Here is a 49,191-nt window from a genome sequence, read left to right as displayed (position 1 = left end):
TAGATACGAACTTTACCGCCGAAATTTGCTAGCTCTACATATAGGGGGCACGGTCGACGCCACTTTACAGACGGCTATGGAAGTCATCCGGGGAAGAGTCACTTCGTCGTACCGATACGAGCCGCATGCCACGAACATGAGGCGCCGAGAGAACGTCGCCACCACCACCGTTTCCGTGCGGGGTGCCGGGTCCGCGTGCACTGTCCCCGCGTGGTTGTGCGGGTCGTCCCCGCGTGGTTGTCGCCGCGTGGTTGGTTGGTGGGTGGCGCGTGCACTGTCCCCGTGCGATTGTGGTGACTTCGTCGTACCGATACGAGCCGCATGCTACGAACATGAGGTGCCGAGAGAACGTCCGCCACCACCACAGTTTCCGTTCGGGGTGCCGGGTCCGCGTGCACTGTCCCCACGTGGTTGGTTGGTGGGTGGCGCGTGCACTGTCCCCGTGCGGTTGATTAATCGTGCACTGTCCCCGTGTGGTTGTCGTGCGGGGTGCAGGGTCCGCGTGCACTGTCCCCGCGTGGTTGGTTGGTGGCTGGCCCGTGCACTGTCCCCGCGTGGTTGTTTTGGTTGGGGTTTGTGCGGGGTTGCGCGTGCACTGTCCCCGCGTGGTTGTTGGTTGGTGGGTTGCGCGTGCACTGTCCCCGTGTGGTTGGTTGCTGTCCCCGTGCGGTTGGTGTCTGGGGTGGGGAGGAGGTTAGTGGGGTGCGGGGGTTGCTTGCAGCATGGGTTGGGGTTTGGCTGAGGGTTCTGGACCGGCGGCTTGCCCGTCTTGGCTCGGCGGCTGCGCCTCGGCAACCGGCTCCGGGGGCTCGCGGAGGACCCGTAACACCCAGCGAATCGATGTGGGAGCGACGAAGGATAAACAACCGGTGATCATGATCACGCCGAACCCGATCAACCCCATCAACGAAGCGATGCCCAGATGCAGCGCCACCGCCCCGACCAATAACAGAGGCCGCAATAAGCGATTCCAAATCAAGAATGCAAAGCCGATTTCAAAAACCAGCGTGGCGGCTACCGAAAGATTCGAAAACCATTCCAGCTGCACGTCGCTGAAGCCGCCCAACCACCGCAAATCCAATAGCGCTAACTCGTAACCCAACAAGGACCGTAGCACCGCCGTCCCGTCCCACCAGGTTTCACCTTGCAGCTTCGCTAGCCCCGAACACAAGTAGATCACACACATGTGCAGCTGGATCAGCCGCAGCGATACATTGGCCGTCCACGAAGGCGGCGAGTCGTCCGGTGCGGCCCGCGACTGGGCGGCGATTGCGGTCGTCGAAGTTGCCGCCAATGTCGCTCTCCGCTTACCACGCCGCGCGAACCATCGGTCCAGTGAATACGCGCTGCCGCTGGGCCCGATCAACATGTACAGCAGCAGCATCGAAAGGATGGAATCCATTCCAAACCAAGCGACGTAACTGCGATGGACAAAACTGAGATGCCCGATGAGCACCAACAGATTCGCCGTTCGCGAGAAACATCCCACCGTCAAGCAGACTCCGGCCAACAGCAGCCCGACGTACAGCAGCGACGCTGCGGTGTCGCTGGTCGTGTAGTACCAAACCGATTGCCCCCACCAACGTCCTTCGCCACCGGCCTCGTCCGCAGCCGCCTCCGCGCTGATCTGCTGCAGCTCGGCGATCGCCTGCGCATCGACCCACGCGTGAGGACCAACCAAGTCACTGCGTTCGAGGAACGTGCTGCCATAGATGTACAGGACGACCAGCCCTACGCAGATTCGCATCAGGCCCAGCGTTGCAGGATCCACCGCGGTGAACCAAAAATCGCTCCAACCACTGACCAGGGTTCGCAACAGCTTCACAACGTAGTCCCACACCGGACGTGCCAGAATCTTCAAACGTCGCATCGACTCACCTCAGCTTTCCTCATGGACCAGTTCGAGCAAGTGCAACAGCGTCTCGGAGACTTCAGCCGAAGCGGTCGAGATCAGTTGTGGGTTCTGCTGAACCAGCCGCCGCACCGGTTCGGGAATCCCCAGTCGCTCCAGCTCCGCAGCCAACCGCTGCGGCGTCTGCTCTGCCGGCGGAACCTTCATCAACTCCGGTGCAATGTCATGACAAATCATGTCGCAAACCATGATCGGCGTTTCACAGTAGCGAGTTGCATCCGGGTCGATTGGTGAACCATCCGCGGAAAACGCTCCCAAATACATCGGCTGATACAGTCGCAAGTCCGTGTAGTCCCAGCCCTCGCGAATTTGATCCGGCATGATGTAAAGGTGTGCCACTCGATAGGCTTCGACACTCACTACCCTTCCGCCGCCGTCGCTCGTCTTCACCTCGCCGCCGGTATCCCGCTCGCCTCCTTTGGCGTCCCTCACCTCCCACGCGTCCGCGTTCTTTCCGGCGTCTCGAGCGATGCGCCGCGCGAACGATTGCAGACAGATCTGTGTGGCCGGGCGAATCGAGCCTTTGTCCGGGTCCTGGGGGTGAGGATAGGTATACGCGCCCATGTTGGCGACTGACAACATACGGGTATAAGCCAAAGGCGTGGCGAAGTCCTGGCGACGCGGAAACTCGACCCAGCGAACGCGACCGTCATCGTACGTAACACGGAACCACGCCACGAAGTTCGGCCCCGGGTTCGGGGCGAAGAACCGGTATCCGTTACGCAGAAAGAGCACCTCCAGATAAGGCCGGAAGGGTTCGTTCAGTTTGACCGCGGTATAGGGAGAGGTGTATTTACCGCTGCCCGAGGAAGTCACCGCGGTCAGCAGAGCGAACAGATGCAGAGCCACCACCAGACTGACGATCGCCTGCACTCGGCGTCCCGGTTTGCGCACCGAAGAAGCACTTTCGTCGTCCCGCCTGACCGGATCCTCAGCGGTCTCCGCCACGCGTGACGGAGTCGTTTTTGCCGAGGCGTCTGCTGTCGTTGTCATCGGTCGATGCTCCGAAAGGATCACAGTCGAGTAACCGCGGGGTCGATCGTCGTGCGAGCAAGGATTGAACTCGCCGGCGCCGCCCGCAGCACCGCTCGACACCCCGGGCCTCTCAGCCGCGAGACCGCCGAGCCGTTCCAGCCAGGAGTCACCCCTGGCGGCAAACAACCGGCCGCGCCCCACCGGGGCGCGGCCGTGGCCTCTAATGGTGGCCGTGGTGATGGCCGCCCCAGTGGCCGTGATGTCCACCGTGATGACCACCCCAGTGACCGCCCCAGTGACCGTGATGGCCATGGTGACCGTGATGGCCGTGATGGCCGTGATGGCCGTGATGGCCGTGATGGCCCCAGTGCCCACCCCAATGTCCGCCGCCATGGCCAAAGTGACCGTGATGACCGCCGTGGTGGCCACCGAAATGTCCATGGAACGAGCCGTGCCCGAAGTGCCCGATGAACGCACGAGTGGCGCCGCGGATTTTTTCCATGGTGTCGACCGTGGGATCCACCTTGCCGGCATGCTTGACCATCGCCAAGCTTTCATCGATCGTCTTCTTCAGCGATTCGCGTTGGTCGTCGTTCAGTCCCTCGAGCTTGTCGACCTCGCCAGCCAAATCCTCCAAGACGTCGCTTTCCCCGGCCAGCCGAGCGGCACGCACGGCCATCATAAAGCCCTGCACGTCTTGGTACTTGTCTTCGCCGACCTTCTCGGGATCGACGTCCAAGTCCGGCGTCATATCGCGGGCGGCACCGCCTAGTTTGGCAGCCATCGCGACCTTGCTGGCCAGCTCTTTATCGCCACCCGCATCGGCCGCCGCCTTGATTCGCTCCAGCGTCGCCTCGTCCTTGGTCTCGCCCGCAACCTTGGCGGCGGCCTGCAGCAGAGCGGACGAATCGATCGCGTAATGCGATCGATGCAGCACGCGTTCGCCCTCCTGCAACTGCAGGGCAACATCGGTCATCAGCGCCGCATTCAGATCCCGCCAAGCGACGGCCAACAGCGAGATATCGACATACTTGCGGAAAGCCGGGTCCTGCATCTCCGGCGGCAAAGCGTCCTCCGGTTCGGCCATGACCATCAATAGATCGGCCAACGTCATCTCGCTGACCTTGATCTCCTCGGCGGGTTTGCCCGGATCCGCTTCGGCCGCGTCCTCGGTCTGCGTCGCTCCTTTCTGTGACTGCGGTGAATCGTCCTGAGCCCGCAACAACGGCATGGCGGCCAGAGCTGCGACCAGCAGAAGCGGCACGCTGTAATGGTAGAATCGTTTCATATTCTCGGATCCTGTCAAAGGGTTTCGGTAAAGTCTCAACGAACGGGCCAACACGAGCGGCCTTGTAAGGGCGGGCCTTGAAAAGGCGAGCAGACCGGCGGTGTGCCAATGGGCTGCCGCCTTCCAACGTGGCGAGGCGCTTGCAGCGTCGAGAGATGCCGGAGGAGGACGAGCCGTCGAGGGCCAGAATCGAGAGTAGAGCCGCATGGTCGCAGGCTTTCGTAACGAGCGTCAGCGCCGCGAGTTCCTTCTCACTTCCCGAACCAGATCGCTGCGACGTTCCCTGCAGCGATATGCATGTCAAGCGAAAACGGCCGATGAACTGCAAGCGAAGTGTCGCACTTCGAGGCCCAGCCGCCGAAAACCGACCGCCCCGCTTTCACCGCGTCTTGCCTACCCCCGTTCAACATAGCGGGTCCCTCGCCCCCCGCCCAGCCTTGTGAGCCAAGATCGTCAAAAGAGACCGCGTGTGGCGAGCACCGGGCGACCACCACACCTGGTTCAACGCAGCGGCTCCGCCCAGCGGACGCAAAAAAGAAAAGAATTCGTGGCGGTCGCTCGGCGACCAATCCCGCTCCGCCGCGATCAGCGTGCTTCGGCCGTGGCGGCGGGCCGAGTGGCGATGCTGCCGAAGGCGGGTTGCTCGTAACTGCTGAACTCGGCCCACACCGGCTGATGGTCGCTGACCAATTTGGCCTGTTCGGGTGTCAGCTTCAGGTGCCGCACGAATTCCAACACGCCGGCCTCTCCGGTGAACTCACTGGTCGTCGCTCGGTCGACCAAAATGTGGTCGTAGACCTTGGTCCCGGCTGTATTGGTCGGCTGGTCGCCGGCAACCGATTCGATGCCATGGATCTGTCCGAGTTCGTACAGGTGGTCGCGGTCGACATTCAGGTCGCCCAGCAGAATAAAATCTTCCTCGCGGTGCCGGCTGTATTCGTACTGACGAACCGAACGATAAACATCATCCAGCACATTCAGTTCGTTCTCCGGGCCGTCGAAAGTCACTTCGTCGGGGTCGGTGTGGACGTTGATCAGCGTGAACCGGAAACCCTCGCGACCGCTGATCGGCGAGACGATGGTTTGAAACGTGGCCACCATCGGTTCGCGGTGCATGCGATCCTCGGGATCACTGACCAGATAAGCCGACTCGGGGACCAGCCGGATGCGCGTGGTATCCCAGACAAAGGCATACTGTTCGACATAGCTGGTGCGGCCAATCGGCCTGCTGGCAGTCCAGGCGTAGCGTCCGCCTTGGGCGTTGATCCGGTCGACCAGTTTCTGAACCGGTTTGGAGTCGGCCGACAGCACTTCCTGAATGGCGACCACATCGAACTGAGCCATCACGGTGGCCAACACCCCCATCACATTGACGTCGCTGGATTTGCTTTTGCCGAACTTTTGAATGTTGAAGCTGGCGATGCGAATCCGGTCGTTTAGTTTGCTGGTCCCGACCAACGACGGCTGGTCGCTGGGATAATCCTCGCCGGTGGCTGGAGGGGGAACGTCATCCAGGCGTGAGAAGTCGACGCCTTTGCCGACGCCGAATCCCAGCAGGGAGAGCAACCCGAGGATGGTCGCCCCGGGGCCGATAAAGCGAGTCCAGGGCAGCCGGGTTCGCGAACGTCTGCGTTTGCGTTTCCAGAACATCAAGCGGCCATTCCTCGGATCGCATCCAACGCCGAGAGGGCCAGTCGTGCCAGGCGGGGCACGCCCTCGCCAGCGGCTCGCCGCAGGGCTGCGGTCGCGTCGGCGGCGGCCGGACCGATCCGTCCCAGGGCTGCGGCCGCTTGTTCGCGGACGGCCAGAAACGGCGATTCGTCCAGCACTCGGGTGAGGGCTGCGGTGGCCGAAGCGGCCTCGGGCCCCAATCGCCGCAGCAGTTTGGCAGCCCAGTACGCGGATTCACCGTCGACGGCTTCGCCGGATCGCAGCGAATCGAGCAGGAGTTGGCTGAAACGCTCCGCGTCGGCCGCCGCGGGTGGGCCAGCCGTTTCCAGAGCTTCCGCGGCCCAGTTACGCACTTCGTCGTCGCGATCACCGGCGGCCAGCGTCAGGGCGAGCATCGCCGGGCGCAAATCCTGCCCGCCGATGGCCAGGGCGCGCGCGGCGGTCCGCCGCTGGGTTTCGTCGCTGCCGCCCAGGGCCTCGGCCCAGCGGCTGACTGATCGATCCATGATCCGCTCTCCCCATCCTTAGACACATTGCGAGGGGCACCGTAGAATCCATGCACCCGCTATCCTTGCTGTCCTTACAAAAAACGGTGCCTGAGATGCAACAGCAAACCGATTTCGCGATCATTCCCGACCGCGACGAGATTGAAAAACTGGATCGCGACATCCGCTTTTTCCCCTCGGCAACCACGGCTCCCCAGCGGCTTTCCCCGGCCGACATCACCGATTGGAACGAGACCGGTTACCTGGCACCGCTGGAGGCCTACGATGCGGCGACGGCCGACGAGGTCCGCGCGTACTTCGATGGGCTGTTGCAACAGACGCTCGGCGCGGGACGCGACAGTTATTCGATCAGCAGTGCGCATCTGAAACACCGCCGCGTCTGGGATCTGATGCAGCACCCGGCGATCGTGACCCCGGTCGCGGACCTGCTGGGCCCGAACGTGGTGGGCTGGGGGGCCCATTTCTTTTGCAAGCTGCCCGGCGATGGCAAACGCGTCGACTGGCACCAGGACTGCAGCTACTGGCCGCTGACGCCCACGAAAACCGTGACCGTCTGGCTGGCCATCGACGATGCCGATTCGGAGAACGGCTGTATGGAAGTGGTAACCGGTTCCCACACGAGTGGCTTGATCGAATTCGCCGAAAGTGATAAGCAATCAGACAACGTGCTGAACCAGAGCGTCGCGGACCCGGAGAAATACGGCCGGATTCAGGCCACGCCGCTGAAAGCCGGACAGTTTTCTATCCACAGCGATCTGTTGCTACACGGCTCGGCGGCCAACCGGTCGCAGCGGCGACGCTGCGGCCTGACGTTGCGCTACTGTCCTGCCGACGTCACCGCTCACCTGGGCTGGAACCAGAAAGGCGTGGTGGTTGCTGGTCAGGCCGATCCCGAGCGTTGGCCGGGAGCCAAACCGCCGCAAACCGACTGACGCCCCGTTTCCCCCTTCACCACCCGACCTTCAACCACCCGACCTTGATGAAACTCAGCGACTACTACCGGGATGGACGGCGCGGCTTGTCCTTCGAGTTGTTTCCGCCCAAAACGGCCGCCGGCCTGGAGTCCTTGTACGAACACGTCGATCGCTTGATGGCTTTCAAGCCCGACTACTTCACGTGCACCTACGGCGCCGGCGGGTCCACCCAGGGGCTGACCCTGGACGTGCTGAGCGAAGTCCGCCGCCGAACGCAATTGCCCGTCGCCTCGCACCTGACCTGCGTCGGCGCGACGACCGAACAGATCCGCCAGTTCCTGCAGGAAGCGGCCGACCGCGGCACCGATTTCATCGTGGCCCTGCGCGGCGACCCGCCCAAGGGCGAAACCAGCTTTCGGGCCGTCGAAGGGGGACTGCGGTACGCCAACGAACTGGTCGAACTGATCCGCTCGCTGCCCCACCCCTTCGGCATCGCCGTGGCCGGATACCCGGAAGTCCACCAGGAAGCCGTCGACGCGGCAACGGACCTGGACAACCTGAAACGCAAGGTGGATGCCGGGGCCGACATCATCATCACCCAGCTGTTCTACGACAACGACGACTTCTATCGCTTCCGCGACCAATGCCAACAGGCCGGCATCGAGGTGCCACTCATCCCGGGCTTGCTGCCGATCACCAACTTGGCGCAGGCCCAGCGGATCACCGCGATGTGCAAAGCCAAGCTGCCGCCGAAGCTGGTCCAGCGCTTAAGTGAACGCGACGACGCCACGTGGCAGTTCGACATCGGCGTCCAGCACGCGCGTCAACAGATGCTGGACCTGCTGGAAAACGGCGCCGCCGGCCTGCACCTGTACGTGCTGAATAAAAGTCAAGCCGCCGAGCGGATGCTGCAGGACTGCGAACTGGGCTCGGCGGTCTAGTCCGACTTCGGATTTGCGGCCTGGCAACCGTAGCGAAGTCGCCAGACTTTGGGCAGCGCCGCCGCGGAGGGTTGTGCCGTCCAGACTCTGGCGAGTTCAGCTACGGGCGGCGAGTTCAGCTACGGGGGCGTTCGGCTTACCGGCGGTAGGCGGCGCCGCGGGCTTCGAGCAATTCCACTTCGGCCACGGCCTGCTCCATCAGCCGGGTTTGCAAATCGCCCTGAACCTCCAGCGATTCCAGGGCCGCCAACAGATCCGCGCCGGCCGGACTCTGTTCCAGTTCCACGGCCTTGGCCTGTTCGCGAGCGGCTTGCCGAGCCAGTTCCAAGCGATCGCGGACCAACTGCGTCCGCTGGTAGCTCGCCTCCAGCTCCAGCATCGCCAGACGCACTTCGTCTTCGATCTGATCGCGTCGTGTCTGAGCCAGTTGGCGACATTGATTGCGGCGAGCACACACGTCCTGGCCTTCTTCGCCGCCGGCGGCGAACAGCGAACACTTGGTGGCCACCGCCGCCGCGATCCCCAAACCGGGCTGCAGGACGCCCATCAGCGAGCGCACCGCAGGCATCGTGTCGGCGCTGATCCGCGGGCACACCACCTCGATCGCTTGCAGGTCGTGACGATGGGCCCAGGCGTCCGAGAGGGCTTCGTCCAGCGGCAGCGGGTTGCCGGCTCCGGGCAGCGGATCGCTCAACCAGGCCTGCTCGGTCGCCGTCAGCGGTTGGCCGGTCAGCCGGGCCAGTCGCAGGCGCAGTTTGCGGATCGCCGTCGCCGCGTCCACGTGCCGCACCCCCAGTTCCAAACGCTGACGCCGCAGTTCGTTGGAGTTGCCATCGGGCAGCTCCAGTTCTTCGGCTTTCTCGGCCAAGCGAGTTAGCGTCTCGACGACTTCGATGGCGTCGGTCAACAGGTTGACCTGCTTCTCCAGGGCCACGATCCGGTAGTAGGCCGTCATCGCTTCGGCGGCGGCGCGGTTGCGATCGTGAGCGGCCAAGTGGGCCAGAACCATTTGCGTCAGACACGCCTGTTTCCGCTGGTCGTCTTTCTGGCGATCGTAGGCCGCCCCCACCGACCGGCTCTCCGCGGCCAAGGCGTTTGCGAGCGCCGCGTTCTGGGCGGCCCAGTGACGCACCGATTCCACGCTCCAGCCGGCGACCGACTCGGCCGGCGACGCGGCGTGCTGCTCACCGGGCTGGATCATCTCCACCGCCTCAAGCGACTCCGACTCGCCGGTTTCCGCCGAGTTGGTCGACTCGCCGGAAGCCCCCGACTGACTCGGCCGGTTCGGCTGACCCGGCTGACTCGACTGACCCGGCTGGTTCGCCGGCGCGACCGCGAGGAAGCGAGGTTGCTGGGCGGCAGCGTACGAAGCCCCTCCGATCCAAGCGAGCAGAACCATCCCGCAAACGACGTTGTTGGTTTTTCCGCGACTGAGCATCCGAATCCATCTTGCTCTAAAGCCTGGGGGGCGGCGTGCAGTGGAACGTCCCTGCATCCAGAAGCCGTTTCGCTGACCGTCCGGGTGAGCGGTCGATAAAGTTATCGAAGCATCTTCCGGTGGGCCTGCAGGATGCTTTCGCGTAGGGTAACAAAACGGTTTAGAGGGACTTTAACGCTGCCGCACCAGCACCTCGCTGGGAATCTGCAGCCGGGCGGCGGCGGGAGCGATGTTGTCGAGAAAACGCTGGGCATCGACCGGGTAGCCGGCCGTGGGCCGCAGATCCTCGCCGTGCTGGCGACGCCAGTAGGCATTGAAACATTCCATCAGCCGCTCGCGGGTGTACTTGGCGAACATCGAAGCCAGCGAGACGGGCGCAAACGCGTCACCTTTAACCGTGAACCGCCACTGCAGCGAGCGAGCGTCCTCGTCCAGTTGATAGTGACTTTCGCGAGCCGTTTCGGCCAGGATTTGCAGCTGGGCATCGGGCAGAAAATGCTGCAGCAGCCCTCCGTAATAGGCTCGTCCGCCGTGCCGGTCGGAATAGATATGGACCGCTTCGCCGGGGTAGGCTCGCAGGATCCTCACGACCAAGTCGGCCGTCGTTTCCGACAGCAGCTGGGCTTTATTGATGCCGCGTTGCAATTGACCATTGAAACACCGCGCCGCCAGGATCCGCTGGCGCACCTCCAACAGCTCCGCGCCCTCGCGTCGCCAAACCGGAAGCACCGCCGCGGCGATATCTTCGGCCGCTTTGCGGATCGGTTCGCCCCCTGGGAACGGACCATCGAGCGCCGCCCCGGCAAACCAGGGTTGATTGCGGAGCGCGGCGAGGTCGCCGGAACTGGTTCGCGCCAGCAGCTCCGCCAACGTGGCGGGCCGCCCGTGCGGATCGATCCACCGCGTGGCCGCCCACACGATTGTTTCCAGGGCGTTGAGTCCGCCGGAGCTGCCGGGCCGGTACACCTGTTTGGAGTCGGCGACGCTGACCGCGGGCAAGCCGGCCGGACAAACCGTTTCGCTCAAACCCGCCAGGGCGGCGACCCCCGCGGGTTCGGGCAGGCGCCACACGGTCGCCGCGACCACAAACGGCCCCAGCTTGGGACCATAACCGGCTTCGTCGGTTGCAATTAGTATCATCTCAATCCCGGAGCAAATCCCTGCATGAAGAATCAATTAAACTAACGCTCGACAACTGTTGTTCCTACCACCACCTGTACTTCCCGCCTTTTGAACTGGAGTCTTTATGTTTCCCGCATTGCTGTCCCTTCCCGCCCGCTGCCGCGGCCGATTCCGCGGGCTGGCGATCGTCACGGCCGGCTTGCTGATCGCTGGCACCGCAGATATTGCAATCGTCGCGGCGGCCGATTCCCAGCCGGCCGGGGGCGAGTACACGGTCGAGCCGGTCGAGGGCGGTGTAGAAATTCGCTTGGACGACCAGCCGGTCGCTCGCTACTGGGCCAGCCACACCGCCAAGCCGATCCTTTGGCCGCTTGTCGGCGTCAACGGCAAAGAGTTGACTCGTGGCTACCCGATGCGTGACGCCGCCCCCAGCGAGCGAGACGATCACGTTCACCACCGTTCGTTCTGGATGACCCATGGCGAAGTCAACGGCATCGATTTCTGGGCCGAAGGCGAAGGCCGGGGCACGATCAAGCCGCTGGGCGAAGCCAAAGCCGAGGGCGGAAGCACCGCCACCCTGGACGCCCGGCACCAGTGGGTGGGTCCTGATGGCAAGCGGGTTCTGACCGACCGCTGGCAGCTGACCTTTGACGGCAACGGCCAACAGCGCTGGATCGATTGCGTGTTCTCGCTGACTGCCAGCGAAGGCGACGTCGTGTTTGGCGACACCAAAGAGGGCAGCTTCGGCATCCGCGTCGCGGGCACGATGAAGGTGGACGCTGGCAAGGGCGGACGCATCCTGAACGCCGAAGGCCTGAAGAACAAAGCCGCCTGGGGCAAGCCCTCGCCCTGGGTCGATTACAGCGGACCGGTCGATGGCCAGCCCGCGGGACTGACCATCATGAACCATCCGACCAGCTACGGATATCCGGTTCGCTGGCACGTCCGCACCTACGGCCTGTTCGCCGCCAATCCCTTCGGCGTTTACCATTTCACCGGTGGCGAACCGACCGAGGGCAAGAAACTGTCCGCGGGCGATACCTGGACGCTGCGGTTCCGCGTCCTGCTGCATGACGGGCAAGCCACCGCGGAGACGCTGGAGCAAGCGTGGTCGCAGTACAGCGGCAAGTAACCGCCGCGTGACCGTCGATCTTGCTATGGGGATTCGCCCACGCACTTGCTAGGATGCGTCGCCGAGGCACGATTGGGTTGCCGCCCGCGGGGGGGCGGCTCGATCGCCGCGGCCTCGCTCACAGGACTAGTGGTGTGGTTTGCGCAGGAGGCGACAAGCAGATGGCGACGGTGATCAGGGATTCGGGCGAAGTGCCCGTTGTGGTGCATTCTCGGTTGGCGACTCCAATCGCGGAATTAACGTTCCTGCAGCGAGCACTGCTGTTCGCCGAACTCGCCATGATCTCCTACAACGATCAGCGCGAAGCGGCTGAGGCCGCCGCCGCGATCGGTTTTGCCGATGCGACCTTGTTCGACAACGATGGTTCGCAGGCCTATCGCTTTCGCAACGCGCACGACTGTGTGATCGCTTGCCGCGGGACCGAACCGCACGAATGGAATGACATCCAAGCCGATGTCGATGCCGCGTCGGTCCTGGCCGAAACCGTGGGCAAGGTCCATCGCGGGTTCAAGAAAGAGGTCGATGACCTGTGGCCCGAGCTGGAAACCGCGCTGACCGACAACGACCTGCCACTGTGGTTCTGCGGCCATTCCCTGGGCGGTGCGATGGCGACGATCTGTGCCGGCCGCTGCTTTCTGTCCCACATCGCCAGCAACCCCGAGGCCCTGTTTACCTACGGCAGCCCCCGCGTCGGGGATAATGCCTACGTCAATTACGTCGACCTGCCGCATTACCGCTGGGTCCACAACAACGACATCGTGACCCGGGTGCCGCCGTCCTGGATGGGATACCGCCACGCTGGCCGCGAAGTCTACGCCGACAGCCGCGGCCGCGTTCGCCAGCTCGACGCGGTCGGCAAACGCATCGATCGGTGGCGTGGCTTTTGGCGCTCGCTGCGGCGATTCCGAATCGACCACTTCAGCGACCACAGCATCCATGGCTACATCGCGGTGATCCGCAATGCCGTCCGGGAGGACAAGGAAGATGTCCGCCGCGGCGAAGCGCCAGCAGCCGCCAACGAACTGGCCATGCCCGAGCGCAGCCGAACCGCCAAAGCCGCCTAGCATCAGCCGCCCCATCAGCCGCCCCACCGATCAGCCGTCGACGCGTTAGCGTACGGTTCCGTTCCTTGCCGATTCATCACGATGGGTTGCGCCCACGAACCGTGGGCTAGTGCGTCAGCGCCTACGAACCGTGGGCTAGTGCCCAATGCCATCTACTTTCACCATCGCTTGCGATTGAAGCGTTAGCGGCGCGGCGCAAGCCGCCCGGTGTGTGAAGGTTCGCACCGCAAAACCGGACGGCTCGCGCCGTTCCGCTACAAAGGAAGTGGCATTGGGCGAGCGCGTCAGCGGCTGATATAGCCGCCCACTCATCAGCCGTCGACGCGCTAGCGTACGGTTCCGTTCCTTGCCGATTCATCACGATGGGTTGCGCCTACGAACCGTGGGCTAGTGCGTCAGCGCCTACGAACCGTGGGCTAGCGCCCAATGCCATCTACTTTCACCATCGCTTGCGATTGAAGCGTTAGCGGAGCGGCGCAAGCCGCCCGGTGTGTGAAGGTTCGCACCGCAAAACCGGACGGCTCGCGCCGTTCCGCTACAAAGGAAGTGGCATTGGGCGAGCGCGTCAGCGGCTGATATAGCCGCCCACCCATCAGCCTTCGATGCGCCGGCGGCTGATGAAGAGACCGCTCAGGGGCGGATCAGACGGGTTTCGATCGTGGTGAAAATGGCCTTGGCAACCTCGGTCTTGGAACCGGCTAGGCGCTCGAGCACGGTGCCCTGGCGGTCGAGCACTTCCACCTGATTGGTGTCTGCGTCGATCGCTTCGGGGCCGTTGCTGATCATCAAATCGCAGTGCTTGCGTTCCAGTTTTACGATCGCGCGAAAGTGGCGGTCTTCGGTTTCCAGGGCAAACCCCACGACCCACTGATCGGCGCGTTTGCGCTGGCCCAGCGTGGCGATCACGTCGGGCGTTTCAATCAGTTCCAACAGATAGGGTTGGCCGCTCTTGGAGATCTTCTGTAGCGCGATCTGCCGTGGCTGGTAGTCACACGGAGCGGCGGCGCCGATCGCGCCGTCGCAGTCTTCAAAGTGTTCGCAGGCCGCCTCGAGCATCTGGTCGGTGGTCAACACCGAAACGACTTTGGCCTCCGGCGGATACACGGTCTGGACCGGCCCGCTGACGACGACCACCTCGTGGCCGGCCTCGACGGCCGCCGCCGCCAGAGCAGCTCCCATCCGGCCGCTGGAACCGTTGGTCAAGTAACGAACCGGATCCAAGTACTGACGGGTCGGCCCGGAGGTAATCAGGATTCTTGCCACGCTAGTACTCAGGAGGTTCCAGGCTTTTGTCGGCCAACCACGTCATCCAGCAACGCATTCAGACGCTCGTTGTCGAATTTCATCATCGCTGCGGCCAAGGCAAACAGACGCTTCTCACTTTCGGTCAGCACACCGTCGGCAGCCATCATACGAATTAAATCTCCGAGCAACGCTTCCTGCTGGGCTGGATCGGTCGGCAGTTCCAGCGTCGGGGACTCGCTGAGGGCATACGCGACGGCTTCCTGAAGTTCCGCCTCGCCCATCCCCAATTCCACACACCGGTCGGTTAATAGCGCCACTTCGTCTTCGCCCAGTGTGCCATCGGCGACTGCCATGACGAGAATGTTTTTCAGTTGGGCCAGTGCATCCATCAGAACGGTTTCCTAAGGCATGAAGAAGGCGAAGCTGCGCGTCTCGGAAGGTTTTCAGGTCCTCGCCGCGAGTGTCGCGATGGATTGTAGCCCAGAAGGGCGGGAAATCGGATGGGCCTCGGAGCGACGAATGAAGAAAACCAAACGTCAAAACAAGCAAAACCGGCAACCTGGGCAAATAATTCTTCGGTTTTCCCCGTCGCCCCCCCTCGGCCGCAAGGCGTCTGGGATCACCGCGCCCCAACCCTGTGCTAGCAAACGACTTCCGGATCTAGGAAACCCGCCGACAGGGGTAAAAAACGGCCAAATAATCCATACAATCCGCACAAAAAGCACAAAATACCCGTTCTCGCTAGTTGACGCACCTTTTTCAACTAATAAACTCCCCCCAAACTAGCAACTGTTACTTCCCTTCCCGATTCCTGTTGGAGACAAGCAATGCGTTCGATCATGATCCTTGGGGTTTTCGCCATCGCCGCGATGGTAACCGCTTCCACCGCCGAAGCTGGTTGCTTTGGCAAACACAAGAGCAACAACTGCTGCCCGCAACCGGTTTGCTGCGAAGCACCGCAACCGGTCTGCTGCGAAGCTCCTGCTCCGGCTCCGGTTTGCTGCGAAGCACCGGCTCCCGCTCCGGTTCACCACGTAGCTCCGGTTTGCTGCCCCGAGCCCGTCTGCTGCCCCGAGCCCGTTTGCTGCCCCCAGCCTCGTAAGCGTTGCGGCCTGTTCGGCGGCAAGCGTCGTGGCGGACACGGTCACCACAGCCGTCGTGGTGGCGGTTGCTGCGGCTACTAAGCGTCTCGGACGCCCATGCACGTATCGATTCCGATACGAGCCGAATGCAAAGAAGCGAACGTCCTGGACGTTCGCTTTTTTTGTGCCCCTACCGAGCCGGTTGAGCGTCTTCGGCGTGCAGTGCCCGACCTTATCGATTTGGAGGCCACGCGCTAGAATGCGCCGACCTTCCGAAAACTCCAAGCCGATGCTCGCATGATCAACACCCTCTTCCTGCCCGAACTGCGCGAGATGCTCGAGCTGCAGCAGTCCGACGAGCTGCAAGAGTTTTGCGTGGCTTTGAACCCTGGCCGCACGGCCGAGTACATGGAAGGGTTAACGCCCTCCGAAGCTTGGCAGGTGTTGCGGCACGCCTCACCGACTCTGCGGGCGGAGATTTTCCAGTTCTTCGATCTGGATCACAAACTGACCATTCTCCGCGAAGAGGACTCGCAGCAGATCGCGGAGCTGTTGATTGAGATGCCGGCCGACGACCGCGTCGACCTGGTCCAGGAACTGGACGAACCGCGTGTGGCCCAGCTGCTGGCTTTGCTGCCCGCCAAAGACCGCCGCGACATCCGCCGCCTGCAGTCCTTCGCCGAAGGCACCGCCGGGGCGTTGATGACGACGGAAGTGGCGAAGCTGGACGAACGGCTGACGGTGCGCGAGGCCCTGGACGAGCTGAGTAAACAGGCCGAGCATCTGGAGACGATCTATTACATCTACGTGGTCGACGAAGCCGAGCGATTGCGGGGCATCGTTTCGGGCCGCCAGCTGGTTTCGGCGTTGGGACGAACCGACACTCGTCTGCAGGACTTGATGGAAACGGACGTCGTGGTCGTGGAAACCAGTGACGACCAGGAATGGGTGGCCGAGCTGGTCGAACGCTACAACATGTTGGCGATCCCGGTCGTCGATGAAGGGCGGCGTCTGCTGGGCATCATCACGCACGACGACGTGATCGACGTGGTGCGTGAGGAATTGACCGAGGACGCCCATCGCATCGCGGCGGTCGCGCCGCTGGAAGACGAGTACCTGCGGATCAACCTGCTGCGGCTGGGTTGGAAACGCGGCATTTGGCTGACCATTCTGTTTTTCGCCGCCTTGCTGACCGCCATCGCGCTGCGTCAGTACGATCAGGAACTGGAACAGTACACGTGGTTGGTTCTGTTCATCCCCTTGATCATCAGTTCCGGCGGCAACTCCGGAACCCAGTCGGCGACGCTGGTGATTACGGCGATGACCAGCGAACAGGTGCGGCCGGGCGACTGGCAAACGATCATGTGGCGGGAAGTGATCGTCGGCTTGCTGCTGGGCGGTTTTCTGGCCGCGATGGGCTGGGCGGTTTCGCTGGTTGTCGCCCCCGACCCGACCAGCGCCTTGGTCCTGCCGATAACCATCCTGGCGGTCGTGATGTCGGGTTGTTTGTGCGGCGCCACCTTGCCGCTGATGTTCAAACGACTGGGGCTCGACCCGGCGTTGATGAGCAATCCGTTCGTCGCGGGAATCGTCGACATCCTGGGGATCGTGATCTACTTCAACGTCGCCCGCCTGGTGATGGGCTGACCGCGGTGCCGTCTTTCCCTCCGCGAAAGCAGCCAAAACATCCAACCTTCACGGAGTAAGAGGCGACAAAGCGCCGCGAAAACAGCCGAAGCGACGACGGTTCGTCGTGGGCGAATCGCAGCGGCAATCCGAATTTGTTAATTTGTCTAGCATCGAAGATGACGCTAGAAAACGAATGCTTGATTCTAAGGCGATCATGGCACGTTCGAAACAGCAGAGAAAAGCCGCCAAGCATAAGGCCAAAGCAAAAGCGAAGGCGAAGGCGAAAGCAAAAGCAAAAGCAAAAGCAAAAGCGACGAGCCCCCGGCAAGCCGCCGGGGAAGGACGCATCGTGCGCAGCCGCGTCTCGCGGGTACGGCCCCGCCCTGGCGACGGAGAACCGGCCGAGGACGTGGCCGTTTTCGATGCCGCGCGGCTCAAGAGTCTCTCGCCTGAAATCGCCCAACAAGTCACCGCGGTGCGCGATGCCCTGGAGGCGGTTGCCGCGGGACGCGACGAACGAGCTCGTCAATGTTTGCAGTCGATTCCGCGGCGAAGCCTGCTCAGCGACTGGCGGTTGTTCATCACAGGCCTGATCGATTGGTACCATGACGCCCCGGAAAAGGCCGAGCAGAGTTGGCGGCGGCTGGACGCCCAGCGACGTCCGGCCCGGATCGCTGCGAACCTGCGACAATCGCAGCAGCTGCACCGCTCGGGCGGCGACGCCAAAGCGGCCGCGCCGGACGTGCGGATGATCTGGCGTCTGCGGTTCGAGCGGCCCGCACTGGCCGAAGCCTATCGAGAAACCGCCGACGCCGGCCCCATTCCAGAAAGCATCTCCGAGGATGATTGGATCGGCCCTGCCCAAGTCGATTGGTTACGGGTCTTCGCCACCGAGCAACGACGTTTTGAGCCGCACCTGGTCCAATCGCTGTGCGAGAATGCGTTGATTCGCATTTATCACCTGCCGTTTTCCGACGGCTTTGAACACATTACCAAACGACTCCCCGGCCCGGTACACGACCCGCAAAACCTGTGGCTGAAGTTCCTGTTCTACGCGCCGACACCTGACCATGAGAACCAAGCGGAACCGGCGGCCCTTAAGTATCTGCAATCGCTGGACCAGAACGACCAACTGTCCGCGAATGTCCGCGACGCTGTGAAATGCCAGGTCTACCTCGCGCTTGCCAATCATCGACGCGCTTCCCTGAACCCCTTGGCCCGCATCCTGCACAACGAGGGCCCTGAAGATCGCAGCGAAGTGAACCGCTACTACCAAGCGGCCTGCAAAGCCTACCCGGCGTCGTCCGAACCGCACCGTGAGTACGTCGGTTGGTTGCAGGAGTACGCCGACCCCGAACGCTTTCGCAAAGCGGACCGGCAGTGGTATGAGTCCCGGCTCGCCACCGCGATGGAAGCGTGGAGCAAAGGCGTCCCCGAAGAGATCACGCCCCGTCTGTGGCTGGTCGATCATTACTTCGACAAGGAAATGAATGAACTGGCGGTGCCGCATGTGAAGTGGCTTGCTGCCTCGCGACATCCCAACCCCAAAGTCCGGGCGATCGAATGGAAATGGAACCTCCTGGAATCGATGCGGCTTGCCCGCCGCAAAACCCGAGTCGCTCAGGCGCAAGAACATTTCGACAACGCGAAAAGCCTCTGGCCCGAGTGGGTTTGTCAGGAATGGGTCCCTTACCTGCAGGCTGCGCTGTCCCGCCGCGCCGGCGATCTCCCGTCCTTTGAAGCGCAGCGCAAGGAGGCCCGCGAGCAGCTGGGCGGAACGTCCCGTGAAGACCTGGCCGACGCCGTGATGGCGCTCGGGGCGATGCAGATGATGCGTTTGCCGGCAGCGGAGCTCAAAGCTTTCCGCGGTCCCGTCGATCAAGCGGCGAAGTCGGTCTCAACGCTCCCTACCGAACAACTGCTCGCCTGTGGCCGGTTTTTTCGTGACCTGCATCGCACGAACTCGTTGTATCCGGCCTATCGAATGCACGGCGCGAAGTTTGCCAACGAGCTGAAGAAACGGATCACCAATACCAGGAACCTTTTCTCCCGTTATCGCAAGCAGGACTGTTGGGCGGCCGTGGAATGGCTGGTTCACAAAAAGACTTTCTATACAAATTACCAATTCCGCTTACCGCCGGTGATCATGAGCAAGGCATCGCAGGCGCAAGTGATCTTCTGGCATTTCCAGACCCTGCTCAACACCAGCACCAACCCACGGCTTGTCGACCTCGAGCAAAGAGTTCAAATTCTGAAGCAGGCTGCGAGCGAGGAGAGCGATCCCTACTTGCGGCACGCCTACGCGGAGACTGCCGAGCGAGCCCTGCACGAACTGCGGCCGGAACCGCTGTTTGGCGAGTTTGCCGAAATGTTCTTTAACGCTTTTGCCGACGACGATGACGATGACGACGACGACGTTTTCTAAGACGCCGCGTTCTCATGTGTCGCTGCCCGCCCCGCTTGCCTGTTTCGCGTTTTCGTTCCGCTGTCCTGCGACCTTTCCGCCGTCTCACCATGAACGCTGCTCCACCCCAGAAAGCGAGTTGCCATCGTGTCTGAATCGCACTCCTCTGCGTCCGACCCGTTTGCTGTCTTGGGCCTGCCTGCCAACGCTTCCCTAGCGGATGTTCGCTCGCGTTATCTGGAACTGGTCCGACGGCACTCACCGGAATCGGACCCCGAACGTTTCCAGCAGATCCAACAGGCCTACAATGCCGCGTCGGACCCGATGACGATCGCCCGGCGATTGACGCAGCCCCCCGGAGACCCGCTACCTTGGAAAACGCTGCTGGATCAGGAGAAACAGAACCCGCCGCGGGTCCCGACCGAGGTGCTGCTCAGTCTGGGTAATCAAACCACTGGATCGCGTAATGAATGAACCACAGCCGCCGTCGTTCGGCTTGGTCGACGTCATCGAAGCCTTTACGGCGATGCGTCACGAGTTTCGAACCCAGTCGTCGGAGGATCGCAAGCTGGCCGACAAGTTGGCCGCGGCGACCGCGCAGATCAGCGAACTGGAGCAGGGGCTGCATCGCAGCGCCGCCCAGCTCTCCGCCGACATGTCCTCGGGAATCAGCGCCGACCGTGAAGCCCAGCGGCTGCAGCAGCGCCGTTTGTGCGAAACGTTGGCGGAGATTGATTTTCATCTGTCGCGGACCGTTCAGACCGCGGTCGACTCGCTGCGTCCTTCGGCCGAAGCCGATTCATCGTGGCGAGATCATCTCCGCCAACAGGTGGACCAGGAACTGCAGCGGTGCGGTGCGGTGCGTCGCTGGTTGCTGGGCGGGTGGCTACGCCGTTTCGCGACCTCCTGTCCTCCGCCTCCCGCTGTCGCGGACGCGGCCGTAGAAACGTCGACCGCCGCGCTGGAGATGCTGCTCCAGCGGGTCCAGCGTCTGGTCCGCGAGGCGGACGTCGAAAGGATTGACGTCCAGGGGGCTCCCTTCGATGGCAATTTGATGTCGGCGGTCGAATCGGTGGTATCCGACCGGGTTCCCGCCGGACACGTCGTCACTCAGCTCTGCCCGGCCTACCGTTGGCAGGGCGACGTCATCCGCTATGCGGAAGTCCATGTCTCTCGAAACTGAACGTTACCGGCCCGCGCACCGATCAACCTCGCCACTCGTAAACGAACACCATTATGGCAACTGACCAACCCTCCTCTCCCATCGTCGGTATCGACCTGGGAACCACCAACAGTGTGGTGGCAGCCGTCGTCCAAGGAAAACCCCAAGTCCTGACCGAGCAGGGCGCAGCGATTCTGCCCTCGGTCGTGGGCTTGGATCCCAGTGGCAAAACCCTGGTCGGAACCACGGCCAGAAATCAATTGGTTGCGTTCCCCCAGGCGACCATCGCGTCGATCAAACGCAAAATGGGATCGATGGACCCGGTCAAGCTGGCGGAGCAAGAATTCACGCCGCCGGAAATCAGTGCGATCATCCTCCGGCGACTTCGCGATCGAGCGTCCGCGGTCCTGGGCACCGAGATCACCCGCGCCGTGATCACCGTGCCCGCCTTCTTTGACGAGTCGCAGCGTCAGGCCACCAAGCATGCCGGCGAACTGGCGGGTTTGACCGTCGAACGGATCATCAACGAACCCACCGCCGCGACCCTGGTCTACCATGTCAATGACCAGCAGTGTCAACACGTGGCGGTCTACGATTTCGGCGGCGGCACGTTCGATGTTTCCATCGTGCGCATCGAAGAAGGCGTCATCGAAGTGCTCAGCAGTCGTGGCGATACGCATCTAGGCGGGGACGACCTCGACTCCCTGTTGGTCCAGCATGTCGCCGAAGCGTTTTACGACCAACACGAAGTGGACCTGCGTGCCGATCCCAGCACTCGGTGGCGTCTGATCAATGCTTGTGAAGCCGCCAAGTGCCGGTTGAGCAGCGAGGAATCGGTGACCATTGCCGAAGAGTTCATCGCCGAGAAGAACGGAAAACCGCTGAACCTGAAGGTCACCATTGACCGCAACGAATACGAAACCTTGATTGCGGAGAAGATCCAACGCACCGTGCAATGCGTTCACGAGGCGATTCAGGAGGCGGGCTTGAATGCCCACAACCTCGACGACTTGATCCTGGTCGGAGGTTCGACGCGAACCCCGATGGTCGAGCGGCGTTTGCGCGAAGAGTTCCAACTGGAACCCAGCCGCGCTGTCGACCCGGACCTGGCGGTGGCTCTGGGGGCGGCGGTTCAAGGTGCCATGATCGCCGGCGAAGGCGTCGACCGGGTGCTGATCGATGTGGTCACCCACACCCTGGGCATCGAAGCGCTCGACGGCGAATTTCTGGAACGACCACGCTTAATCGCTTCGCCGATCATTCACCGCGGCACCGCCCTGCCAGCCCGTTTCGAAGAGTCCTACTATGCGGTCCACGAAGATCAAGAGATCGTCAAGATCCACGTCTTGCAGGGCGAACACAAGGAGGTGGAACGCAACACCTCGCTGGGACACTTTACATTGCCACTGAAAAGCCCCAGCGGACACCGGGCCAAAATCCTGGTCCGCTTTGAACTGTCCCTCAGCGGCACCCTGAAGGTTACCGCCCAACAATCCGGCAACGACGATGTCCAGGAACTGACGATCGACAACGCGCTCAGCCGGTTCGACAGCGACCGAGGCGAAGAGGCCGCCCACAGACTGGAAGACCTGTTCACCAATGTCGAAGTCCTCACTGTGGACGACGAAGACCGCTCCGCTTTCCAGCTACAGGGCGGCGGGACCGAACCGCTCGCGGACATCGACGATGACTCGCCGCTGGCTCCCGCCCACCGAATGTTGCAGCGCGCCCAGCAGGCTGCCACCAAAGCCGAAGGAGAGGACGCCGAAGACTTGGCGGATCTGTGCGAACAGTTGCAGCAAGCGATTCGCAGTGAGGACCGTGCCGCCGCCGAGAAGCTTTGCGAAGAACTCGACGATGTCCTGTTCTATATCAACCAGTAACGGGCTCGACGCTTGTCATGAATGCCGCACCGTCCGCACCGCGCGAGCTACGCTGTCCGGCCTGCCGTGCGCGGCAGTCATACCGGCAGACGTGCCGTCGGTGCCGTGCCGATCTCGGCCTGCTGGTCGCAGCCCTACAGCGAGTCGACGTGCTGCAAGCGGAGATCGAACAAGCGCGGGCCGCCGGCGACCATGTCCGCCTGGCCGCGCACCTCGCCGAACTGGAATGGCTCGCCCCCAAATCCCTCCCACGCTAACGAAGTGGCATCGGCTTCCAGTCTGTGAAAGTAATCGTCTCCCAAAAGTCCCCCACAGGCTGGAAGCCTATGCCACTGCTGGAAGCCTATACCACTGCTGGAAGCCTATGCCACTGCTGGAAGCCTATGCCACAGGCTGGAAGCCTATGCCACTGGCTGGAAGCCTATGCCACTGGCTGGAAGCCTGTGGCACTGGTTAGGGGCGGACGAATCGCTTGCGCCAGGCCGCCGGCGTCATCCCGGTCACTTCGCGAAACCGCCGCGTCAGGTGACTCTGATCGGTAAACCCGACCTCCACGGCGATCTCGGCCAGGCTGCGCGAGGTGCTGGCCAGCAAACGCTGGGCTGCCTGCACGCGGACCGAACGCAGGTAATCGCTGGGACGCATGCGCAGCAGTTGTTGGAAGCGGCGGTTAAAATGAGTCGTGGAAAGCCCGGCCAGCTGGGCCATCGCCTGCATGGAAATCGATTCGTGGTAGTGCAGCTCGATGTACCGAGCCACCGGTAGCAGTTCTTGCAGGTACCGCGTCAGCTCCTCCTGGTGCTCGATTCGGTACATCGCGCCGGCGATCCCGACCACTTCGCCGTCGACGTCTTTCAGCGGCGACTTGGTGGAGACGTACCAACGCGGCACCGTACGTCGATGCGGAACCAACCAAACCTGACCGGGCAGAGGCTGGCCCGTCGCCATCACCCGGCGGTCTTCATCGATGTAGGCCTTGGCCAACAGAGGGGGATGGAAGTCGCGATCGGACTTGCCGATCGCTTCGGTTTCGTCGGTCAAACCATGGTTTTCCAGAAACTGCTGATTGACTTTGATAAACCGGCTGTCGCGATCCTTGGCGTAAAAATACGTCTGCGGCAGCCAATCAAACAGAGCAATGACCGATTCGGCCAGCACATGGCGAGCGAAGAAGGCGGCTTGAAACGCTCGTGGATCCGATTCGCTCATGGTCAAATCATACAAAAATGAGCCCCTGCCGTTCAAGATACACCGGACCGCCGGTGCTATGGTGAAGTTGTGACTATGAAACCAAATACAAAGGCTACAAAGCCCCTTGCTCCCACCCCGCCTCCTGCCTTGCTGACGTTGCGTTATCCATCAGGCCTACCTGGGGCGCTGTTGCTGCTGGGAACCTTGGCAAGCGTTGCTATGCTCGCCCGCCCGGCGACCGCGGCGGAACCGGCCGTGCAGGCTGGGGCTGACCTTCCCGGCCAAATTCGTTTCAACGAACACATCCGGCCGATCTTTACCGCGCACTGCACGGCATGCCATGGCGGAGTGAAACAGGCCGGCGATCTGTCGTTTGTGTATCGCGACAAGGTGTTGCCGCCCGACGGCTGGGTGGTCGAACCGGGAGCGCCCGACGAATCGGTACTGATCGAACGCATCACCTCCGACGATCCCGACACGATCATGCCGCCGCCGGACCATGGGGCTCCGCTGTCCGATCACGATATCGCCCTGATGACCAAATGGATCGAGCAGGGGGCCCGGTGGGTCGAGCACTGGGCGTACGAAGCACCGGTCGCGCCGCAGGTTCCCGACGTGGGCGCGACACAGTGGCCGCGCCAGCCGCTGGACCGTTTTGTTCTCAAACGTCTTCAGGAAGAAGGCATTCGGCCCGCCCCGGATGCTCCGCCCCAGCGGTGGCTGCGCCGGGTGCACCTGGACCTGGTCGGATTGCCTCCGGCGCCTGCCCAGGTCGAAGCCTTCCTGGCGGACGTTCAGCAGCGTGGCGAAGCGGCCTACGTCGCGGCGGTCGAAGACCTGCTGGATTCGCCGCATTTTGGCGAACGCTGGGCCAGCCCCTGGTTGGATCAGATCCGCTATGCCGACAGCAAGGGTCTGGGAGCGGACGGACGCCGCAACATCTGGAAGTATCGCGACTGGGTGATTTCGGCCCTGAACCGCGACATGCCCTACGACCAGTTCACCATCAAACAGATTGCCGGCGATCTGCTGCCGAACGCTTCGATCGAAGACCACGTGGCCACGGCCGTTCATCGGTTGAGTCAATCCAACGAAGAGGGCGGCACCGACGACGAAGAATTCCGAGTGGCCGCGGTGCTGGACCGGGTGAGCACCACGTGGCAGGCCTGGCAGGGCGTGACCTTTGGTTGCGTGCAGTGTCACAGCCATCCCTACGGCCCGTTTGAACACGACGAGTTCTACCGCTTCGCCGCGTTCTTCAACAACACGGCCGACAGCGATCTGAACGAAGAGTACCCGGTGGTGCAGGTGCCGCTCGACCGGAAAGACGACGAACAGGCCAGTCAGCTGGACCGGGAAATCGGCGAGCTGAAACACGGTATCTGGCAACAGGAGTACGCACTGCTGAGCGATGCTCAGGCCTGGACGCCGCTGACCGATCTGGAGGCGACCAGTTCCAACGCCACGCAGTTGCGCGTCGAGCGTGATGGAGCTCACGAGGAATTTTTCACCGAGGGCACGGTCAGCCGCAACACGGACATCACGTTGCGGGCTCCCCTGCCGGTTGCCGCGGCGACGGACTCAACGAGTGACGACCTCCAGCGTTTGACCGCCATTCGTGTGACAATTGAACCGCACGACGGCGAACAGGCGATGGCCGATTCGGAATGGGGGTTCTCGCTTTCGCACGTTACGGCGTCCCTGCTGGTGCCCGGCCAGGATGAACCCCAAGCCCTGGACATCGCGCGTCTGGTGATCGACGAACCGGAACCGTTCTTCGATCCTCAGGAGAGCTTGAATCCGAAGTCGAACCGCGGGTTTGCCGCCTACTCACGCATCCATTATCCACGCCAGGCGGCGTTGATTTTGAAGCAACCGGTCGAGGTGGCCGAAGGCACACGGCTGCGGGTCGTGCTGAAGCACCGCGTGTACCTGCTGGCCGCGTTCTCGTTGATCTCGCGGCGGGGACATCTGGCGGTCAGCGATGATCCGCGGTTTACCGAACTATTGAGCGACGAATCGCTGCGGCAACAGCGCGAGCGGTTGGCCCAGCGGCAAACCGAACGCTCGGCGATTCCCTCGACCGCGGTCCCCGTGCTGCGAGAACGCCCGGATCACCTGGCTCGGCCGATGCACGTCTTCGAACGCGGGTTGTTCTTGACCAAGGGGCCGGAAGTCACGCCCGGCGTGCCGGCTTCCCTGCCGCCCCTGCCGGACGACCTGCCCGCCAATCGGTTGGCGCTGGCCCACTGGATGGTCTCGCCGCAAAACCCGCTGACCGCTCGCGTGGCTGTGAACCGTTTCTGGGCGCAATTGTTCGGTATCGGCATCGTCGCGACCCAAGAGGACTTTGGTTCGTCGGGTGAACCGCCCTCGCACCCCGAACTGTTGGATTACTTGGCGCTGCGATTCCAGAACCACTTCGGCTGGAGCGTCAAGCGGCTGCTGCGGGAGCTGGTGCTGTCGAGCACCTACCGGCAGAGTTCGAAGGTTCGGCCCGAGCTGCAGGAGCGGGACGCCCAGAACCGAATGCTCGCCCGCGGACCGCGGCACCGTCTGCCTGCGGAAGTGATCCGCGATCAAGCGTTGGCCGTCGCGGGGCTGCTGAGCAGGAAGCCCTACGGACCGCCCGTTCATCCGCCGATTCCCTCGGGCGTGTGGCGTCCCTTCGTGGCCAGCGACAAATGGAATACGCCGGAGCGGGGCGAAGAAAACCGCTACCGACGTTCGATCTACACCTACACCAAACGCAGCATTCCCTATCCGATGTTCGCCGCCTTTGATGCGCCGTCGCGCGAATTCTTCGCGCCGCGGCGGCTGCGTTCCAATACGCCGCTGCAAGCCTTGATGACCCTGAACGATGCGACGTTCGTCGAGTGCGCGGTGAATCTGGCTCGGCGGATGCATCAGTCCGGCGACACCCTGGAAGCTCAGCTCACCTACGGATTCCAGCTGGTAACCTCTCGCTCGCCCCGCGACACAGAACTGGCCCTGTTGCTCGAGCTGTGTGCCGACACGGCCGCAGCCGCCGAACCCGACACTGCCGCCGAACCTGACACTGCCGCCGAACGCGACACTGCCGCCGAGCCCGACGCCGCGGCCGATGACGAGCCCCCGGCGATGACGGCCGAAGAACAAGGGCTGGTCCGCGCCGCCGGCGTGCTGCTGAACCTGGACGAATTCCTCACCAAATAAGCTGTCACTTCAATGAGCCATGTCATGAAACGCAGAACGCTTCTCGACGAAGCTCGCCGGATGCAGTTGCAGCGGACCACGCGGCGACACTTCCTGCAGGGCTGTACGACGGGGCTGGGCGCCCTGTGGATGGCCACCCACCAGGCCCAGGCTTCGCACTCGGTCACGCCACATCACGCGGCCGATAATCCGCTCAGCCCGCTCGCACCACCGCTGCCGGCCAAGGCCAAGCGGGTGATCTACCTGCACATGATCGGTGCGCCCAGCCAACTGGAGCTGTTCGATTACAAGCCCGACCTCCAGCGTCTGGACGGCAAGGATTGTCCGCAAGAATTCCTGGAAGGCAAACGTTTTGCCTTTATCCAAGGCGTCCCCAAAATGCTGGGGCCGCAGTATCCGTTTCAGCAGTACGGCGACAGCGGAGCGTGGGTCAGCGACCGGCTGCCGCACTTCTCGGAAGTCGTCGACGACGTTTGTTTTCTCAAAACCGTCCAGACCGATCAATTCAACCACGGGCCAGCCCAGTTGATGGTGCACACCGGTCAGGCGCGGATGGGATATCCCTCGATCGGATCCTGGGTGACCTGGGGCCTGGGCACGGAGAATTCCGACCTTCCCGGCTTTATGGTCTTGTTGTCCGGTGGCCGGCAACCGCGGGTCGGCAAGGCTCTGTGGAGCGCCGGGATGTTGCCGTCGGTGTACCAGGGCGTGCAGTGCCGTACGGCGGGCGATCCGATTCTAAACATCGGCAATCCCGAGGGCGTAACGCGTGGCCAGCGACGCTCGATGCTGGACGTGCTGAACCGCTTGAATCAACAGTCGCACGAGGACTTCGGCGACCCTGAAACCATGACGCGGATCGCGCAGTACGAAATGGCCTTCCGCATGCAGACCGCCGTTCCCGAAGCGATGGACATCAGCAAGGAACCGGCTCATATCCACGAGATGTACGGTGCCCAGCCGGGCAAGGAATCGTTCGCGAACAATTGTTTGCTGGCCCGCCGTCTGGCCCAGCAAGGCGTTCGCTACATCCAGTTGTTCGACTGGGGCTGGGATTCGCATGGTGCCGCCAAGAACGAAGCCCTCAACGAAGGTTTTAAAAGCAAGTGCGAGCAGATCGACAAACCCATGACCGCCCTGCTGAAGGACCTGAAACAGAACGGTTTACTGGACGACACGTTGGTGGTCTGGAGCGGCGAATTCGGCCGCACCCCCATGCGTGAAAATCGCGGCGGCACGGAGATGCGTTTCGTCGGTCGGGACCACAACCCCGGTGCGTTCACCCTGTGGATGGCCGGCGGGGGCGTGAAAGCCGGGACGTCGTTCGGCGAAACCGATCCGATCGGTTACGAAGCCGCCGAGAACCCCGTCCACCTCCGCGACTTCCACGCCACGGTGCTGCGGCTGCTGGGCTTTGACCACAACCGGTTGAGCGTCCCGTTCCAAGGACTGAATCAAAAACTGACCGGCGTGCTGCCCGCCAAAGTTATCGAGGAAGTGATCGCGTGAGTGGGTTACCTGAGCATGTTCTGCGAGGACGGGGCGCGACCGTAGCGTTTGCCACGCTGACCCTGACCCTGGTCCCTTTGGCCTACGGCGAGGAGGTGTCGTTTTCAGGCGACGTCCTGCCGGTGCTGTCCGATCGCTGCTTCCACTGCCACGGTCCCGACGAGAACAACCGCGAAGCCGGGCTGCGGCTGGATGTCGAACAGGCCGCCAAAGCGGACCTGGGCGGTTATGCGGCGATCACACCGGGTGACCTGGAAGACAGCGAGGTTTGGCGACGGATCACCGCCGAAGACGAGGGCGAGATCATGCCGCCGGCGGACTCGCACCGCAAACCCTTGTCCGCCGCTGAACGCGATGCGATCCGCCGCTGGATCCTGGCCGGGGCACCCTGGGGCAAGCACTGGTCCTTTGAAGCGATTCGGCGTCCCGACCTGCCCAGCGACGCGCCCCCCAGTGACGCGTCCTCCAGCGACGAAGCGAACCCGATCGACGCCTTCGTCCAAGCTCGATTGGCCGACCAAGGGTTGCAACTGAGTTCACCGGCTGAACCCCATACCCAGCTGCGGCGATTGTATTTCGACCTGACCGGCGTGGCGCCTACGCCCGCCCAGCTGGAGGCCTTCGGCGACGGTTCCGAAGCAGCCTGGCAGGCAGCGATCGATAACGTCTTCGCTTCGTCCCGCTACGCCGAGCGGATGGCCATGTGGTGGCTGGACGCGGCCCGCTACAGCGACTCCGACGGTTTTCAGATCGATGCCACCCGCCAGAACTGGCCCTGGCGAGACTGGGTCATCGGCCAGTTTCGGAACAATCAATCCTTCCGCCAGTTCACCATCGAACAGTTTGCCGGCGACCTGTTGCCCGACGCGACTCAGGACCAAATCCTGGCAACTTGTTTTCATCGCAACCACATGACCAACGGCGAGGGTGGGCGTGATCCGGAGGAGTCGCGAATCGATTATGTGATCGATCGCGTCAATACGACGGGCACGGTGTGGCTGGGCCTGACGCTGGGCTGCGTCCAGTGTCACTCGCACAAGTTCGACCCCATCTCCCAGCACGAGTACTACTCGCTGGCCGCCTTCTTCAACAGCATCGACGAGAACGGCCGAGCGGGCATGGCCGCCAAGCCCTACCTGGAGTACACGTCCCCGGCCGTCGAGGAACGCGTCGAGGAAATGAGCGAGTTCGTCGAGCGGTGCCGCGAGGAAGAAGTCCGCCAGCGGCAGCGCGCCGAAGCCCGCTTCGAAACCTGGCTGCAGCAAACCGTCTCGGCGGAGTCGGACGACTACCAAACGTGGCACACCCCGCGGCCGCAGGTCAGCTCCGTCGAGGGCACGCGGTTTCGCGTGGCAGACGCCCACGTCGTCCGGACGCAGGGCCCGTCGCCCCGTCACGACGACTATCGCATCGTGCTGGAAGTCCCTCCAGCGATGCAGCAGGTTTCGGGCGTCCGCTTGGAAGTCTTTCCCGACGCGTCGCACCAAGCCGGCCGCTTTACCCGCGACGGCAACGGCGAGTTCACGCTGACCAGCGTCCTGGTCGCCGGCCGGCGACAGTCCAGCCCTGCCGAGTTGCAACTGGAACTGGCTGCGGCGGTCGCCGACGTGGAAGCCGACAAGAAACGCAAGACGCAGTGGGACACCCGCTATGCCAACATCCGAGACACCCTGAACGACGACGCTCGCGATGGCTGGACGACCGAAGGCGTGCAGGCGATTACGCCTCATGTCGGCGTCTTCGAATTGGCCACGCCCTGGCAGGTCGAAGCCGGCGATCGCCTGGTTGTGATCCTCCGGCACCGCTCGACGCACGGCCACGCCAACATCGCTCGCTTTCGACTCTCGCTCACGTCCGAACTGGGCGAAACGGTGCGCCGCACCGACGGCGCCTCGCCGCTGGCCGATCTCTACCAACAACTCGCCAGCGAAGCGTCGATCGAACAGGATCTGCGGAACCGCTTGCGAGATCAATTCTTATTGGGCGACCGCCAATACCAACAGCACCTCCAGCGGCTGCGCGCCGCCGAGAAACAACTCGGCGTCCTGCGGCAACAGGCAAAACCGCGCAAGGTAATGGTCCTGGCCGAACGAAAAGACGCGCGTGCCACCCACGTGCTCGAACGAGGCGTGTGGGATGCCAAGGGCGATGTGGTCCAGCCCGGCGTCCTCGCCAGCGTGCTGGACGCCCCCGCCGAACAAACCCGTACTCGCTTGGATCTGGCGCGCTGGATTGTCGATCCCGACAACCCGCTGACCGCGCGGGTCGTTGTGAATCTCCTGTGGCAGATCATGTTTGGCCAAGGGCTGGTCCGCACGCCGGAAGACTTTGGGCTGCAGGGCGAAATGCCGACGCATCCCAAACTGCTGGACTACTTGGCGGCGGAGCTGATCCAACACGACTGGGATCTGCAGCACATCCTGCGGCTGATCGCCACCAGCAAGACTTACCGGCAAAGCAGCGTTGCCACGCCGGAGATGCTGCAGCAAGATCCGGAAAACCGTTTGCTGGCTCGAGCACCGCGTTTCCGCTTGCCGGCCTGGATGATCCGCGACAACGCCTTGCGCGTTTCCGGATTGCTGAACGACGCGGTCGGAGGCCCGCCGGTTTATCCTTACCAGCCCGAAGGTGTTTGGGCAGAGATCACGATGGGTCGTTTCGACTACCAACCCAGCCTCGGCCCCGACCAGTATCGGCGGACGCTGTATGCCTTCTGGCGACGCAGCAGCGCACCGACGTTCCTGTTCGACAGTGCACAGCGCCGCGTCTGCGAAGTAGGTGTCCGGCGAACCAATACCCCACTGCACGCCCTGACGCTGATGAACGATGTGACGTTCCTAGAAGCGTCACGCGTGCTGGCCGACCAGATGGTTGCCAAGGTCTCGACGTCCGAAGCGGCGTCCCAACCCGCCGAATCGCGTCAGGAGGGTTTCCAGCAGTTGGCTTTGAAAATCCTCTCACGGCGTCTGCACGACGACGAACGGGAACAACTGCAGTCCGTCTGGCAGGCCGCCCGTTCGCACTACCAACAGCACCCTCGGCAAGCGATCGACTTTGGCACCGTGGGGCAACAGCCGCCCCCGGCCCAGCCGGTTGCGGTCGACACCGCCGCCTGGATGACCGTTGCCAGTTTGCTACTCAATCTCGACGAGGCCATCACGCGTGAATAACGAGACGATGAACCTGGGCCGCCGAAGTTTCCTGGGGCAGATCGGACTGAACTTCGGAGCGTTGGCGGCCGGTGCGATGCTGGGCGATGAAGCGGCCGCGGCGAGGTTGAAACGGTCGCTGCCGCATTTTGCTCCGCGAGCCAAACGCGTGATCTTTCTGACCCAGTCGGGCGGTCCCTCCCAGATCGAACTGTTCGACTACAAACCCCAGCTGCAAGCGCTGGCCGGAACGGAATTGCCGGACAGTGTGCGGCAAGGCCAGCGTCTGACCGGTATGACCAAAGGCAAACCGCAACGGATCCTGCCGCCGATCACCAAGTTTCATCGGCATGGCCAGAGCGGGACCTTGGTCGGCGAGTGGTTGCCGCATATCGGGGCCATCGCCGACGAATTGTGCTTTGTCAAATCGATGGTGACCGACCAGATCAACCACGCCCCGGCGATGACCAAGTTCCTGACCGGCCATCAATTGCCCGGTCGGCCCAGCTTCGGATGCTGGGCCAGCTACGGCTTGGGCAGCGAGAACAAGAACCTGCCCGATTACGTCGTCCTGATCTCGCGGATGAAACGCGGCAGCGACCAACCGCTGTACGATCACTACTGGGGCAGCGGTTTCCTGCCCTCGAAGCATCAAGGCGTCAAACTGCGCAGCGCCAAAGATCCGGTCTTGTACTTGAACGATCCCGACGGGTTTCCCCGCGAGCTGCGTCGTGAGATGCTCGATGGGCTGGCCGGCATGAACCGCCAACACTACAAACGAACGCTTGACCCGGAGATCGAAACGCGGATCCAGCAGTACGAGATGGCGTTTCGGATGCAGGCCAGCATTCCGGAACTGACGGATCTGAGCGACGAACCCGAATCGACGTTCGCGCTGTACGGACCGGATGCCCGCCGCCCGGGCAGCTATGCGGCCAACTGCATCCTGGCCCGGCGATTGGCCGAGCGGGGCGTGCGGTTTATCCAGTTGTTCCACCCCGACTGGGACCACCACTCGCGGCTTCGCTCCTGGTGCGTTTCGCGCTGCGTCGATACCGATCAACCCAGTGCCGCGTTGATCCTGGACCTGAAGCGTCGCGGCTTGCTGGACGACACGCTGGTGATCTGGGGCGGCGAGTTCGGTCGCGGCGTCGCCGGTCAGGGAAAATGGGATTCGCCCGAAGCCGGCCGCGACCATCATCCACGGTGCTTTACGGTTTGGATGGCCGGGGCCGGAATCAAACGCGGATTCAGCTACGGCGCGACCGACGATTTCAGCTACAACGTCGTCGAAAATCCGGTCCATGTTCGCGACCTGCATGCCACGGCGCTGCACCTGTTGGGGATCGACCACGAGCGATTCACACACCGCTACCAAGGCCTGGACTTCAAACTAACCGGCGTCGAACAAGCCCGTGTGGTCACCGAGATTTTGTAGGGGGGTGATCATCTTCACCCTCCCCGCGGAGACTCTTGAAAAACTCTTTGCCGCAACGAAAGCCCGCCATCAATTGAAGCGGTTTGCTCCCCTCTCCCCCAAATCCTGGCGAGCCTAAGCGAGTCAGGATTTGGGGGAGAGGGGAGTAAACGTTCGTAGGAATCGTTCACGGCGTAGCCCAACCGGGCGACGCTACCTTTTTGCAAGAACCAGCAAGGCTGAACCGGCTGAGGATCGAGTTAGGGCCGCCCCGTTGGGGCTTGGCGTGGACCGGGCGGTGGACAACCCAGGGCGTTGCCCTGGGCTGACATAGGGTTGCCCCGTTGGGGCTTACTTCTTCCCATCGCGTCCCGCACCCGCTCCATCTGCTCTTCCACTGATCGCGTTGTGTCGACTTCGACGGTCTTCGCGTCTGCAGGCCACTGCTTGACCTGGTCGGTTTGGTTCTGCCGAACGGTGGCGTCGGCTTCCGAGGCGCTCTCGCCGTCGGCGTTGCGTTTCTCGATCCGGTCGATCGCCACCGGTTGCGGACACTGGCAGGTGACGATCAGGACTTCGGCACCATGCTCCCGCAGTCGCACCACCGCTTCGTCCAGCCAACGCTGCTTCAAGAACGTTCCGTCCAGGACCACGGCGCTGCCGCGATCAAGACACCGCGTCGCCCGCTCGACCAGCAGGCCATAGATGCGATCGCGAGCGGCATCGCTGTACCGGTTGTCGCTCTCAGGCGTTGTTTCGCGGCGACGCAGCTGGTCCGTGGCCAAGTGCTCCGCCGCCAAGGCTTCGCCCAGCGGCCCTGCCAGCGTCGTTTTTCCGCTGCCGCTCAGCCCACGCACGATCACCGCCGGCGGCGCTCCGAGCCGACGCGCGTATGCATCCGCGATCCGCAGATACCGCAGCGATTTCTCGCCCGCATCCGCTCGAACCTCGCCCTGCGTTTGGTCGCAGCGCAGCGCAGCCACTTTGGCTCGCACCGTGGCTCGGTAAGCTCGATAGAAATCCAGCAGCGAATCGGGCGGAGTGTCCCGACGCTGGGCACAGACGCCGGCCAGTATCCGCTGACCTACTTCCGCCGCCCCCTCGAACTCGCAGGTGACGCTCAGAAAGCAAAGTTCGTCGGCGATATCGACCAATCGCAACTGACGATCGAATTCGATCCCGTCGATGGCCACCGGCGGATCGGTCAGGTAGATATGGTCGGCTCGCAAGTCGCCGTGCCCTTCGACCACGTGCCCGGCGGCCACGCGAGCGGCCAGCAGATCGGCGGCGGCGAACAGAAAACAGCGCTGCAGTGTGGTGAGTCGCCGTATCATCGTCGCCACATCACCGTCGGGTGACTCGGCGAGGCGAGCCTCCAAAAGCGTGCTGGCGTTCGCGTCGATGTGTTCGCGAAAGTCTTCGGCGTAGGTCGAATGCGAGATTGCCGGCAGCGAATGATAGAAATCCGTCAAAGTTTGACAGATTTCGCGCACCTGGTGATCGGTTACTGGCACGCGGTGCAAGCGGTGCTTCAGGCATCGCTCTTCGGGCAGCCGTCGCATCTTGACCAGCCAATCTACGACGTGCCTTGGCGGATCGGCCTCGTCATCCACGGGGCCATGCAGCGACCACTGTTCTTCGTCGTCGCGAACCAGGGCGACGACACCATCGTACACGTCCGGTGCCAGTCGCCGGTTCACCGCCACCTCGGCCTGGCAAGCCTCTTTGCGGCGCCGGAGGCTCGAGAAATCGAGGAAGCCGAGGTCGACGGGTTTCTTCAGCTTGTACACTTCGCGGTCGGTCAGAAACACGACCGAGATGTGGGTCTGAATCACCTCGGGCGTGCCATCGAAGCTCGGGTAGATGCTCGCACAGCCAAGCGCCTCGATCTTCTCGCTCAGCGGAGTCGCCTGGCTCGATTTCATCATTCCGTGATTCTCCTGAGGGTTTGCCTAGTGCTGCGTCGATATTTAATCTTCGGGTCTGGCCGTAGCTGAAGTCGCCAGACTTTGGACCTTCTCGCCGCTTCCGTCCAATCTCTGGCGAGATCAGCTACCCTAAAATGAGGCCTATACGAACCACTAAGCACGTCGGCATGAATCTTTCGGTGAGACCCCGCGACAACACCCTCCCGCGCAGCGGGAGGGCCGGGCTCTTAGGCCCAGGGAGGGCCCTACGAAAACCCTCTCCGGGCCTAAGAGCCCGACTCTCCCAGAGGGAGAGTAAAGCCGAATTAAATGTTGCGACGTGCTTAGCGGGATTGGTAGGACGGATCGGTCCAGCATCTCGGCAGCGGTTCACCGGAAGGAAAAACCAGTTCGGATTTCGCAAAGCGTTCCTCGTCTTGCTCTTCCTCGCCGGCCTGGTGGCGTCCGACGATTTCGGACTGCAGCGGACTGAGCAACTGCTCGATTTCTTTGACGCGTAACAGGTCTCCCGACCGCCGTTCTTTGACGAACATAACATCGCTCCGTTAGGGGACTTCAACGTTTACCAAGGGTTGACCAGCCTCCTGCCAAGCCGCCGCTCCGCCTTCGAAATCGGCAACATTCACACCGGCTTCGTCCAGCCGTTTGGCGGCCTTTGTCGACGAATCGCACTGCCGGCTGGCGCAATAGACGATGATCAGCTTTTGCTTGGATCCGGCAGCTCGCACGACGTTGTCGACAAAGTCGTCCTGCGAGACGGGAATATTGATCGCCCCCTGGATCCGTGTCTTGGCGAAATCCTCGGGGTCCAATGTGTTGACGAGCAGGAAATCCTTGTTCTCTTCGATCAACGTCTGCAGTCGCTCGGTCGTCACGGTCTTCATGGCATCCTCCGTTTATTGTAAGGCAGTCAAGCTACGGCTTTCAAAAGCGATAAAAGGTGCAATCCACATTCCGAATCCGCACAAAACGTCCTTCTTCAGGCATCGTTCCCGGCGGCTGAAAGGCGCGAGATTTGCTCGTAAAAGCCAACCAGCCCGCGATCCTCAGCGACGGAGATGCCGATGACGAAGTACCTGCTCGTGAGCGACTTGGATGACACGTTCCTTGGCGACCGGAGAGCCCTCGAGCGATTCGCGGATTTCTACGAACCGATCCGCGAGCGTTTGGACATCGTCTACGCTTCCGGACGCTTCTACGAGTCGATTCGTCGAGACATCGACACCACGCCGCTGCCCGAACCGGTGGCGGTGATCGGCGGCGTGGGCAGCGAGATCCGGCAGTACCCCAGCGGCCGGCTCGACCAAGCCTGGATCGACCGCATCGCGACGAACTGGTCCGCGAAAAAAGTCCAAAGCGTGCTCGCCAATGAATCGCAGCTCGAGCTTCAACCGGCGGATTCCCAATCGGACTACAAGGTCAGCTACTTCTTTCGAGACGCAAAGCCGACGCAGCTGGATCGCTTGAAGGCCAAACTGTTCGACCACGGCCTCGACGTGAGCGTCGTCTATAGTTCCTCACGCGACTTGGATTTTTTGCCCGAAGGCGTCAACAAGGGAACCGCCGCGGCATTCCTCGCTCGACAGTTTGGCTTCGATGGCGACCACACCATGGTTGCCGGCAATTCGGGCAACGATTCGAAACTGTTCGACCACGATTTCCGAGGCGTCATCGTTGCCAATGCCCACGACGAACTGAAAGCCTACGCCGGCGATGCGCGAGTGTATCTATCGTCTCAGGAACGGGCCGATGGCGTGCGTGATGGGGTCGCGCACTGGATGAAGCTGGCCGACGTCGCAGGCCGTCGCTCCTAAGCTCACGTCCTCCAAAACCAATGAGCGAAATGAACAACTCGACGAACGGTTCCAACGCCGCCTCGCGCCCGCTTCGCCATGAAGGCTACCGCCGGGCCTTGCAGGTAATGCATGACTGCCTGCGGAAAGATGGTTTCTTGGCGACACCCACCGAGCAGGATAATTATCGCCGCATCTGGGGACGCGACAGCAGCATCATCGGCGTGGCCTCGCTGTTGACCGACGACCAGGAACTGATCGATGGCTGCCGCCGCAGCCTGGAAACGCTGGCCCGTTACCAAGGGCCGCACGGCGAAATCCCCAGCAACGTCGATCCGGTAACCGAACGGATCAGCTACGGCGGTACGGCCGGCCGGGTGGACGCGAACCTGTGGTTCATCATCGCTTGCGGATCCTACTGGCGCAAGACCGAAGACGATGCGTTCTTGGATCGCATCCTGCAGCCGCTGGAACGCACCCGGCATCTGCTGGGCGCCTGGGAGTTTAACACTCGCGGTTTGTTGTACGTCCCACCGACCGGCGACTGGGCCGACGAGTACCTGCAAAGCGGCTACGTGCTGTACGATCAACTGCTGTACCTGCAAGCCCAGCGGGAGTGCTGTCGTTTGCACCAGCACGTCCATGCTTCGGCCGATCATGACTTGTGCGACCGGGTGACCCGATTGATGCACCTGATCCGAGCCAATTACTGGTTCACCGACGAAGGCACTCCCGACGACGTCTATCACGAAGTGCTGTACACCAAGGGCCAGCAGGCCGCCCCCGAGCGCGGCGGCAAGTACTGGATGCCCTTCTTCTCGCCCTTTGGTTACGGCTTCCGCTTCGATGGTATGGCCAACGCACTGGTCTCGCTGCTCGACGTCGCCGACCAGGAGCAGGCCGACTGCGTCGACGAGTACATCGGCGACCGGATCGTGCAGGAAGACGTCATGTTGTTGCCGGCCTTCGATCCGGTGATCACGCCCAAGGACGAGAAGTGGGACGACCTGCAGATCACCTTCTCGCACACCTTCAAGAATTCGCCATACGAGTACCACAACGGGGGACTGTGGCCGTTGGTCACCGCGTTCTATGCCGCGTCCTTGGCCCAGCGAGGCAAGCCGCAGCTGGCTCGCCGCTACGCCGATGGGATCCACGCCGCGAATCGATCCGAAACCGATGGCGGCCATTGGAGTTTCCCGGAATTCCTGCATGGCAAGCAGCACGTCGCCGGCGGCACGCACCCGATGGGCTGGAGTGCGGCCGCCGCCGTGATTGCCGAAGCCGCGCTCGACGGCAAGAATGTTTTTGCAATCGACTGATCCGCGTTGCCGTCGTACGGAACCCAACCGAGGTTGGCCCCGCGCTGAAGGACTCGTTTTCCCGTCCTATTCTTGAACTTATCCGCTGCCACCAACACGCACGACCGTGACGCATCGGATGCGGACCAGGACGACGCGCTCGAGCTAATCTAAACATCCAAGTTCGCTGAGCCTCTATTGATGAACGTCCTGCAACCCTACGACGACCACAACCGCGCGCTCGAGCAGAACGTGCATCCGCCGTCCTACGTGAATCCGACGCCCACGGGACCGTACCACCTGGTGGTCATCGGAGCGGGCACGGCGGGGCTGGTCGCGGCCGCCGGCGCCGCCGGTCTGGGTGCTCGCGTCGCGTTGATCGAACGCGATTTGATGGGCGGCGATTGTTTAAACGTCGGCTGCGTTCCCAGCAAAGGCATCATCAGTTCCGCTCGTGTGGCCGCGACAGCGAAAGCCGCCGAAGCGTATTCGGTGAACGTCCCAGGGCCCATCGAGGTGGACTTTGCCGGCGTCATGCAGCGAATGCGCAAAGCCCGCGCCAAAATCAGCCGAGCCGACTCCGCCGAGCGGTATCGTAAACTGGGCGTCGATGTCTACTTTGGCGGGGCCCGCTTCACCGCGTCCGACACGGTGGATGTGGCCGGCACCACGCTGCGATTCAAGCGAGCGATCGTCGCTACGGGGTCTCGCCCGGCCGTCCCCTCGATCCCCGGCCTGGACGGTGCCGAATACCTGACCAACGAGTCGCTGTTCTCGTTGACGCAGTTGCCGCAGCGTTTGGGCGTTATCGGAGCCGGCCCGATCGGCACCGAGATGGCGCAGGCCTTTGCCGGGCTGGGTGCGAAGGTTTTGCTGGTCGAATCCGATCATGGCATCCTTTCCAAAGAAGACCGCGACGCGGCGGAGATCGTCCAAGCGGCAATCGAGAAGGACGGCGTCCGCGTGCTGTGCTGTGGCCGTGATCTACACATCGCGCAGGAGAAGGGGATCCATCTGCGGCTGGACTCCCACGGCACCCGCTACGACGAACCGGTCGATCAGTTGTTGATCGCCACCGGACGCGCACCCAATACCGAGAGCCTGGGACTGGAAACCGTCGGAGTCGACTATGACGATCGAGGCATTCAAGTCGACGATTATTTGCAGACCACCAACCCGCGCATCTATGCCGCCGGCGATGTTTGCGGGAAGTTCAAATTCACTCACGCCGCCGACTTTATGGCTCGCGCGGTCATCCAGAACGCGCTGTTCGCGGTCGGCCCGCTGGGCAAGAAACGGATGAGCGACCTGGTGATCCCCTGGGCCACGTACACGACTCCCGAAGTTGCTCACGTGGGCCTGTATCCGCACCAAGCCGACGAGCAGAACATCGCGATCGATACCTACGTCCAGTCGTTCGAAGAATTGGATCGAGCGATCTTGGAGGGTGAGCAAGAGGGTTTTGTCAAAATCCACACCAAGCGTGGTTCGGACAAGATCCTGGGCGCCACCATCGTGGCCCGCAGCGCCGGCGACTTGATCTCGCAGGTCACCATGGCGATGACGCAGGGCATCGGGCTGGGAAAGATCGCGGGCACGATTCATCCCTATCCCACGCAGGCCGAAGCGATCCGCAAACTGGGCGACCAGTACAATCGCACGCGGCTGACGCCGCTGAACAAGTCCGTGCTGGGCGTCCTCCGCCGCTGGAACGCGGGAACGTAGGCGATTTTACCTGCGTGTGGGGATGGTTATGCTGGAGTCCAACGATCCCCTCTTCTTTCCGACCTTCAATATGGCAACCGTATCCATGCGTTGGCTGACGCTGTTGTTGCTCGTCCTCGTCTCCGCCCCGGCCCTCGTTGCCGAAGAGTCCGAGCGGCCGAACTTCGTCGTGTTCCTGACCGATGACCAGGGCTGGGGCGACTTGGCCTGCTACGGTCATCCCGAGATCCAGTCGCCCAACCTGGACCGGTTCGCCTCCGAGGGCCTGCGGCTGACGCAGTGCTACGCCGCCTGCAGCGTCTGCTCGCCCTCGCGGTCGGCGATCCTGACTGGGCGGACGCCGTATCGCAACGGCGTTTGGCGTTGGATTCCCGGCGGGTCGCAGTACCACTTGCGGGAAAGCGAGATCACGATCGCGACGCTGCTGAAACAACGCGGCTACGACACCTGCCACGCGGGCAAGTGGCATCTGAATGGCAAGTTCAACTCGGACGCCCAGCCCCAGCCCGACGACCACGGCTACGACCACTGGTTGGCGACGCAGAACAACGCCTCTCCCAATCACATGAATCCGTCGAACTACGTCCGCAACGGCGAACCGGTCGGACGAATGGAAGGGGCCAGCGCCATCCTGGCCGCCGAAGAAGCCAGCCAGTGGCTGCAGGATCGGCCGGATCCCAAGACCCCGTTCTTCATCACGGTCTGGACGCACGAACCGCATCTGCCGATCGAGTCGGCGCCGCGGTTCATGGAGCCGTATGCCCACCTTGACGACGAAGGGCTGCGTCAGCATCACGGCAACATCACGCAATTGGATGCGGCGTTCGGCAACTTGATGAAGGCCTTGGATCAACAGGGTTATCGCGACAACACCGTGGTGTTCTTCACTTCGGACAACGGCCCCGAAGGCAACGGCACTTCCGGACGCACGCGGGGTTCGACCGGGGGCCTGCGCGGACGCAAGCGTCACACGCACGAAGGCGGGATCCGCGTGCCGGGCATCATCCGCTGGCCCGGCAAGATCAACGCCGGTACGGTCAGCGACACGCCGGTCATCGGTTCGGACATTTTCACCACCATCTGCGACATCGTCGACATTCCGCTGCCTGAAAATCGCACGATCGACGGAGCGTCGCTGCTGCCGTTGTTCGCCGGGGAACCGGTGCAGCGCGACCAGCCGCTGTACTGGCGCAATCACCTGGCCCGCGAGGAGTACCGGGTGGGCCTGCGCGTGGGCGACTGGAAAATTATCGGTTCGGACGACCTGTCGTCGTTCGAGTTGTACAACATCGCTCGCGACCCCGAAGAGACTACCGATCTATCGGCCGCCGAACCCGAGCGTTTTGCCCAGCTCAAGCAGCGATTGATCCAGCACGATGCGGCCGTGCTCGAAGAAGGACCGGATTGGTGGAAAGAGGACGTGCAGCGATCGAGCAAGCGCCGCGGCCGCACGGCCGAACCGCCGGCGGGCAAAGACGAAACCGGCGATTTCGACGTGGTCCTCGGTGCGACGCTCAAAAAGACCGACCCGGGCTATCTGCTCGAGCCCAGCGGCGAAGGCTTGGCCCTGCGGAAACTGGACCAACCGATCACCGAACGAGCCACGATTCGGCTGACCTATCGCACGGCCGCCGCCGGGCAGAGCACCAAGAACGGGATGCTGGTGATCAGCGACAAGCCGACCAACACCGACAGTTTTAAAATCGGCACGGCCATCGGCATGAACCAACACGTTGCCTTCCCAGGCGGCTGGAACAACGTCGGCGCCGCAGCGGCCAAGCGAGCGTCGTTCGGCGGCGAAGACCGCTTCACGGTGCAAGTCGACCTGGATCTGGAAAAGCAGTCCGCCACGGCCACGATCAACGGCGTCAAGCTATCGATCAAACTGCCGGCCGACCTGCAAACGGTCCGCTACATCGGCCTATACAGCAAAGCCACCGCCACCGAGTTCCAAGACCTGGCCATCGAAACGGAAAAGCCGTAAGCGTCCTACCGCTCACGAGTGCAGTGGCTTCACTCGCTGGACGCGTTTGTCAGCGTGTGAATGGTCAACCCCGACAGGTCCTTGGCGTCCGGTGGGCCGATCAGGCTGGCCAGGTATCCGACCACGACGCAGGTCGTGATTCCGCTGGCCGGATAGATGTATCCGTTGACGGGCGTGAAAGCCCACAGGGACAACATCGTGGCGGTTCCCACCAAGGCGCCGGTCATCGCGCCGCTGGCGGTGGCTCGTTTGGTCAGCGCGCCCAGGACGAACAGACCTCCCAGCACGCCCATGAACAGGCCAATCACTTTGATGAAGGCGTCGAACAGTGACTTGATTTCCGGATCAATGAACAACAATCCCAGCAACGTGCCCATCACGCCGACGGCCAGCGTCCACCAGCGAGCTGCGGCCAGATAGCCCGCTTCCGAGCGGCACCGCCGCAGCGGCCGCAGGAAGTCGGTGACGATCGCCGTGGCCGTGGAGTTCATGCTGGTCGAGACGGTCGACTGTGCGGCGGCGAACACGCCGGCCACGATCAATCCGGCGATCCCGACCGGCATCTCTCGCGCGATAAACATGGGAAAGATCTGATCGGTGGTGATCGTCGGGTCCAACTTCTCGGGGTGCGAATGGTAAAACGCATACAGGGCCGTGCCGATCCCGAAGAACAGCAGCGTCGCGGGGATCGTCAACACGGCGTTGGTCCAGATCGAACGGGCCGCCAACCGCTCGTCGGCTGTCGTCATGTATCGCTGGACCACCGCCTGGTCGGCCGTGTACGACGACAGGTTCTGACCGATCGCTCCGATCACGATCACCCACAACGCGATCTGGCTATCGGTAACGTCCCAGTGAAAGTTCGCCAACGACAGTTTATCCGCTTCGGTGGCCGCCTCCCAAAATCCGCTGACGCCCCCATCCACACCGGTCACCAACAGCACGATCGCCAGCACCCCGCCGCCAAACAGCACGAACGTTTGGATGGTGTCGGTCCAGATCACCGCTTCGATGCCCCCGAGCGTGCAGTACAGGATGCTCAACACGCCCATCAACAACACCGACTGTGCCGGCGTCAGGGGCGTGGCCACCGCCAGGGCCAGCCCCGTCAACGACATCACGACCGCCATTCGAAACACGTGAAACAGCGAGAAACTGGCACTGCCAAACCAGCGCACCCCGCGGCTGAAACGCCGCTCGAGATACTCATAAGCACTCGTTGCATCGATCCGCCGAAAGAACGGCAACGCCACATACACCGCCACGACGGCGACCACCGGGATCATCATATTGCCGATCGAATAAACCCAGTCCTGGGCATACGCCTTCGATGGGATCCCGGTGAAGGTCAACGAACTGAGCATCGTGGCAAAGATGCTGCAGCCCGCCGCCCACCAGACCACTTGCTGGCCGCCGCGAAAGTAGTCGTCGGTGTTCTTGTTCTTCATGGTGAAGTAAACGCCCACCCCGACCATCGCCAACAGATACCCAAACAACACCGTGTAGTTGACCAGCCCGAAGTTCTGCGGCGGCTCCGCCGGCGTGACGCGCCACACCTTGGGCGAGCGCACTCGGGGCCGCACTTCACCGCTGGGGATAACAATCCCGCCGTCCCAGGCGACGGCGGTCGTCGTCACGTGGTTGCGCGGCATCGCCCCGGCGGATGTCCAGGTGTTGGTAATCGTGTGGTAGGCCAAAGCCTGTTTGGGAAAGCCCGGATGCTCGTCCCGCAAAACGTCGCCCTGAAAGTACCGCGAGCCATCGGCGCCGCCCAGCACAAAGATGTGGCTCTGCCCATAACCGATCGCCGTGCCCGCCATGACGCAGCGGGGTGCCTCGGCCCGCGGTCGCCAGCGGCCGTCACTGGGAGCGTACTCCCAAACGTCTTTCAGGAACTGGACATCCTGCGGATCCGAACCCTCCTGCCGGCGGCCGCTGATCACGTACACACAGTCCTCAAAACCGTTGTGCTGCGAGACGGTCAGGTTGAACGCTCTGGAAGGCCCCGGCCAAGCGGCCAGCTCCTGCCAACCAGAGGCGGCGCCCTGATCGATGTTGTCCAGGTCCAGCACCCAGAAGTGCTTGCTGGCGGTCTGCAGGGACGATCCGGTTTGTCCCCCGGCCAAATAGATTTTGTTGCCGACCAGGGTGGCCGCTGCATACGCACAGGGTTCGGGAAGGGGCGGGTAGGAAGTGGTCCTGACCGTTTCGGCTTCGCCGTCCCACGTCAACAAAAAGACCTGGTCGAAAGTCTGCGTGCTGTCGTTGCCGCCCATGCAAACCACGCCCGCGGGCGTCGACACGCTTGCCCCATAGGCCATGGCCTGCGGCAACGTGCCACCGCTTTTCCAAACCAGTCCTTCGTCGGTCTTGACCAACACCTCGATGGCGTCGTGCCAGACCTTGTCGGTTTCCCAGACCGGCTGTGGAAAATTGGCTCCGCCGGCCACGATCAGCGCATCGTTGTGGACACCGACAAACGGGCCGGCGACGCCCAGCTCATCGGGCAGCGACGGCAACTCCCGCCAGACCAGCTGCCCCTGGTCGCTCGCTTGACCGAACGAGGGCGAGGAGAGCAACGAAACAGACGTACCGAGCAACAGCCATAGCAGTATGGTTGACTTCATCGTGGATCGTCCTCGACGCCGATGGATGCGTGGATGCAGTCCCGCTGTTACGCGACCAGCAGCAGTACGGCCGCGATCGTCGCAACGGTTCCCGCAGCGCGGCAAACATAAGACAAGAGGTTGGTTTGCCCGAACCGCGAAAACATCATACCAGCGCCGGCGGTCGCGACACACAGCAGCGTCGAACCGATCAACATCCCCCACAGGCCGTCGCTGAAGACGGCTTGCGTGCCCAGCGCCGCAGTGTGAGCCACGCCGTGAACAAAGCCGATGCAGGGCAACAGAGCGAACAGCGCGGCCGAACCACCTCGCCCGCTCAGCAGCACGGCGCCCGCGACCAATAAACTCGCGGCCGCGACGGCCTCGACGCCGCCAAATGCGAGGCCACCGGCGGCGGCAAACGTTCCGGTCGCCAGCGCCACAAGGTACGCCATCGGTCCCGCCCAAACGGCTCGGCCACCGATTTGAACCGCCAACAACGAGATGACAACGATGGCCAACAGGTGATCCAGCCCACTCAGGGGATGCAGCACGCTGTCATAAAGCCCGTGCCCGCTCTCATGTCCCGGATGAGCGAAGACAACGGCCGGAAAACCAGCCAGGGCGGCAAAAGCAAGGAGCAAAGGTTGTCGAGGTAGCATTTACGGTCCTACGGGAAAGGCGACGGGAAGAATAAGGCGACGGGAGAGAAAACCGAACGCCCAAGTTTGGTCGCAAAATGCCGCTTTGAACAGCCAAGGTCCTCACAATCAACGCGGCGCTCAGCCGGTTACTTCGATCATCGCTTTGATCACCCCCGAATCCGGCGAGATCCACCGATCGAAGACTTCCGGCACCTCGTCGAAGGAGGCGTGATGAGTGATCCAGGGGTCGGTGTTGATCTTGCCGTCTTCGATCAGCCGCACGATGCGGCGAAAGTCGCCGGGCAAAGCGTTGCGGCTGGCCAGCAATGTCAACTCGCGACGATGAAACACCGTGGCGTGGGGGAACTGCAGATCGCCTTGGGTAATGCCCACATACACGACTCGACCGGCAAAGGCGGCGAATTCGAAGGCTCGGACCATGCTGCAGTTGTTTCCGGTCGCGTCCACGACGACATCGGCCAGCCGTCCGTTGCCAAGGCGGCGGACCGCTTCGAAATCCGTGTCATCGCCCTTCAGCAACACGGTGTTCTCCACGCCCATCGCCGCAGCAACGAAGTCCAACCGCTGTTGGTTGATATCCGCCACGATCACGTTCGCGTCGGCGATCCGAGCGAACTCCAGCGCCGACAGCCCGATCGGTCCGGCGCCCAGGATCAGCACGTTCTCACCGGCGCCGGGCGCACCGCGGTCGACCGCGTGGCAACCGATCGCCAGCGTTTCCACGAGCGCGGCTTGTTCGTATGTCAGCCCACTCGCCAGATGCAGCTTGCGGGCTGGTAGGATCACCTGATCGGTCAGGCCGCCGTCACACATCACACCGAACGTTTGATTGTGTTCGCAGCAATTCGTATGACCACGCTGGCAGGCATCGCACTGGCCGCAGTTCAGATAGGGTTCGACACAGCAGCGGTCGCCGGGCTGGACACCGGTCACGCCGGGGCCGACCGCCACCACTTCCACGCCCAGCTCGTGCCCGGGAATGCGAGGAAAAGCGAAGTAGGGAAAGCGTCCCAGGTAGCAGCCCACATCCGTGCCGCAAACGCCCATCCGGTGGACGCGCACCAGGGCCTCACCCTCGCCGGGCTGGCCAGGTTCGGGGATGTCGATGCGTTTCCACGATTTGACGTCGCTGATCTGCAGAGCTTTCATCGTTAGTTGTTCTCCGGCAGCCCTTCGGCGTGGCTAATGTTGTGGACCGGTTCGAAGATTTTCAGGACCTCGGCCAGCAGTTCCTGGTCGATCGGCTCGCTGATCCATTCCGCCCATTTACGGATATTGTTGGGGTTCGCACTGCCGGCGACGGTGGTCGCCAAATCGGGGTGGTTACAGGAGAACTGCAAGGCCAGCTTGGCGATGTCCACCCCACGGCTCTGACACAACTCGGCCGCTTGCCGGGCGGCGGCATGCACCTCGGCCGAATCCTTGTGCCAATCGGGCAAGGGTGCATTGGTCAGCAGTCTTGCGGCAAAGGGACCCGCGTTCATGATGCCGACACCCTGGGGCTTCAACTGCGGCAGCAGATCGTCGACCAACCGCGTGTTCTGCAGCTGGTACTGGTTGTAAGACATGACGCAGTCCAGATCGACTCGCGATGCAACTTCCTGAAACGCCTTCATCGGATATCCGCTGATCCCCACGCAGCGAACCTTGCCGGCTTTCTGAGCTTTACGCACGGCGGGCATCGTCTCTTGGATGATCTGCTCCAGCGGCACGAACTCGATGTCGTGGCACAGCACGATGTCCAGGTGGTCGGTCCGCAGTCGGTGCAGGCTGACATCGATGCTCTCGGCCACTCGCTTGGCCGAGAAATCGAAATGCTCGACGTCATAACGCCCCAGTTTGGTGCACAGCAGGTAGTCTTCGCGCGGAACGTCTTTCAATGCAACGCCCAGCAGCACCTCGGACATGCCGCGGCCGTAGTAGGGCGAGGTGTCGATCAGGTTCATGCCCAGTTCGAGGGCGGCTTCGACGCTGCCGAACACCTCGGACATTTCGACGTTACGAAATTCGGCTCCCAAGCTGGACGCACCGAAGCTCAGGATGGGCAGGTTCAAGCCGGTGTTTCCCAGCGGCCGAGTGGGAAGGGTTGCAGCACTCATGATGATCTCCTATCCGAGAAACAGTGGTTTCATGTGACGATCCAACAGGTTTTGCGTGACCTGCTGGCCCACAATCTCTTCGTTGGCTTTCAGCAGATCCAAGTACCGCGAACCGGCGTTGGCCGCGACCTTGAAAGCCACGTGCAGCAATTGCCGGACGTTGGCGTTGAACCGCGGGTCGGCGGGGATGTGACGCAGGGTCGCGGCCAATTGGGTTCCGTCCCAACCGCCCACCTCGGCTTTCGAGGGCAGGGCCGTGCGGTCGATGTCGATCACGCTGGCATAGGGCGCACACAGCTCGTCGATGTGCTCCAGCGAGTAAGCGTAGATCTCCTTAGCCAGCTCCAGGCCATCGCCGCCGGCTTCGGACAGACCGATTAATTCTTCCAGCCAAGTCGTGCCGGCGGTCTTCAGGTGGATGCCGGCGTCCTTGTCGGCGATCGCCTCGCGGATGACCGGATAGATACTGAATTTGTCGCTGCCGCTGTGGACGCTCAGTTTCAGGTTGTCCGGCAGACCATACCGTTTGATGGCTTCGTCGATCACCGCCAAGTCTTCGTTGAACTCGCGACTGAACTGTTCGACGTCGCCCACGTAGTCGACGCCTTTGTTGAAGCGACCGGTGAACTTGGGAGCGATGGTTTGCAGGCGGATTCTTTCGTCGGCCAGCGCCGCCAGGATCACCATCAGTTCGGGCGGGGTCTGCGGCGCGTCGGTTTCGTCCATCGAAACTTCGGCGATGAAGTTGTCTTCGCCCTTGGCGTCGGCGATGTAGCGATAGATCTCGCCGGCCGCGCGACAAGCTCCCAGGTACTGGCGAGCCACCCGGCTGACGAAGTCGCGATTCACCTCGTAGGACGTACCGGTCGCGGGCAGGTCCAACACCCCGATCAATTCGCTGTGGGCATCGACGAAGCTAGCGATCTGGTCGTCGGCGACCGGGGTGCCGATCGCGTCGGCCACGTCGATGGTGAAGAAGTCGCTGCAGCCGAGAAACGGATCGACGGTGGCCAGCTGGATGTGGTCGGCGTCGATGTGCCAGGGCTTGTTCCAGTTCAACTCCGCGACGGCGGCCTCGGCGGCGGCTCGTACGCTGGCCGGTTCGGACCCGACGAATTGGTGCTCGCGGTTGGATTTGTTCCACACCGGCGTCACCTCGACGCCCAGACTCGCTGCCTTTTCGAATGCGCGTAATTGCGCAGCCGCTTGATGAGCGAATCGGTCTCCGACCCCGAAGGAAAGCTTTTCCAATTTCATTTCATGCGCCTTGTGATACTAATTCTGTCAGTCGGGTATGATTGTGGGCGATCGACACGATCCAGCCATAGCCAAATCCGAACCTGAGATGTCTATTCTTAACCTCAAATCATGACGCCCGATCCCGACTTTGTCTCCCGGCAAACGCACGACGCCCGGCGTTTCTACTTCAACCTCCAGCCTTCCAGCGGGGAGCCGTTGGCGCTGGTCTGCGGGGGTGTGGAACGGATGAACGCCGATTACCTGGTTCAACGCAGCGACTTTCCCTACTACGGCATCGAATGGGTCAGCGAAGGGCGGGGGCGGTTGACGATGGGAGGCCGGACGCACGAGCTGGCGATCGGATCCCTGTTCGCCTACGGACCCGGCATCGCCCACAGGATCGTGAACTTGCCGCCGGACAATATGCGGAAGTACTACCTGGACGTGACCGGATCCGAAGCCGGCCGGCGGCTGCGAGAACTGGGGCTGTTGGATGGTCGGCCGGTCACGATTCGCCGCCCCCATGAATTTGTCGAGCTCTGGAATTTGATCGATCGCGAAGCCCGCGACGTCAGCGACCATGCGCCGGCGGTCTGCGCGGCGCTGCTCCGCGTGTTCCTGCAAAAGCTTCCCCAGCGGATGGTAGCGGGTCGGTCCGGCGAATCCTCCGACGCATTCCAAACGTTCGAACTGGCGTGTCGTTTGATCGACCAGCGGTTCCTAGCGTTTCGCACCGTGGAAGAAGTCGCCGCGGAACTGGGTTTCTCGCCGGTGTATCTGTCCAGGTTATTCAAACGGTACGCTGGCGGCGGCGCCTACCGGTACCTGTTGCGGCGGCGGATGAACCACGCCGCGGAACTGATGCTGGAGCGGGGTTTGAAGGTCAACGCGGTCGCCCAGCGGCTGGGCTATGCCGACGCCTTTCAGTTCTCTCGAGCCTTCAAGCGGGTCTACGGCGTGCCACCGAGCACCCTAACAAAAACCTTCAGCTAAGTGGCATAGGCTTCCAGCCTGTGAAACCA

General features: G+C 62.5%; 37 protein-coding genes and 1 CRISPR repeat array. Of the genes, 19 read left to right on the top strand and 18 right to left on the bottom strand.

Going from position 1 to position 49,191, the window contains the following annotated elements:
• Positions 1 to 390: 390 nt before the first annotated feature.
• A CRISPR array of direct repeats spans positions 391 to 654; the repeat unit is 25 nt; unit sequence CGTGCACTGTCCCCGCGTGGTTGTT.
• Between the two features lie 40 nt (positions 655 to 694).
• The 5 genes from GE027_RS17555 to GE027_RS17535 all read right to left on the bottom strand — a co-directional run bounded on the left by GE027_RS17555 (position 695) and on the right by GE027_RS17535 (position 6,352).
• Complete coding sequence (locus GE027_RS17555) at positions 695 to 1,870, bottom strand: HTTM domain-containing protein (RefSeq protein WP_153558524.1); 1,176 nt, start codon at positions 1,868 to 1,870, stop codon at positions 695 to 697.
• Between the two features lie 9 nt (positions 1,871 to 1,879).
• Positions 1,880 to 2,905 (bottom strand): hypothetical protein, encoded by a 1,026-nt coding sequence (locus GE027_RS17550; RefSeq protein WP_153558523.1) that lies wholly within the window; start codon positions 2,903 to 2,905, stop codon positions 1,880 to 1,882.
• Positions 2,906 to 3,107: 202 nt separating this feature from the next.
• Positions 3,108 to 4,175, bottom strand: coding sequence for a hypothetical protein (locus GE027_RS23125; protein WP_202617452.1), 1,068 nt, complete (start codon positions 4,173 to 4,175; stop codon positions 3,108 to 3,110).
• Between the two features lie 585 nt (positions 4,176 to 4,760).
• Positions 4,761 to 5,825 carry an endonuclease/exonuclease/phosphatase family protein gene (locus tag GE027_RS17540; RefSeq protein WP_153558522.1) on the bottom strand — a complete coding sequence of 355 codons (1,065 nt, stop codon included), beginning with the start codon at positions 5,823 to 5,825 and terminating at the stop codon, positions 4,761 to 4,763.
• Positions 5,825 to 6,352, bottom strand: a complete 528-nt coding sequence (locus GE027_RS17535) for a HEAT repeat domain-containing protein (RefSeq protein WP_153558521.1) — start codon at positions 6,350 to 6,352, stop codon at positions 5,825 to 5,827. The genes GE027_RS17540 and GE027_RS17535 overlap by 1 nt, the downstream gene beginning before the upstream one ends.
• A 95-nt stretch (positions 6,353 to 6,447) precedes the next feature.
• Here GE027_RS17535 and GE027_RS17530 point away from each other — a divergent pair, with 95 nt between their 5' ends.
• Both GE027_RS17530 and metF read left to right on the top strand, forming a co-directional pair.
• Positions 6,448 to 7,284, top strand: a complete 837-nt coding sequence (locus GE027_RS17530) for a phytanoyl-CoA dioxygenase family protein (RefSeq protein WP_153558520.1) — start codon at positions 6,448 to 6,450, stop codon at positions 7,282 to 7,284.
• Between the two features lie 47 nt (positions 7,285 to 7,331).
• Entirely contained in the window at positions 7,332 to 8,207 is an 876-nt protein-coding gene (gene metF, locus GE027_RS17525; RefSeq protein ID WP_153558519.1) for a methylenetetrahydrofolate reductase [NAD(P)H], read from the top strand.
• A gap of 136 nt (positions 8,208 to 8,343) precedes the next feature.
• Here the strand turns inward: metF and GE027_RS17520 are convergent, their stop codons facing one another.
• Together GE027_RS17520 and GE027_RS17515 are read right to left on the bottom strand one after the other, a co-directional pair.
• Complete coding sequence (locus GE027_RS17520) at positions 8,344 to 9,645, bottom strand: TolC family protein (protein WP_153558518.1); 1,302 nt, start codon at positions 9,643 to 9,645, stop codon at positions 8,344 to 8,346.
• Between the two features lie 171 nt (positions 9,646 to 9,816).
• Complete coding sequence (locus GE027_RS17515) at positions 9,817 to 10,785, bottom strand: hypothetical protein (RefSeq protein ID WP_153558517.1); 969 nt, start codon at positions 10,783 to 10,785, stop codon at positions 9,817 to 9,819.
• Positions 10,786 to 10,891: 106 nt separating this feature from the next.
• Between GE027_RS17515 and GE027_RS17510 the strand changes: the two genes are divergently transcribed.
• Positions 10,892 to 11,899 carry a DUF6807 domain-containing protein gene (locus tag GE027_RS17510; RefSeq protein ID WP_153558516.1) on the top strand — a complete coding sequence of 336 codons (1,008 nt, stop codon included), beginning with the start codon at positions 10,892 to 10,894 and terminating at the stop codon, positions 11,897 to 11,899.
• Between the two features lie 134 nt (positions 11,900 to 12,033).
• Complete coding sequence (locus tag GE027_RS17505) at positions 12,034 to 12,963, top strand: lipase family protein (RefSeq protein ID WP_237607618.1); 930 nt, start codon at positions 12,034 to 12,036, stop codon at positions 12,961 to 12,963.
• Positions 12,964 to 13,593: 630 nt separating this feature from the next.
• On the opposite strand, the gene GE027_RS17500 is transcribed toward GE027_RS17505, so the two are convergent.
• Both GE027_RS17500 and GE027_RS17495 read right to left on the bottom strand, forming a co-directional pair.
• A complete protein-coding gene (locus tag GE027_RS17500; protein WP_237607617.1) occupies positions 13,594 to 14,226 on the bottom strand; it encodes a phosphopantothenoylcysteine decarboxylase in 633 nt (210 codons plus the stop codon).
• Between the two features lie 8 nt (positions 14,227 to 14,234).
• Entirely contained in the window at positions 14,235 to 14,597 is a 363-nt protein-coding gene (locus GE027_RS17495; protein WP_153558514.1) for a tellurite resistance TerB family protein, read from the bottom strand.
• 990 nt (positions 14,598 to 15,587) lie between these two features.
• On the opposite strand from GE027_RS17495, the gene mgtE reads away from it, so the two are divergent.
• From mgtE to GE027_RS17465, 6 genes are all read left to right on the top strand, one after another.
• On the top strand, positions 15,588 to 16,937 hold the full coding sequence (gene mgtE, locus GE027_RS17490) for a magnesium transporter (RefSeq protein WP_153558513.1): 1,350 nt from the start codon (positions 15,588 to 15,590) through the stop codon (positions 16,935 to 16,937).
• Between the two features lie 331 nt (positions 16,938 to 17,268).
• Positions 17,269 to 19,344, top strand: a complete 2,076-nt coding sequence (locus tag GE027_RS17485; RefSeq protein WP_153558512.1) for a hypothetical protein — start codon at positions 17,269 to 17,271, stop codon at positions 19,342 to 19,344.
• A gap of 126 nt (positions 19,345 to 19,470) precedes the next feature.
• Positions 19,471 to 19,797, top strand: coding sequence for a J domain-containing protein (locus tag GE027_RS17480; protein WP_162006783.1), 327 nt, complete (start codon positions 19,471 to 19,473; stop codon positions 19,795 to 19,797).
• A complete protein-coding gene (grpE, locus tag GE027_RS17475) occupies positions 19,790 to 20,506 on the top strand; it encodes a nucleotide exchange factor GrpE (protein ID WP_153558510.1) in 717 nt (238 codons plus the stop codon). Before GE027_RS17480 ends, grpE begins: the two co-directional genes overlap by 8 nt.
• A 53-nt stretch (positions 20,507 to 20,559) precedes the next feature.
• Positions 20,560 to 22,368, top strand: a complete 1,809-nt coding sequence (locus tag GE027_RS17470) for an Hsp70 family protein (RefSeq protein WP_153558509.1) — start codon at positions 20,560 to 20,562, stop codon at positions 22,366 to 22,368.
• A 17-nt stretch (positions 22,369 to 22,385) separates the two neighbouring features.
• Positions 22,386 to 22,625, top strand: a complete 240-nt coding sequence (locus tag GE027_RS17465; RefSeq protein ID WP_153558508.1) for a hypothetical protein — start codon at positions 22,386 to 22,388, stop codon at positions 22,623 to 22,625.
• 196 nt (positions 22,626 to 22,821) lie between these two features.
• Here the strand turns inward: GE027_RS17465 and GE027_RS17460 are convergent, their stop codons facing one another.
• Positions 22,822 to 23,577, bottom strand: a complete 756-nt coding sequence (locus tag GE027_RS17460; protein ID WP_153558507.1) for an AraC family transcriptional regulator — start codon at positions 23,575 to 23,577, stop codon at positions 22,822 to 22,824.
• Between the two features lie 201 nt (positions 23,578 to 23,778).
• On the opposite strand from GE027_RS17460, the gene GE027_RS17455 reads away from it, so the two are divergent.
• From GE027_RS17455 to GE027_RS17440, 4 genes are read left to right on the top strand one after another with little or no spacing between them, the layout of a single operon-like run.
• Positions 23,779 to 26,754 carry a PSD1 and planctomycete cytochrome C domain-containing protein gene (locus GE027_RS17455; protein ID WP_153558506.1) on the top strand — a complete coding sequence of 992 codons (2,976 nt, stop codon included), beginning with the start codon at positions 23,779 to 23,781 and terminating at the stop codon, positions 26,752 to 26,754.
• Positions 26,755 to 26,778: 24 nt separating this feature from the next.
• Complete coding sequence (locus GE027_RS17450) at positions 26,779 to 28,263, top strand: DUF1501 domain-containing protein (protein ID WP_153558505.1); 1,485 nt, start codon at positions 26,779 to 26,781, stop codon at positions 28,261 to 28,263.
• On the top strand, positions 28,260 to 31,433 hold the full coding sequence (locus GE027_RS17445; protein ID WP_153558504.1) for a PSD1 and planctomycete cytochrome C domain-containing protein: 3,174 nt from the start codon (positions 28,260 to 28,262) through the stop codon (positions 31,431 to 31,433). The genes GE027_RS17450 and GE027_RS17445 overlap by 4 nt, the downstream gene beginning before the upstream one ends.
• A 7-nt stretch (positions 31,434 to 31,440) precedes the next feature.
• Positions 31,441 to 32,850 carry a DUF1501 domain-containing protein gene (locus tag GE027_RS17440; RefSeq protein WP_153558525.1) on the top strand — a complete coding sequence of 470 codons (1,410 nt, stop codon included), beginning with the start codon at positions 31,441 to 31,443 and terminating at the stop codon, positions 32,848 to 32,850.
• A gap of 239 nt (positions 32,851 to 33,089) precedes the next feature.
• Here the strand turns inward: GE027_RS17440 and GE027_RS17435 are convergent, their stop codons facing one another.
• The 3 genes from GE027_RS17435 to GE027_RS17425 form a co-directional block, all read right to left on the bottom strand.
• Positions 33,090 to 34,757 (bottom strand): bifunctional aminoglycoside phosphotransferase/ATP-binding protein, encoded by a 1,668-nt coding sequence (locus GE027_RS17435; protein ID WP_153558503.1) that lies wholly within the window; start codon positions 34,755 to 34,757, stop codon positions 33,090 to 33,092.
• A 323-nt stretch (positions 34,758 to 35,080) separates the two neighbouring features.
• Positions 35,081 to 35,290, bottom strand: a complete 210-nt coding sequence (locus tag GE027_RS17430) for an acetyltransferase (RefSeq protein WP_153558502.1) — start codon at positions 35,288 to 35,290, stop codon at positions 35,081 to 35,083.
• Between the two features lie 12 nt (positions 35,291 to 35,302).
• Positions 35,303 to 35,641: a rhodanese-like domain-containing protein gene (locus tag GE027_RS17425; RefSeq protein WP_153558501.1), complete on the bottom strand. Its 339-nt coding sequence runs from the start codon at positions 35,639 to 35,641 to the stop codon at positions 35,303 to 35,305.
• 180 nt (positions 35,642 to 35,821) lie between these two features.
• On the opposite strand from GE027_RS17425, the gene GE027_RS17420 reads away from it, so the two are divergent.
• From GE027_RS17420 to GE027_RS17405, 4 genes are all read left to right on the top strand, one after another.
• Entirely contained in the window at positions 35,822 to 36,571 is a 750-nt protein-coding gene (locus tag GE027_RS17420; protein WP_162006782.1) for an HAD family hydrolase, read from the top strand.
• A gap of 29 nt (positions 36,572 to 36,600) precedes the next feature.
• Positions 36,601 to 37,872 carry an amylo-alpha-1,6-glucosidase gene (locus GE027_RS17415; protein ID WP_153558499.1) on the top strand — a complete coding sequence of 424 codons (1,272 nt, stop codon included), beginning with the start codon at positions 36,601 to 36,603 and terminating at the stop codon, positions 37,870 to 37,872.
• 180 nt (positions 37,873 to 38,052) lie between these two features.
• A complete protein-coding gene (locus GE027_RS17410; RefSeq protein WP_153558498.1) occupies positions 38,053 to 39,576 on the top strand; it encodes a mercuric reductase in 1,524 nt (507 codons plus the stop codon).
• Between the two features lie 70 nt (positions 39,577 to 39,646).
• Entirely contained in the window at positions 39,647 to 41,560 is a 1,914-nt protein-coding gene (locus GE027_RS17405) for a sulfatase-like hydrolase/transferase (protein ID WP_153558497.1), read from the top strand.
• 29 nt (positions 41,561 to 41,589) lie between these two features.
• Here GE027_RS17405 and GE027_RS17400 read toward each other — a convergent pair whose 3' ends face one another.
• The 5 genes from GE027_RS17400 to GE027_RS17380 all read right to left on the bottom strand — a co-directional run bounded on the left by GE027_RS17400 (position 41,590) and on the right by GE027_RS17380 (position 48,187).
• Positions 41,590 to 44,187, bottom strand: a complete 2,598-nt coding sequence (locus GE027_RS17400) for a sodium:solute symporter family transporter (RefSeq protein WP_153558496.1) — start codon at positions 44,185 to 44,187, stop codon at positions 41,590 to 41,592.
• A gap of 47 nt (positions 44,188 to 44,234) precedes the next feature.
• Complete coding sequence (locus GE027_RS17395) at positions 44,235 to 44,828, bottom strand: HupE/UreJ family protein (RefSeq protein WP_153558495.1); 594 nt, start codon at positions 44,826 to 44,828, stop codon at positions 44,235 to 44,237.
• 120 nt (positions 44,829 to 44,948) lie between these two features.
• On the bottom strand, positions 44,949 to 45,980 hold the full coding sequence (locus GE027_RS17390) for a zinc-binding alcohol dehydrogenase family protein (protein WP_153558494.1): 1,032 nt from the start codon (positions 45,978 to 45,980) through the stop codon (positions 44,949 to 44,951).
• A gap of 2 nt (positions 45,981 to 45,982) precedes the next feature.
• Positions 45,983 to 46,930 carry an aldo/keto reductase gene (locus GE027_RS17385; RefSeq protein ID WP_153558493.1) on the bottom strand — a complete coding sequence of 316 codons (948 nt, stop codon included), beginning with the start codon at positions 46,928 to 46,930 and terminating at the stop codon, positions 45,983 to 45,985.
• A 9-nt stretch (positions 46,931 to 46,939) separates the two neighbouring features.
• On the bottom strand, positions 46,940 to 48,187 hold the full coding sequence (locus GE027_RS17380) for a tagaturonate epimerase family protein (protein WP_153558492.1): 1,248 nt from the start codon (positions 48,185 to 48,187) through the stop codon (positions 46,940 to 46,942).
• Positions 48,188 to 48,298: 111 nt separating this feature from the next.
• Between GE027_RS17380 and GE027_RS17375 the strand changes: the two genes are divergently transcribed.
• A complete protein-coding gene (locus GE027_RS17375; protein ID WP_153558491.1) occupies positions 48,299 to 49,162 on the top strand; it encodes a helix-turn-helix transcriptional regulator in 864 nt (287 codons plus the stop codon).
• The last annotated feature ends 29 nt before the right edge of the window (positions 49,163 to 49,191 follow it).

Origin of the sequence: Roseimaritima sediminicola (assembly GCF_009618275.1) — a bacterium.
In the GTDB taxonomy this organism is placed as follows: Bacteria; Planctomycetota; Planctomycetia; order Pirellulales; family Pirellulaceae; genus Roseimaritima; species Roseimaritima sediminicola.
This window is presented reverse-complemented; position numbering and strand designations above follow the sequence as displayed.

What these genes read in the sequence shown, in the direction of transcription:
- GE027_RS17555 (WP_153558524.1), bottom strand. Translation starts at nt 1,870, where the DNA reads ATGCGACGTTTGAAGATTCTGGCACGTCCGGTGTGGGACTACGTTGTG.
- GE027_RS17550 (WP_153558523.1), bottom strand. Translation starts at nt 2,905, where the DNA reads ATGACAACGACAGCAGACGCCTCGGCAAAAACGACTCCGTCACGCGTG.
- GE027_RS23125 (WP_202617452.1), bottom strand. Translation starts at nt 4,175, where the DNA reads ATGAAACGATTCTACCATTACAGCGTGCCGCTTCTGCTGGTCGCAGCT.
- GE027_RS17540 (WP_153558522.1), bottom strand. Translation starts at nt 5,825, where the DNA reads ATGTTCTGGAAACGCAAACGCAGACGTTCGCGAACCCGGCTGCCCTGG.
- GE027_RS17535 (WP_153558521.1), bottom strand. Translation starts at nt 6,352, where the DNA reads ATGGATCGATCAGTCAGCCGCTGGGCCGAGGCCCTGGGCGGCAGCGAC.
- GE027_RS17530 (WP_153558520.1), top strand. Translation starts at nt 6,448, where the DNA reads ATGCAACAGCAAACCGATTTCGCGATCATTCCCGACCGCGACGAGATT.
- metF (WP_153558519.1), top strand. Translation starts at nt 7,332, where the DNA reads ATGAAACTCAGCGACTACTACCGGGATGGACGGCGCGGCTTGTCCTTC.
- GE027_RS17520 (WP_153558518.1), bottom strand. Translation starts at nt 9,645, where the DNA reads ATGCTCAGTCGCGGAAAAACCAACAACGTCGTTTGCGGGATGGTTCTG.
- GE027_RS17515 (WP_153558517.1), bottom strand. Translation starts at nt 10,785, where the DNA reads ATGATACTAATTGCAACCGACGAAGCCGGTTATGGTCCCAAGCTGGGG.
- GE027_RS17510 (WP_153558516.1), top strand. Translation starts at nt 10,892, where the DNA reads ATGTTTCCCGCATTGCTGTCCCTTCCCGCCCGCTGCCGCGGCCGATTC.
- GE027_RS17495 (WP_153558514.1), bottom strand. Translation starts at nt 14,597, where the DNA reads ATGGATGCACTGGCCCAACTGAAAAACATTCTCGTCATGGCAGTCGCC.
- mgtE (WP_153558513.1), top strand. Translation starts at nt 15,588, where the DNA reads ATGATCAACACCCTCTTCCTGCCCGAACTGCGCGAGATGCTCGAGCTG.
- grpE (WP_153558510.1), top strand. Translation starts at nt 19,790, where the DNA reads ATGAATGAACCACAGCCGCCGTCGTTCGGCTTGGTCGACGTCATCGAA.
- GE027_RS17470 (WP_153558509.1), top strand. Translation starts at nt 20,560, where the DNA reads ATGGCAACTGACCAACCCTCCTCTCCCATCGTCGGTATCGACCTGGGA.
- GE027_RS17465 (WP_153558508.1), top strand. Translation starts at nt 22,386, where the DNA reads ATGAATGCCGCACCGTCCGCACCGCGCGAGCTACGCTGTCCGGCCTGC.
- GE027_RS17460 (WP_153558507.1), bottom strand. Translation starts at nt 23,577, where the DNA reads ATGAGCGAATCGGATCCACGAGCGTTTCAAGCCGCCTTCTTCGCTCGC.
- GE027_RS17455 (WP_153558506.1), top strand. Translation starts at nt 23,779, where the DNA reads ATGCTCGCCCGCCCGGCGACCGCGGCGGAACCGGCCGTGCAGGCTGGG.
- GE027_RS17450 (WP_153558505.1), top strand. Translation starts at nt 26,779, where the DNA reads ATGAAACGCAGAACGCTTCTCGACGAAGCTCGCCGGATGCAGTTGCAG.
- GE027_RS17440 (WP_153558525.1), top strand. Translation starts at nt 31,441, where the DNA reads ATGAACCTGGGCCGCCGAAGTTTCCTGGGGCAGATCGGACTGAACTTC.
- GE027_RS17435 (WP_153558503.1), bottom strand. Translation starts at nt 34,757, where the DNA reads ATGATGAAATCGAGCCAGGCGACTCCGCTGAGCGAGAAGATCGAGGCG.
- GE027_RS17430 (WP_153558502.1), bottom strand. Translation starts at nt 35,290, where the DNA reads ATGTTCGTCAAAGAACGGCGGTCGGGAGACCTGTTACGCGTCAAAGAA.
- GE027_RS17425 (WP_153558501.1), bottom strand. Translation starts at nt 35,641, where the DNA reads ATGAAGACCGTGACGACCGAGCGACTGCAGACGTTGATCGAAGAGAAC.
- GE027_RS17420 (WP_162006782.1), top strand. Translation starts at nt 35,822, where the DNA reads ATGACGAAGTACCTGCTCGTGAGCGACTTGGATGACACGTTCCTTGGC.
- GE027_RS17415 (WP_153558499.1), top strand. Translation starts at nt 36,601, where the DNA reads ATGAACAACTCGACGAACGGTTCCAACGCCGCCTCGCGCCCGCTTCGC.
- GE027_RS17410 (WP_153558498.1), top strand. Translation starts at nt 38,053, where the DNA reads ATGAACGTCCTGCAACCCTACGACGACCACAACCGCGCGCTCGAGCAG.
- GE027_RS17405 (WP_153558497.1), top strand. Translation starts at nt 39,647, where the DNA reads ATGGCAACCGTATCCATGCGTTGGCTGACGCTGTTGTTGCTCGTCCTC.
- GE027_RS17400 (WP_153558496.1), bottom strand. Translation starts at nt 44,187, where the DNA reads ATGAAGTCAACCATACTGCTATGGCTGTTGCTCGGTACGTCTGTTTCG.
- GE027_RS17395 (WP_153558495.1), bottom strand. Translation starts at nt 44,828, where the DNA reads ATGCTACCTCGACAACCTTTGCTCCTTGCTTTTGCCGCCCTGGCTGGT.
- GE027_RS17390 (WP_153558494.1), bottom strand. Translation starts at nt 45,980, where the DNA reads ATGAAAGCTCTGCAGATCAGCGACGTCAAATCGTGGAAACGCATCGAC.
- GE027_RS17385 (WP_153558493.1), bottom strand. Translation starts at nt 46,930, where the DNA reads ATGAGTGCTGCAACCCTTCCCACTCGGCCGCTGGGAAACACCGGCTTG.
- GE027_RS17380 (WP_153558492.1), bottom strand. Translation starts at nt 48,187, where the DNA reads ATGAAATTGGAAAAGCTTTCCTTCGGGGTCGGAGACCGATTCGCTCAT.
- GE027_RS17375 (WP_153558491.1), top strand. Translation starts at nt 48,299, where the DNA reads ATGACGCCCGATCCCGACTTTGTCTCCCGGCAAACGCACGACGCCCGG.